51 protein-coding genes, 1 tRNA gene and 1 pseudogene (1 of these 53 running past the window's edge) are annotated in these 57671 nt (G+C 66.3%); 25 read left to right on the top strand and 28 right to left on the bottom strand.

Annotation, left to right across the window (positions count from 1 at the left end; all coding sequences use genetic code 11):
* Positions 1-256: the 5' portion of a hypothetical protein gene (locus J7I85_RS23455; RefSeq protein WP_214857971.1), read on the bottom strand. Its footprint begins 83 nt before the window's first position; 256 of the gene's 339 nt are visible here — the first part of the coding sequence; it begins with the start codon at positions 254-256; its stop codon lies off the left edge, out of view.
* A gap of 332 nt (positions 257-588) precedes the next feature.
* Here J7I85_RS23455 and J7I85_RS23450 point away from each other — a divergent pair, with 332 nt between their 5' ends.
* Positions 589-3252, top strand: a complete 2664-nt coding sequence (locus tag J7I85_RS23450) for a GH32 C-terminal domain-containing protein (protein WP_214857969.1) — start codon at positions 589-591, stop codon at positions 3250-3252.
* 88 nt (positions 3253-3340) lie between these two features.
* On the opposite strand, the gene J7I85_RS23445 is transcribed toward J7I85_RS23450, so the two are convergent.
* A complete protein-coding gene (locus J7I85_RS23445) occupies positions 3341-3634 on the bottom strand; it encodes a putative quinol monooxygenase (RefSeq protein ID WP_214857961.1) in 294 nt (97 codons plus the stop codon).
* Positions 3635-3678: 44 nt separating this feature from the next.
* Positions 3679-4677 (bottom strand): LacI family DNA-binding transcriptional regulator, encoded by a 999-nt coding sequence (locus J7I85_RS23440; RefSeq protein ID WP_214857996.1) that lies wholly within the window; start codon positions 4675-4677, stop codon positions 3679-3681.
* A gap of 164 nt (positions 4678-4841) precedes the next feature.
* On the opposite strand from J7I85_RS23440, the gene J7I85_RS23435 reads away from it, so the two are divergent.
* The 4 genes from J7I85_RS23435 (at position 4842) to J7I85_RS23420 (ending at position 9001) form a co-directional block, all read left to right on the top strand.
* Entirely contained in the window at positions 4842-5960 is a 1119-nt protein-coding gene (locus J7I85_RS23435; protein WP_214857959.1) for a substrate-binding domain-containing protein, read from the top strand.
* A gap of 148 nt (positions 5961-6108) precedes the next feature.
* Positions 6109-7155 carry an ABC transporter permease gene (locus J7I85_RS23430; RefSeq protein ID WP_214857956.1) on the top strand — a complete coding sequence of 349 codons (1047 nt, stop codon included), beginning with the start codon at positions 6109-6111 and terminating at the stop codon, positions 7153-7155.
* Entirely contained in the window at positions 7152-7946 is a 795-nt protein-coding gene (locus tag J7I85_RS23425; RefSeq protein WP_214857954.1) for an ATP-binding cassette domain-containing protein, read from the top strand. The genes J7I85_RS23430 and J7I85_RS23425 overlap by 4 nt, the downstream gene beginning before the upstream one ends.
* Before the next feature lie 83 nt (positions 7947-8029).
* Positions 8030-9001 (top strand): carbohydrate kinase, encoded by a 972-nt coding sequence (locus J7I85_RS23420; protein WP_214857952.1) that lies wholly within the window; start codon positions 8030-8032, stop codon positions 8999-9001.
* 41 nt (positions 9002-9042) lie between these two features.
* On the opposite strand, the gene J7I85_RS23415 is transcribed toward J7I85_RS23420, so the two are convergent.
* Complete coding sequence (locus J7I85_RS23415) at positions 9043-10701, bottom strand: amidohydrolase (protein WP_214857950.1); 1659 nt, start codon at positions 10699-10701, stop codon at positions 9043-9045.
* The gene (locus J7I85_RS23410; protein WP_214857948.1) at positions 10691-12148 is read right to left on the bottom strand and encodes an APC family permease; all 1458 of its coding nucleotides are present in this window, start codon (positions 12146-12148) and stop codon (positions 10691-10693) included. The genes J7I85_RS23415 and J7I85_RS23410 overlap by 11 nt, the downstream gene beginning before the upstream one ends.
* Before the next feature lie 157 nt (positions 12149-12305).
* On the opposite strand from J7I85_RS23410, the gene J7I85_RS23405 reads away from it, so the two are divergent.
* Complete coding sequence (locus tag J7I85_RS23405) at positions 12306-12914, top strand: TetR/AcrR family transcriptional regulator (RefSeq protein ID WP_214857946.1); 609 nt, start codon at positions 12306-12308, stop codon at positions 12912-12914.
* Between the two features lie 36 nt (positions 12915-12950).
* Here the strand turns inward: J7I85_RS23405 and J7I85_RS23400 are convergent, their stop codons facing one another.
* The 10 genes from J7I85_RS23400 to J7I85_RS23355 form a co-directional block, all read right to left on the bottom strand.
* Positions 12951-13994: a HoxN/HupN/NixA family nickel/cobalt transporter gene (locus J7I85_RS23400; RefSeq protein WP_214857944.1), complete on the bottom strand. Its 1044-nt coding sequence runs from the start codon at positions 13992-13994 to the stop codon at positions 12951-12953.
* On the bottom strand, positions 13994-14779 hold the full coding sequence (locus J7I85_RS23395) for an urease accessory protein UreD (RefSeq protein WP_214857994.1): 786 nt from the start codon (positions 14777-14779) through the stop codon (positions 13994-13996). Before J7I85_RS23395 ends, J7I85_RS23400 begins: the two co-directional genes overlap by 1 nt.
* A 104-nt stretch (positions 14780-14883) precedes the next feature.
* Positions 14884-15501: an urease accessory protein UreG gene (ureG, locus tag J7I85_RS23390; protein WP_214857942.1), complete on the bottom strand. Its 618-nt coding sequence runs from the start codon at positions 15499-15501 to the stop codon at positions 14884-14886.
* Between the two features lie 12 nt (positions 15502-15513).
* Positions 15514-16182 (bottom strand): urease accessory protein UreF, encoded by a 669-nt coding sequence (locus J7I85_RS23385; protein ID WP_214857940.1) that lies wholly within the window; start codon positions 16180-16182, stop codon positions 15514-15516.
* Positions 16183-16323: 141 nt separating this feature from the next.
* Positions 16324-16800, bottom strand: coding sequence for an urease accessory protein UreE (gene ureE / locus J7I85_RS23380; protein WP_214857937.1), 477 nt, complete (start codon positions 16798-16800; stop codon positions 16324-16326).
* A gap of 9 nt (positions 16801-16809) precedes the next feature.
* Positions 16810-18570 carry an urease subunit alpha gene (gene ureC / locus J7I85_RS23375; RefSeq protein ID WP_214857935.1) on the bottom strand — a complete coding sequence of 587 codons (1761 nt, stop codon included), beginning with the start codon at positions 18568-18570 and terminating at the stop codon, positions 16810-16812.
* Complete coding sequence (locus J7I85_RS23370; RefSeq protein WP_214857933.1) at positions 18567-18920, bottom strand: urease subunit beta; 354 nt, start codon at positions 18918-18920, stop codon at positions 18567-18569. Before J7I85_RS23370 ends, ureC begins: the two co-directional genes overlap by 4 nt.
* A 7-nt stretch (positions 18921-18927) precedes the next feature.
* Entirely contained in the window at positions 18928-19230 is a 303-nt protein-coding gene (locus J7I85_RS23365) for an urease subunit gamma (RefSeq protein WP_214857918.1), read from the bottom strand.
* Positions 19231-19340: 110 nt separating this feature from the next.
* The gene (locus J7I85_RS23360; RefSeq protein WP_214857916.1) at positions 19341-19910 is read right to left on the bottom strand and encodes a cysteine hydrolase family protein; all 570 of its coding nucleotides are present in this window, start codon (positions 19908-19910) and stop codon (positions 19341-19343) included.
* Positions 19907-20998, bottom strand: a complete 1092-nt coding sequence (locus tag J7I85_RS23355) for a LacI family DNA-binding transcriptional regulator (RefSeq protein WP_251024755.1) — start codon at positions 20996-20998, stop codon at positions 19907-19909. Before J7I85_RS23355 ends, J7I85_RS23360 begins: the two co-directional genes overlap by 4 nt.
* A gap of 487 nt (positions 20999-21485) precedes the next feature.
* On the opposite strand from J7I85_RS23355, the gene J7I85_RS23350 reads away from it, so the two are divergent.
* The gene (locus J7I85_RS23350) at positions 21486-22841 is read left to right on the top strand and encodes a glutamyl-tRNA reductase (protein ID WP_251024763.1); all 1356 of its coding nucleotides are present in this window, start codon (positions 21486-21488) and stop codon (positions 22839-22841) included.
* A gap of 105 nt (positions 22842-22946) precedes the next feature.
* On the opposite strand, the gene J7I85_RS23345 is transcribed toward J7I85_RS23350, so the two are convergent.
* A tRNA-Lys gene (locus J7I85_RS23345) sits at positions 22947-23019 on the bottom strand.
* Between the two features lie 243 nt (positions 23020-23262).
* On the opposite strand from J7I85_RS23345, the gene J7I85_RS23340 reads away from it, so the two are divergent.
* From J7I85_RS23340 to J7I85_RS23330, 3 genes are all read left to right on the top strand, one after another.
* Positions 23263-23922: a hypothetical protein gene (locus tag J7I85_RS23340; protein WP_214857913.1), complete on the top strand. Its 660-nt coding sequence runs from the start codon at positions 23263-23265 to the stop codon at positions 23920-23922.
* A 255-nt stretch (positions 23923-24177) separates the two neighbouring features.
* Positions 24178-24795: a DUF47 domain-containing protein gene (locus J7I85_RS23335; RefSeq protein ID WP_214857911.1), complete on the top strand. Its 618-nt coding sequence runs from the start codon at positions 24178-24180 to the stop codon at positions 24793-24795.
* A gap of 2 nt (positions 24796-24797) precedes the next feature.
* Positions 24798-25814, top strand: a complete 1017-nt coding sequence (locus J7I85_RS23330) for an inorganic phosphate transporter (RefSeq protein ID WP_214857909.1) — start codon at positions 24798-24800, stop codon at positions 25812-25814.
* 190 nt (positions 25815-26004) lie between these two features.
* Here J7I85_RS23330 and pstB read toward each other — a convergent pair whose 3' ends face one another.
* The 4 genes from pstB to pstS form a co-directional block, all read right to left on the bottom strand.
* A complete protein-coding gene (gene pstB / locus J7I85_RS23325) occupies positions 26005-26784 on the bottom strand; it encodes a phosphate ABC transporter ATP-binding protein PstB (protein ID WP_003799400.1) in 780 nt (259 codons plus the stop codon).
* 86 nt (positions 26785-26870) lie between these two features.
* Positions 26871-27980 carry a phosphate ABC transporter permease PstA gene (gene pstA / locus J7I85_RS23320; protein ID WP_214857906.1) on the bottom strand — a complete coding sequence of 370 codons (1110 nt, stop codon included), beginning with the start codon at positions 27978-27980 and terminating at the stop codon, positions 26871-26873.
* On the bottom strand, positions 27981-28913 hold the full coding sequence (pstC, locus tag J7I85_RS23315) for a phosphate ABC transporter permease subunit PstC (protein ID WP_214857904.1): 933 nt from the start codon (positions 28911-28913) through the stop codon (positions 27981-27983).
* A 124-nt stretch (positions 28914-29037) separates the two neighbouring features.
* The gene (pstS, locus tag J7I85_RS23310) at positions 29038-30159 is read right to left on the bottom strand and encodes a phosphate ABC transporter substrate-binding protein PstS (RefSeq protein ID WP_214857902.1); all 1122 of its coding nucleotides are present in this window, start codon (positions 30157-30159) and stop codon (positions 29038-29040) included.
* Between the two features lie 257 nt (positions 30160-30416).
* On the opposite strand from pstS, the gene J7I85_RS23305 reads away from it, so the two are divergent.
* Entirely contained in the window at positions 30417-30968 is a 552-nt protein-coding gene (locus J7I85_RS23305; RefSeq protein ID WP_214857900.1) for a flavin reductase family protein, read from the top strand.
* Between the two features lie 70 nt (positions 30969-31038).
* Here J7I85_RS23305 and J7I85_RS23300 read toward each other — a convergent pair whose 3' ends face one another.
* Together J7I85_RS23300 and J7I85_RS23295 are read right to left on the bottom strand one after the other, a co-directional pair.
* Complete coding sequence (locus tag J7I85_RS23300) at positions 31039-31782, bottom strand: hypothetical protein (protein ID WP_214857898.1); 744 nt, start codon at positions 31780-31782, stop codon at positions 31039-31041.
* 79 nt (positions 31783-31861) lie between these two features.
* Positions 31862-32596: a DUF5058 family protein gene (locus tag J7I85_RS23295; protein ID WP_214857896.1), complete on the bottom strand. Its 735-nt coding sequence runs from the start codon at positions 32594-32596 to the stop codon at positions 31862-31864.
* 286 nt (positions 32597-32882) lie between these two features.
* Here J7I85_RS23295 and J7I85_RS23290 point away from each other — a divergent pair, with 286 nt between their 5' ends.
* Positions 32883-34364 carry an amidase gene (locus J7I85_RS23290; protein WP_214857894.1) on the top strand — a complete coding sequence of 494 codons (1482 nt, stop codon included), beginning with the start codon at positions 32883-32885 and terminating at the stop codon, positions 34362-34364.
* On the opposite strand, the gene J7I85_RS23285 is transcribed toward J7I85_RS23290, so the two are convergent.
* The 3 genes from J7I85_RS23285 to J7I85_RS23275 are packed head-to-tail and all read right to left on the bottom strand — an operon-like array spanning position 34336 to position 37689.
* Complete coding sequence (locus J7I85_RS23285; protein ID WP_214857892.1) at positions 34336-35301, bottom strand: Lrp/AsnC family transcriptional regulator; 966 nt, start codon at positions 35299-35301, stop codon at positions 34336-34338. The genes J7I85_RS23290 and J7I85_RS23285 overlap by 29 nt on opposite strands.
* A gap of 18 nt (positions 35302-35319) precedes the next feature.
* Positions 35320-35766 carry a hypothetical protein gene (locus J7I85_RS23280; RefSeq protein WP_214857890.1) on the bottom strand — a complete coding sequence of 149 codons (447 nt, stop codon included), beginning with the start codon at positions 35764-35766 and terminating at the stop codon, positions 35320-35322.
* A gap of 9 nt (positions 35767-35775) precedes the next feature.
* Complete coding sequence (locus J7I85_RS23275) at positions 35776-37689, bottom strand: primary-amine oxidase (RefSeq protein WP_214857888.1); 1914 nt, start codon at positions 37687-37689, stop codon at positions 35776-35778.
* A 120-nt stretch (positions 37690-37809) separates the two neighbouring features.
* On the opposite strand from J7I85_RS23275, the gene J7I85_RS23270 reads away from it, so the two are divergent.
* The 3 genes from J7I85_RS23270 to J7I85_RS23260 all read left to right on the top strand — a co-directional run bounded on the left by J7I85_RS23270 (position 37810) and on the right by J7I85_RS23260 (position 40693).
* Positions 37810-38400 carry a TetR/AcrR family transcriptional regulator gene (locus J7I85_RS23270; RefSeq protein WP_214857886.1) on the top strand — a complete coding sequence of 197 codons (591 nt, stop codon included), beginning with the start codon at positions 37810-37812 and terminating at the stop codon, positions 38398-38400.
* A gap of 116 nt (positions 38401-38516) precedes the next feature.
* A complete protein-coding gene (locus J7I85_RS23265; protein ID WP_214857987.1) occupies positions 38517-39578 on the top strand; it encodes a D-TA family PLP-dependent enzyme in 1062 nt (353 codons plus the stop codon).
* Positions 39579-39733: 155 nt separating this feature from the next.
* Positions 39734-40693 carry a helix-turn-helix domain-containing protein gene (locus tag J7I85_RS23260; protein WP_214857878.1) on the top strand — a complete coding sequence of 320 codons (960 nt, stop codon included), beginning with the start codon at positions 39734-39736 and terminating at the stop codon, positions 40691-40693.
* Positions 40694-40720: 27 nt separating this feature from the next.
* On the opposite strand, the pseudogene gdhA reads toward J7I85_RS23260, so the two are convergent.
* Positions 40721-42058, bottom strand: a pseudogene (gdhA, locus tag J7I85_RS23255) (NADP-specific glutamate dehydrogenase).
* Between the two features lie 198 nt (positions 42059-42256).
* On the opposite strand from gdhA, the gene J7I85_RS23250 reads away from it, so the two are divergent.
* On the top strand, positions 42257-42901 hold the full coding sequence (locus J7I85_RS23250; protein ID WP_214857877.1) for an AmiS/UreI family transporter: 645 nt from the start codon (positions 42257-42259) through the stop codon (positions 42899-42901).
* Here J7I85_RS23250 and J7I85_RS23245 read toward each other — a convergent pair.
* Positions 42878-44353, bottom strand: a complete 1476-nt coding sequence (locus J7I85_RS23245; RefSeq protein WP_214857875.1) for an APC family permease — start codon at positions 44351-44353, stop codon at positions 42878-42880. The genes J7I85_RS23250 and J7I85_RS23245 overlap by 24 nt on opposite strands.
* 290 nt (positions 44354-44643) lie before the next feature.
* Positions 44644-46596: an FAD-binding monooxygenase gene (locus tag J7I85_RS23240; protein ID WP_214857873.1), complete on the bottom strand. Its 1953-nt coding sequence runs from the start codon at positions 46594-46596 to the stop codon at positions 44644-44646.
* 225 nt (positions 46597-46821) lie between these two features.
* Here J7I85_RS23240 and J7I85_RS23235 point away from each other — a divergent pair, with 225 nt between their 5' ends.
* The 9 genes from J7I85_RS23235 to J7I85_RS23195 form a co-directional block, all read left to right on the top strand.
* Positions 46822-48288, top strand: coding sequence for a fumarylacetoacetate hydrolase family protein (locus tag J7I85_RS23235; RefSeq protein WP_214857872.1), 1467 nt, complete (start codon positions 46822-46824; stop codon positions 48286-48288).
* Positions 48281-48988 (top strand): GntR family transcriptional regulator, encoded by a 708-nt coding sequence (locus J7I85_RS23230; protein WP_214857870.1) that lies wholly within the window; start codon positions 48281-48283, stop codon positions 48986-48988. Before J7I85_RS23235 ends, J7I85_RS23230 begins: the two co-directional genes overlap by 8 nt.
* 10 nt (positions 48989-48998) lie before the next feature.
* Positions 48999-50513: a 5-carboxymethyl-2-hydroxymuconate semialdehyde dehydrogenase gene (hpaE, locus tag J7I85_RS23225; protein ID WP_214857868.1), complete on the top strand. Its 1515-nt coding sequence runs from the start codon at positions 48999-49001 to the stop codon at positions 50511-50513.
* A gap of 38 nt (positions 50514-50551) precedes the next feature.
* Positions 50552-51634 (top strand): 3,4-dihydroxyphenylacetate 2,3-dioxygenase, encoded by a 1083-nt coding sequence (gene hpaD, locus J7I85_RS23220; protein WP_214857862.1) that lies wholly within the window; start codon positions 50552-50554, stop codon positions 51632-51634.
* Positions 51635-51636: 2 nt separating this feature from the next.
* Entirely contained in the window at positions 51637-52422 is a 786-nt protein-coding gene (gene hpaH / locus J7I85_RS23215) for a 2-oxo-hept-4-ene-1,7-dioate hydratase (protein ID WP_214857860.1), read from the top strand.
* A complete protein-coding gene (locus tag J7I85_RS23210) occupies positions 52407-53210 on the top strand; it encodes an HpcH/HpaI aldolase/citrate lyase family protein (RefSeq protein WP_214857858.1) in 804 nt (267 codons plus the stop codon). The genes hpaH and J7I85_RS23210 overlap by 16 nt, the downstream gene beginning before the upstream one ends.
* A 97-nt stretch (positions 53211-53307) precedes the next feature.
* Positions 53308-54828 carry an NAD-dependent succinate-semialdehyde dehydrogenase gene (locus J7I85_RS23205; RefSeq protein ID WP_214857852.1) on the top strand — a complete coding sequence of 507 codons (1521 nt, stop codon included), beginning with the start codon at positions 53308-53310 and terminating at the stop codon, positions 54826-54828.
* A gap of 65 nt (positions 54829-54893) precedes the next feature.
* Entirely contained in the window at positions 54894-56294 is a 1401-nt protein-coding gene (locus tag J7I85_RS23200) for an MFS transporter (protein WP_214857850.1), read from the top strand.
* Between the two features lie 189 nt (positions 56295-56483).
* The coding region (locus J7I85_RS23195; protein ID WP_214857848.1) for an aldehyde dehydrogenase family protein at positions 56484-57671 on the top strand (1188 nt) is incomplete at its 3' end.

Here is a 57671-nt window from a genome sequence, read left to right as displayed (position 1 = left end):
GCCCGGTGATATCGGCGGGGACGCCAGCGGTCTCGGCACCGGCCACAAGGCCCGCGAGTGCCGCCTTGTCCGAGGCGCTGACCAGGCCGTCCTCGATGATGGCGCAGATCTGTCCCTTCACCTGTCCGGCGGCAGCGTTGGCAGCCTGGGACACCGCCGAGCTCGCCGCATTCTGGGCCGCTTCCCCGGCCTGGGCGCAGCCCGCCAGCAGGACAACAAGAGGAATCATGGTCATGGCGAGGTGGCTGCGTTTCATGATCCCACCCTAGCAACGGTGCCACGGGGAACTCCGACACTGAAGCCTGCCCTCGTGCCTACGACGCTCAGCCGTCGACAGAGACTGACAACGGTGTCCGGTCCGCGTTCCACAGCGGCTTGCCGCCAAGGCCGCCCGGCCAGGGCACCGCAACCGGGGCTGACAGCGGCGTCTCGGCCCCAGGCCACAAAGGCTTCAAGGGTTAGCGCGCCAGGCCAATATGCCGCCGTCGAATCCGTTGACTTGTCTTGTGGACATCCCCTAGCGTTCCAGTCACTGACAACGTTGTCTATTCTGCCCGTCAATTAGGGGGAGGGCAGAAGGCACGCGCGATGAAGGGCGACACCAGCACTATGCACCAGCGAAAATTCGGCAGACTACAGCTATGTACCGCACTGACCGTGGCAGGTCTCAGCCTGGCCGCGGTACTGGCCGGAGCAGGAACAGCGACGGCGGCCGGGTTCTCCGGCGACGAGCAGTTCCGGCCGGCCTACCATTACACCCCGCAGCAGAACTGGATGAACGATCCCAACGGAATGGTGTTCCACAAGGGCGTTTACCACCTCTACTACCAGCACAATCCGTCCGGCAACCAGTGGGGCAACATGTCCTGGGGCCATGCCACGTCAACAGACCTGGTGCATTGGAAGGAGCAGCCGCTGGCCATCGCCACGGATGACCAGCAGGACATCTTCTCCGGCAGCGTCGTGGTGGACAAGAACAACAGCTCCGGCCTGGGCACGGCCGAGAACCCGCCCATGGTGGCAATCTTCACCAGCGCCTACAAGGACGCCTCGCCCTACAAGGGGCTGCAGGCGCAATCCCTCGCCTACAGCCTGGATGAGGGTAAGACCTGGACCAAGTACAGCGGTAACCCGGTGCTCAACCGCAACTCGGCGAACTTCCGCGACCCGAAGGTGTTCTGGTACGACTCCCCCGGCGGGGGCGGCTACTGGGTGATGGCCGCTGTCGAGGCCACCGAGCACAAGGTGGTGCTGTACAAGTCCGGCAACCTCAAGGACTGGACGCAGCTCAGCGAGTTCGGCCCGGCGAATGCCACGGGCGGGCTCTGGGAATGCCCCGACCTGTTCCCGCTTGCGGTCGACGGCGACCCCGCGAACGTCAAATGGGTGATGGTGGTCAACATCAACCCCGGAGGCGTGGCGGGAGGCTCGGCCGGGCAGTATTTCGTGGGCAATTTCGACGGCACCGCCTTCACGTCGGAGACCACAAAGGCCGTTGACGCACTGCCCGCGGGCACTCCCCTGGCAGGCTTCAACGACGGCACGTACAGCGGCTGGACGGTGAACAACGAACCCGGCAACTCGAAGGACGGCCCCTTCGCCGGGGCGCCGGCGGCCGGCACCCTCGCCGGGCAGAACGGCGTCACCGGCTTTGCCGGCGCCGGCCTGATCAATTCATTCAACGACGGCGACTGGCCGGTGGGCTCGATGAACTCGCCGCAGTTCACCGTGGACAGCGATTACCTCAACTTCTTGGTGGGCGGCGGACAGCATCCGCGGGTCTCGGACAAGCTGGACAACACGCCGCCGCCCGGGGACCTGCTGTTCAACGGCTTTGAGGTAGCGGACGGTTCTACTCTGGCCGACGCCGGGTGGACAGGAACCGGGGATCTGGCACCGGCGTTCCAGCCGGCAACCTCTGGCGGCGACTTCTATATCGGCGCCAAGCGGATCAACACGTTCGATACGGGAGGAGCGCCCGGCGACGACAGGCAGGGAACCCTGACGTCGCCGTCGTTCACGGTGAACCGGAACTTCATGAGCATGTTGGTGGGCGGCGGACACCGCACGGCGGGCTCCGGGCAGACGCTGGAAGTCCAGCTCCTGGTGAACGGGAACGTGGTGCGCAGTCTTGCTGGGGACGAAGCCGGCGCCCTGAATTGGAAGGGCTGGGACGTGGCCGAATTCTCGGGCCAGCAGGCACAGCTGCGGGTCGTGGACCAGGCCACCGGCGGCTGGGGTCACCTCACCTTGGACCATGTCATGCTGACGGACCAGGCCGCAGTGCCCCGTTCCGATGAGACCACCGTCAATCTCGTTGTGGACGGCAAGGTTGTCAGGACGGCCACCGGCGCCAACAGCGAGGTTTTGGACTGGGCGTCGTGGAACGTTTCCGAGTTCAAGGGGCGGCAGGCCAGCATCCGGGTGGTGGACAACAACCGCTTCGGCTGGGGCCACATCCTGGCGGACGAGTTCGTCGCCTCACCGCGTCCGGCCACGCCGCGGGTGCAGACCTACGACTGGCTGGACTATGGCCGGGACTACTATGCGTCCGTGTCCTTCAACAACATGCCACAGAACAAGCGGGTCATGCTCGGCTGGATGAACAACTGGGACTACGCCAACAGCATTCCCACCTCGCCGTGGCGCAGCGCCATGTCACTCCCGCGCGAAGTGTCCTTGACCCAGACGGCCGGCGGTCCGCGGCTGACGCAAAAGGCAGTCCAGCAGGTGGATGGCCTCGCCGGGAAGGAAAGCTACGCCGAAAAGCGGGCGCGGAACATTCCCGCCGGCACCCACGTGCTGCCGCCTGCGGCCGCGGGTGACGTGCAGCGGATCGACGTGACCTTCTCGCCCGGTACAGCAGCCAAGGCCGGAATCACCGTCCTGGGGAACGGCAGCAAGTCCACCGTCATCGGGTACGACAAGGGAACCGGAGAGCTGTATGTCGACCGGAGCAACTCCGGCATGACTGACTTCCACCCGCTCTTCGTCTCGGTTGATTCCGCCCCCGTGGCCGTGGATAGCAGCGGCAACGTGACGCTACGGATCTATGTCGACAGGTCCTCGGTGGAGGTGTTCGCCCAGAACGGCTTGCGGACCATCACGGACCAGGTCTTCCCTGAACAGGGCGCCAACCAGGTAGCGCTCTTTGCAGAAGGCGGCACCGCCCGGCTGAAGTCGCTGACTGTTACGCCGCTCAGCCAGTCCATGTTCCAGGCAGCGCAGGTGCCCACCAAGAACAGGAAGTAAGGGCGCCTCGAAGAAGGCCGGCACAAGGAAGGCCGGTGACCGCAGAACCTGCGGCCACCGGCCTTCTTCGTGGCGGGGCGGCGCCGGCCTAGTGGACCGGCTGCAGCCAGGTCAGCACCGAACCATCCTCCTCAATATGGTCCGCGAGCTCCCCGTTGAACCGGGCGCCATAGTCCGCCGTGATGTGTTCCTGGAAGGCTGCATCGTCGCGATACACCTCGAAAACGAAGTATTCCCGGGGGTTGCTTTCCCGCGTGTACGGCAGGAACAGCTGGTTGCCGGGCTCGCTGCGCACCTGCTCGGTCAGTGCGCGCATCATCTCGGCAACGCGGGTCTCGCTGCCGGGCTTGACGGTGAATTCGGCGTAGAGCGTCTTGGTCATGGTTCTCCTGTCGGGATGGGTTTTGAGGGGTCGGTGGTTCTGGTTTACACCGGTGGGCGCAGCTCGCCTGACCCGCGGGTAATGAGTTCCGAGGGGACGACGTAGGTCTGCGGCGCGCTGTTGTCGCCGTCGATCCGGGCCAGCAGGCGTTCGGCGGCCAGTTTTCCGATCCTGTCGGGGTGCTGTGCAATGACGGTCACGCCCGGCTCCATCATGTCGGCCAGGGTGAAGTCGTCGAAGCCGACGAGGGCAACGCGCTTGCTGGCGCCAAGCTCTTTCAGCGCCCGCATAACGCCGAACGTGACGAGGTTCTGGCTGGAGAAGATGGCCGTGGGCGGGTTCTCCGATGTCAGCAACTGAAGGGCGGCCCGCCTCGCCGAATCCTCGTCGTGGAGGCCTTCGAGCACCGGAACCGAGGAGGTTGCGATGCCCGCCCTGCCGACTTCTTCGATGAAACCGCGCCGGCGTTCGCGGGCGGTCTGGATATCTGTGCGGTCACCGAGATAGGCGAGCTTCGTGTGGCCCTGTGCGATCAGGTGGCTGGCGGCCATGGCTGATCCGACCGCGTTATCCGTCACCACTGCGTCTGCCTCGATGCCCACGGGTTCACGGTCGATGAAGACCATGGGCAGGTCACGTGAGTGCTCCGGGATGACGTAGGACTGGCTTTTTGCAATCGGCGTCAGGACCAGCCCGTCCACGCGCCTGCCCAGGAAGGCGGCAACCAGGGCTTTCTCCCTTTCGGGGTCGTCATCGAGGCTGGCGGCGAAGACCGCAATCCCTCGGGCGGCCAGGGAGTCCTCCAGGGCGCGGTGAATCTCACCGCTGAAGGGATTGGACACGCTCGGCAGCAGGAGGCCGATGGAAAGAGTCCGGCGGCCCGCCCGGCGAAGGCTTCCCGCTGCCATGTCCAACTGATAGTTGAGCTGCTGGGAAGCGCCGAGTACGCGCTGGCGGGTCGCCTCTGAGACCCCCGGTTCATCGTTCATCACTCGGGAGACGGTCTTGATGCCGACGCCGGCCAGTGCCGCGACATGGCGCATCGTAGGCCGGTTCTTTGTCGTATCGGGCTGGTAACGATTAGACATCGTTGTCATAAATTGGTCCTTCATCATCGAATTTCTCTTGACTGTACCTTGTGACCTTGATTACATGATGCATGACATCGTTGTCAGGCACCAGAAGTGCCATGAAACCAGGAGATTCAATGTTGAGTTCCAAAGCCCCGCGGACAGTCACCCACCGCCTGCTTGCCATCGGTGCAGTCCTGACCCTCGGCACGCTCAGCCTCACCGCTTGCGGCGGGAGTTCGCCGACCACATCGTCAGCCGGAAGCTCTTCGGCCGAGAAGGTCGGCGTGTCCCTGATCGTCAAGACCACCTCGAACCCGTTCTTCGTTTCAATGCAGGACGGCGCCAAGAAGGCCGCCGAAACCGACGGCGTGGACCTCAAGCTCGCAGCAGGCAAGGCCGACGGCGACGAAGAGACGCAGATCCAGGCAATCGAAAACGCAATCTCCAAAGGCGACAAGGGCATCCTCATCACGCCCAACGGCCCTTCCGTCGTCGATGCCCTGAAAAAGGCCAAAGATGCCGGGCTGTTCGTCATCGCCCTGGACACCCCGCCGGACCCCGCTGACGCCGCCGATATCACCTTCGCCACCGACAACTTCGCCGCCGGTGAACTGATCGGCAAGTGGACCGCCGCCCAACTCGGCGGCAAGAAGGCCACGATCGCGCTGCTGGACCTGTTCGACGACAAGGTCGTCTCGGTGGACTACAACCGGGACCAGGGCTTCCTGACCGGCCTCGGCATCGACACCGCGGACAAGAAGAAGAACGGCGACGAGGCCAAGACCGGCAAATACACCGGCGGCAAGGGCGGCGACTACGAAATCGTGGGCAGCCAGGCAAGCCAGGGCGCTGAAGACGGCGGCCGGACTGCCATGGAGACCCTCCTCGCCAAGAACCCGAACGTCAATGTGGTCTACACCATCAACGAGCCAGCTGCGGCCGGCGCCTTCGAGGCGCTGAAGTCTGCCGGCAAGGAAAAGGACGTCTTGGTGGTCTCGGTGGACGGCGGCTGCTCGGGCGTCAACAACGTCAAGGCCGGCGTGATCGGCGCCACTGCCCAGCAGTACCCGGTGAAGATGGCGGAACTGGGCGTCAAGGCCATCGTTGAGCTGGCCAAGACCGGCAAGAAGCCGGCCAACTCACCAGGACTGGACTTCTACAACACCGGCGTCGAGCTCGTCACGGATAAGGCCGTCGACGGCGTCAAGAGCATCACCACGTCCGATGCCTCCAAGATCTGCTGGGGCAAGTAACCAGCATGGACCCCGCACCGCGGGAGCGTGCTGAAGATTCAGTACTCTCCCGCGGTTCACAGCAGGAGAATTAACTGCAGAAGCAGCAGCCGCCGCACCAGTCCCAGCCGAACCAGCCCCAGCAGGACCTTGAAGTTCAGGAGCAACAGTGACCCAGCAACAGACAGCCGGACCGCCCGCCGCAGGCCATGCAGACCCGGCCGAGGAATTCCTCGACCGTCAGACCCCGCTCAGCCGAATCCGCAACATCCTCCACCGCTATCCCGCGCTCAGCCCGGCCATTGTCCTGCTTGTTGCGGTGGTGGTCTTCGGGCTCCTCAATGAGAGGTTCCTGCGTGTCGAGAACCTGTCCCTGATCACTCAGCAGGTCTCGGTGGTGGGAACCCTCGCAATCGCTCAAACCCTCATCATCCTCACCGCCGGCATCGATCTCTCAGTGGGCGCCGTCATGATCCTCGCGTCCATGGTGGTGGCACAGCTGGCCGTCGGCAGCGGCATGCCCGCTCCGCTGGCTCTCCTCCTCGGCCTCGTCGTGGGTCTGGCAGCAGGGGCGCTGAACGGTTTCCTGGTCACCAGGTTCCGGCTCCCCCCGTTCATCGTCACGCTCGGAACGCTGAACATCTTCATCGCCGTGACGCTGCTCTACTCCGGCGGCTCTACAGTCCGCGGCTCCAGCATGCCCGGCCTGCTGACGTGGATGGGCAGCACGTTCCCGGTCGGCCCCGTGCGGATCTCCACCGGCGTGGTCATGATGCTCCTGCTCTACATCGCGGTCGCGTTCATCCTCGGAAAGACCGCCTGGGGCCGGCACGTCTACGCGGTTGGCGATGACAAGGAAGCCGCCCGCCTGGCCGGTATCCCGGTGAACCGGGTACTGATGAGCGTTTACCTCGCAGCGGGGGCCGTGCTGGCCGTTGGCGCGTGGATCCAGATCGGCCGCACGAACGCAGCCAGCCCCAACGCCGGCGTGGACCTGAACCTCGACTCCATCACCGCCGTCGTCATCGGCGGAACCAGCCTCTTTGGCGGACGTGGCTCCATCTGGGGCTCCCTCCTCGGGGCGCTGATCGTCGGGGTGTTCCGCAACGGCCTGTCCCTCGCCGGCCTCGATGTGCTCTACCAGACCCTCGCCGTGGGCGTCCTCATCATCCTCGCTGTGTCGATCGACCAGTGGATCCGAAAGGTGAAATCATGACCGCCACAGAATTCCAGCCGGCCAAGACCGAGGTCCGCCAGCCGATCCTGCAGGCCAGGAACCTCGTCAAGACCTTCGGCCGCGTTGTGGGTCTGGACGGCGTCAGCCTTAACCTGTACCCGGGCGAAGTCCTGGCGATCATTGGCGACAACGGTGCCGGAAAATCCACGCTCATCAAGTGCCTCACCGGTGCCGAGGTCCCGGACTCGGGCGAGTTGTTCGTTTCCGGCCAGCAAGTCCACTTCAAGCGCCCGCAGGACGCCCGCGTCCACGGCATCGAAACCGTTTACCAGAACCTTGCCGTATCACCGGCGCTCGACGTCGCCTCCAATCTGTTCCTGGGCCGCGAAGAGCGGCTTCCCGGCCCGCTGGGCAAGCTCTTCCGCGTCCTGGACACCAAGGGCATGCGCCGCAAGGCCAAGGAGGAACTGACCCGGCTCGGCATCTCGACGCTGCAGGACGTGACAGTCCCGGTGGAGAACCTGTCCGGGGGCCAGCGCCAGGCGGTGGCAGTGGCCCGCGCCGCGGCGTTCGGCTCCAAGGTGGTTGTCCTCGATGAGCCGACTGCGGCACTTGGCGTCCGGGAGTCGAACCAGGTCCTGCAGCTGGTCCGCGATCTCCGGGACCGCGGCCTCCCGGTCATCCTGATCAGCCACAACATGCCGCATGTGTTTGACGTGGCGGACCGGATCCACATCCAGCGGCTCGGAAAGTGCGCGGCAACCATCACGCCGCAGTCGCACAGCATGACCGACGCCGTGGCCATCATGACGGGCGCCGCAACGGCCTAGTCCGCAAGAGCACCACCGATTCTCCCCCAACTCCGTCCGCGGGCCTCCACCGGGTCCGCGGACGGCTCCATGAAAGGCCCTCCATGCCTCAGACCCATTCCACTGGCACTCCCGCCACAATGCCTGATGTCATCGTCATCGGCGAAGCCCTGGTCGACGTCGTTGCGTCCGCAGACGGAACTGTCGAGCACCCCGGCGGATCGCCGGCAAACGTCGCCTACGGACTCGGACGCCTCGGCGTTCGCGCAGCCCTCCTGACCTCCATCGGCGAAGACGACCGCGGCGCGGCGATCGAAGCGCACCTGAGCAGCGCCGGCGTCGAGCTCCTCCCCGGTTCCAGGTCCAAGGGCCGCACAGCCTCTGCCACCGCCACCCTCGCCGCAGACGGTTCCGCCACCTACGACTTCGACATTCGCTGGGAACTGCCGCCGGTGGCACCGGCATCACTTCCCAAGGTGCTCCACACCGGCTCCATCGCGACCTTCCTGGCTCCGGGCGCAGCAGCTGTCAGGACCCTCCTGGAGCAGTCGCACCGCGAATGCGTGGTCACCTACGATCCCAACATCCGCCCGGCACTGCTCGGCAGCCACGCTGAGGCCCGGACCATCTTCGAGGAGCTGGTCCCGCTCACCGACGTGGTCAAACTGAGCGACGAGGATGCCCGCTGGCTGTACCCGGAGCTGCAACTGGAGGACACCGCGGCGCGAATCCTCAGGCTGGGTGCGGGGCTGGCCGTGGTCACCCGCGGCTCCGAGGGGTCGCTGCTGGCCACTCCGGAGCTGCAGCTGGTGGTGCCGGCCGTCCGGTCCGCAGTGGCCGACACCATCGGCGCCGGGGATTCGTACATGGCGGCGCTGATCTACGGGCTGCTGGCGCGCGGAGCGGACGGCCTGGCACCGGCAGTGCTGGAAACACTCGGACGCACGGCATCGAAGGCCGCCGCGATCACAGTGCGCCGTCCCGGAGCCAACCCGCCCACGGCTGCCGAACTCCTGGCGGACCTGACGGAGGAAGCGGCGACGCCCGAGGATGTGGCGCCCGCCGCGGTCGCCTGAGGGACCGGGCCTAAGACAGGTGGGGCGTAAGACACCTGTCGCTAGGACAGCGGTGACCTCCCGGCCCCGACGGCCGAGTGCTGCTCCGCCGAGTGCTGGGCCTGCCCGTCGACGAATGTGGCCAGAACCTGGGCAGCAGCAAGGTCATCGGGCGCAGCCGCCAGCGGATCCAGATCGAACACCGTGAAGTCCGCGCGTTTGCCCACGGTGATGGAGCCGGAGACGTCCCACTCCCCCGCGGCCCTGGCGGCGTGCGCGGTGTAGCCTTCGAGCGACTGACGGGCCGAGAGGGCCTGCCCGGGAACAATCGGCTGCTCACCCGGGCGGCCCGACCGCCGTCGTAACTGCGCGTCCGCCAGGATGGGCAGCGGTTCGAACGGGGCGATCGGCCAGTCGGATCCGAGCCCCAGGGTGGTTCCCGCAGCACGGAGGTCCGCGCACCGCCAGGCGTTGTTGGCCCTTTCCGTGCCGAGCCGGGTGGACCAGTTGTCCGAGTGGTCGGCACGGGAGTAGTGCGTGCAGTGGGTCGGCTGCATGCTCGCGATCAGGCCGGAACGGGAGAACCTTCCGACCAGTTCGTCCGGAACGGTCTCGAGGTGTTCGATCCGGTGCACGCCGGGCGGTGTGCCCGGAGGCAGGGACTCGAAGGCATCCAGGACCGCGGCCACCCCGGCGTCGCCGATTGCGTGCGTGGCTGTAGGAATACCGCGGCCGGCGAAATAGAGCACGGCCTCGGCATATTCCGCGGGCCGGGGCCAGAACGATGCCACCGACTCACCATAGGCATCGGGCTCAAACAGCCAGGCAGTTCCATTGTCCACCGTGCCGTCGACGAACAGCTTGATGCCGGCCACCTCCCAGCGCCGCCCTCCCACCCCGATCTGCCCGGCCAGCCCGCGCCAGTCAGGCTCACCGGTGCCCGGCATGCACCACGGCGAGATCCTCAGCCGCAGCGGAAGGCCGCCGTCGGTCTCCTCCTCAAGCGCCCGGTAAAGCTCCAGCGAATCGTCGTTGCAGTCCATCACGTGCGCCCCCGTCAGCCCGGACCGCGAGAACTGGGTGAGCAGTTCCGCCAGCCGCACCTTCCGTTCGGCGAAGGACTCGGCGGGCATCACCCGGGCAACGAGTTCGACGGCGGCCGCCTCCAGCAGGAGCCCCGTGGGCCTGCCGCTGCCGTCGCAGACCACCTCTGCGGCCTGGTCGAAGGCGCGTGGACCGGTGACGCCCGCGATTTCGAGGGCCCGGGAACTGGCCAGCGCGGAATGCCCGTCGAACAGGCGGAGAAGGCACGGCCGTCCGGAGACGGCGTCGTCAATCAGCCCGCGGTGTGCGGCAGCGGATCCGAACACGTTGGGGTCCAGGCCCCAGCCGCGCACCCACTCGCCGGGCGCTGTCGCGGCCGCCTCGGCGCGCAGAAGCGTGCGCACCGCAGCCAGGTCCGCGGCGCCGGACAGGTCGCAGCCGCGGGTCAGTTCCAGCCCAAAAACAGGATGGATGTGGCAGTCCACCAGGCCGGGGGTCAACACGGCGTCACCGAAGTCGATGACCTCCGCGGCCCGCCACTCTGCCGCATCTGCACGGCTTCCGACGGCGGCAATCACGCCGTCCCGGACGGCAACGGCCTGTGGCTCCGGGTTCCTAGACGGCAGGCCGTCCATCGTGTGGACGGTGCCGGCGAGGATGATCAGGTCAGGATTCATGGGTTTCGAAGCTTCCGATCTGTGCAAAGGTTTCCGGCCGGTGGCGGCGCACCCAGCGGGCGGCCAGGAGTCCGGCGGTAAAGACAAGGGGCGTCACCAGGATGAGGATGGTGTTGGTCAGTGCATCGGCAAAGGTGAGCAGTTCGATGTTGAACCCGATCAGCAGCACCACGCCGAAGAGCAGGACGGCCGACGCCAAACTGAGCGGGACCATCAGCCGGTGCGTGACGGCCTCGGGATTCCGGCGCAGGTAGAGGAAGGCCGCCACCGATACCAGACCCTGCAGTCCGACGATGCCGAAGATCCCCGGGGTGTTCACCCAGATCAGCAGCTGCTGGTAAGGATCCGCGTTCAGGAGGGCACAGACCATGATGACCAGGGCGGCGAGGACCGTCTGCAGCTGGCCGGCCCGGTGTGGTGATTTGAACTTCGGGTGGGTTTGCCCCAGGAAGTCCGGCAGCACGCCGTCGCGCGCCAGCATGTAGACGTAGCGGTTGATCGCGTTATGGAAGGCCAGCTGGGAAGCGTAGACGCTGGTGACGATCAGGAAGTACATCGCCACCTCGGCCCAGGGACCCACGTAGTGGTTGATGGTCTGGAAGAACATCCCGCCCGCCAGCTGCCCGGCGGCTTCCACGGCACGGTCTTCGCCGTAGGCCTGCACCACGGCCCAGACGATGAAGGCGTAGAACACGGACATGAAGCCGACGGCGATATACGTGGCCCGGGGCACCGACCTGTCCGGGTCCCGGGCCTCCGAGCGGTACAGCACGGTGGACTCGAAGCCCATGAATGCGGCGAAGCAGATGCCGAGGATGGCCAGGACGCCCGGCCCGAACGCGTGCTCCGGGGTGAAGGAGCCCACGCTGATTCCGTGCGCTCCGCCGCTGCCGAGGATGCCCGCCCCCATCAGGGCCAGGATGCCGGTCTCGGCCACGAGGAGCACCCCGAGCACTTTGGCGCCGACGTCGATGCCCCGGTAGCCGAGGAACCATACGGCGGCCACGGCGGCCAGGGCAATCGCCGGCCAGGGCACCTCGAGCCCGAAGACCACCTTGAGCATGTCGTGGGTCTGGACGGCGAAGAGTCCGTAGACGCCGATCTGGAGGCAGTTGTAGGAGACGATCGCCAGGATGGCTGAGGCAAGTCCCACGGTCTTGCCCATGGCCAGCGAAATGTAGGTGTAGAAGCCGCCGGCCGCCTTCACGTGCCGGGTCATGGCCATGAAACCGACGGCGAAGAGCGTGAGCACGATGCCCGCCAGGAGGTAGCCCGCCGGGGCGCCGATGCCGCCGACGCTGATGGCCACCGGGGCAACACCCGCCATGACGGTCAGCGGCGCTGCCGCCGAAATGACGAGGAAGGCAATGCCGCCTGTGCCCAGGGCATTGCGCTTGAGGGCGCCGTCCGCAGACGACGCCGGAGGTCTGGTTTGGGTATCCGGCACTGGTCCGTCCTTTCTGGAAGCCCATACTAAACGAAAGGCTTTCGTTTAGTATGGGGGTGTGTGGCGCGGAGCACAACAGGTTTGTTTGAAGCGGTCACCTCAGGAGCCGGAGACTAGGCTGGGTTCCGATGTTCCAATGCTGCAGACAGGAGATTCCATGGGGCGCCCGCTCCTCCCGCTGATATCCGTGGGGGCCCTGACCACGGCCGCGCTGGAACTGGTCGATGAGAGCGGCGACTTCAGCTTGCCGAAGCTGGCCAAAAAGATCGGCGTGAGCCAGTCCTCCATCTACAACCACGTCAGCGGCCGGGACGAGATCCTGGAACTGCTGCGCCACCGGATCATCACCGAGGAGCCGTACACTCCCGTGGACCACAGCGACTGGGAGGCCGCCCTTCGCGTCCTGATCCGCGCGTACCGGGACGCCTTTGCCCGCCATCCGCGGCTGGCTCCGCTGCTGGTGCTGCAGTCCATCACGGACCCGGCGGTCATCGGTCTCTACGAGGACCTGGCCCTGGCCCTGGAGGGCGCGGGATTCCGCGGGCGTGACGTCGTGGCCGCCATCTCCACCATCGACAGCTTCGCCCTCGGCGCGGCCCTGGACCTCGCGGCACCGGAAGTGGTGTGGGACCCGCCTGCGGAGGGCTATCCCACGCTGAAGCGCGCGCTCGGCAATGCCGGGCCAGCGGAGGAACGGGGCGGGCACGCCTTCGACTTCGGCCTGGACGTGGTCATCGGCGGGCTTCGGGCGAAGCTTGTCGGCTAGGAAGAGGCTGGGCGGGCTTCGGGCGAAGGTGGGCGCTTAGGCGCGGGCCCTCCGGCGCCCGCGCAACGACGCCGCACCCCACAGCGCCAGGAACGCAGCCACCAGCAGCAGCCCGGCATCGCCCAGATCGATGGCACCCAGCCAGGCGGTGAGCGGGTCCTTCAGCCCGAACGCCGCGTTGAAAAAGCCGACGAGGGTTATCACGGCAACGAAAAGCGCGGAGAGGGCCGATAGCCCGGTAATGACGGCGTTGAACCCAAGTTTGCGCAAGGGATCGTGGATGGCCGAGTTGTACATCCGCATCATGGCAACGCCGTTCGTGGTGTCACACAGGGTCATGGCGGCGGTGAACGCGAGCGGAAGTGCCAGTAGCGCGGCCGGCGAAACGCCCGCCAAGGAGGCCGCCGCCGTCATCACCAGGAGCCCAATGGTGGTGGCGGTATCAAAACCGAGCCCGAACAGGAAGCCGATCACGTACACATTCCTGGGCCGCCGCACCTTTGACAGCGGCCGGGCCAGAAGGCGGGCCACAAAGCCCTTGGCTTCCAGCTCCTCCGGCAGCACCGTTCCGCCGCCGCGGACCCTGCGGTAGGACCGGGCGGCACCGAGAAACGCCGACCCGTTGAAGAGCCCCATGGCCAGCAGGAACAAACCGGAAACCCCGCTGCCAATTAGCCCAAGGACGAGGTTTCCGGTGCTGCCCTCGGTCATGAACCTGCCCACCAGCGACACCCCGGAGACCACCAGGGCCCCGGCCAGGATCACCACCGAACTGTGCCCCAGGCTGAAGGCGAATCCCACACTGGTGGGATCCTGCCTCTGCGCCACGAACTTCCGGGTGGAGTTGTCGATTGCGGCGATGTGGTCCCAGTCGTAGCTGTGCTTGATGCCGGCCAGGTATGCCGTAAGCACCAGTCCGAGCGCCAGCGGCTGCCCCGACGCCGCAGTGCCGGCAACGAGGAGCACGACGGCTGCGAGGTGCAGGATGCCCACCGCGGAAAAGGTGGCCAGTATGCGCGTCCGGAGCGGCAACTGCTCCCGCTCGCGGTACATGGCGGCGAACTGGGTCAAGGTAGTCATCAGTACTTCCTCAGGTTCAGGGGCGCCTGGCCGTACCAGCGTTGACGGAGAAGGCCACTGCAGCCACCCAGTAGCGTATTGAGTTTTTCGGTGCTGTTCGACAGGGACCGGAGCACCAGTGCCGTGATGCCGTCCATTGTGGCACTGAGCGAGACCCCTGTGTAGGCGTCGAACTCTTCGGCCAGTTGGTGCAGATCATCGGCTAGCGCCTGGTCCACCCGGGCGTCCACCACCACCAGCGAACCCAGGTGGCTATAACCCTCCATGAAGCCCGTGCCGGTGACGTCGTCGATCGGCGGGCGGATCAGCAGATTGTCCAGGGCGAGCAGCCGGGTGCCGCCGTCCGTCTCGACGTGGATCTCGTTGCGGAGCCGCAGCTCCTCGTACCGGAAGGAGGCACCGTCCGGGGACCATCCCGGCGTGATCACCTCAGCCATTACCAGGCTCGACGTTGGCCGCACCGTGATGTACGTGTTCTGCCGGTAGCTGGCCTCTCGGTAGGCGATCACCTGGTCCGGCGCCAGCTCCAGCCGCGACCCCTCCCCCAGCCGGACGGTCATCCGCTGCTCGGCAAATGATGCCGGAGTCCGGTAGATTTTCGTCGCGGACTGCGTGGTGAGCAGCAGGTCAGCCCCGTCCCCCACCTCCACGTCAACGACGTAAAGATCGGCCCCCAAATACGCCCCGCCAGGATTGACGACGACGTAGCAAACCTGGCCGGACTCATCCAGATAGTGCGGGCGCAACACGCGCAAGGCGCCTTGATGAAATTGCCGGGACGCAATGGAACGCCCTCCACGTTCGCTGATGACGAGCTCAAGCACCCCGTGAGGCGACCCGGCCGCAGAAGCGGCCGGTGAAGCCGCTGGTGGCACTGCCGCCGTCGTGCTCACTGCGCCAGGTCGAGCATCAGGACATCGCGCCGGATCCATTCGATGACGTGCTCCAGGCCTTCGTCCGTTTTGAGGTTCGTGAAACAGAACGGCTTGGCACCGCGGAATTCCTTGGAGTCGCGTTCCATGACGGCGAGGTCTGCGCCGACGTGCGGGGCGAGGTCTGTCTTGTTGATGATGAAGAGGTCGGACTTGATCATGCCCTGGCCGGCCTTCCGCGGGATCTTCTCGCCCTGCGCAACGTCGATGATATAGATCGAGAAGTCCACCAGCTCCGGGCTGAAGGTGGCCGAGAGGTTGTCGCCGCCGGACTCCACGAAGATCACCTGCAGGTCCGGGTGCCGCTGCTTGAGCTCCTCGATGGCCGCGGTGTTCATGGACGTGTCCTCGCGGATGGCGGTGTGCGGGCAGCCGCCGGTTTCGACGCCGATGATGCGGTCCTCCGGCAGGATTCCGTTGGCGGCCAGGATCTTGGCGTCCTCGATCGTGTAGATGTCGTTGGTGATGGCGGCCATGGAGATCTCCGTGCTCATGTGGCGCGTGAGCCGTTCCACGAGCTGGGTCTTTCCGGCGCCGACGGGGCCGCCGATGCCGATCTTGATGGGTTCAGTCATGCTGTCCTCCTGCTAGCTCATGAACATGCGGGCACGTTGGCGCTCGTGCCTCATCTGCGAAATCTCCAGTCCGGGGCTGACGGCCCCGAAGTCGTCCGGCGTCAGGCAGGCCGCCCGCTCGACGGCGGCAGCAACGGCGTCGTGCGCGTTCCGCAGCACCCGCTGGCCGGCACTCTGCCCGAGCGGGATGGCCCGGACGGCGTTCTGTGTCAGTGACGTGACGGTGGCGAAAAGGTACGCGGCGATCGCCGCAGCCGGCGGAACCCCCAGCGAACGGGCGACGACGGCGAACGCCAGCGGCTGATGGCCGGCGGCCCGGCCCCCGCTCACCAGCGCCCGGTACGCCGACAATTCCGGCGAGGGAAACACTTCGGTGCCGATTTCGAGCATCCGGTTCCCCATCTTGACGCTGGCCTCCCGAACCTGCCGCGGCAAAAGCTGCGCGGAGAGCAACTCATCGAGCTCAACCACAGGAACACCCTCATACAAAAACCGGATAGCCAAGGCATCCGAATAAGTCAGCTGCTGTGAAAGGAACGCCCCCAACCACCGGTCAAATGACTCCTCATCCCGCACCACCCCCCGCTCGATGTAGGTTTCAAACCCCAACGAGTGAGCAAACGCCCCAGTAGGAAGCGAGGAATCACACAACTGCTGCAAAGAGAGCTGGTAAGACGTCACTGTTGGCCCCCGGCGGTGAGGTGCCAAACAGCCGCTCCGGAATTTTTGGCCGCGGTGTGGAGGGCATCGCGAAGCTGGCACGGCCCAAATTCCGGAGCGGCCTCCCAAGCCGACCGCCCTCGCCGCCAGACGCGACAACGGTTAGTGCGCGTGTTCAGCATGGCGGAAAGGCACTGGCATGACGCGTTCCTGGCGGTGGTAGGGCACTCCGACGTGTTTGAGATAGTCCTCGACGGTGTGGTCGTACTGGCACACCATGACCTCGGCGCCGTACTCGGACGACGCGTCGAAAAACTGCGCCTGCAGGTGCCGGTTGCCGAGGGAGTGGGCCACAATCCCCATCTCGTGGATGGTCCGTGGTGCGATCACCAGGACATCGGTGGGCAGCACTGAGACCACGACCATGTTGGTTTCGGCCACGTGCAGCACGTCGCCGTCGCGGAGGTCGGCCGATCCGGCAGGAAGCCGGATGCCAATCTCATTGCCGTGGTCGGTGGTGACGCGCTGGATCCGCTTAACGAGCTGGGCACTGGGCAGCACCACCTTCTCCCGGTGCAGGCCGGAGTAAAACTCGGCTGGCTGGTCGTGCAGGTTGCCGAGGACTTTCTCGATGATCATCTGAAACTCCTAGAAGAGGAAGTACCGCTGCGCCATGGGCAGTACGTCCGACGGTTCGCAGGTGACGTCTTCTCCGTCCACAGTCACCGCGTAGGTTTCCGGGTCCACCTGGATGTCCGGCGTGGCGTCGTTGTACCTCAGGTCCGCCTTGGTCAGGGTCCGGATGCCGGAGACCGGCCGGATGACCTTCTCCAGGCCCAGCTCCTCCGGCACACCGGCGTCAATGGCCGCCTGGGAGAGGAAGGTGATGGACGACTGTTGCAGGGCCTTGCCGTGGGCGCCGAACATGGGTCGCATGGTGCGCGGCTGGGGTGTGGGGATGGAGGCGTTGGCGTCGCCCATCAGGGCGTAGGCAATCTGGCCTCCCTTGAGGACCAGCTCGGGCTTCACGCCGAAGAATGCCGGATCCCAGAGCACCAGGTCGGCGAACTTGCCCTCCTCCACGGAGCCAATGGAATCAGCCATGCCCTGGGCGATCGCCGGGTTGATGGTGTACTTCGCCACATAACGCTTCAGCCGGAAGTTGTCGCTGTCCTGTCCTGAGCCAGATGCTGCACCGTGGGCACCACCGGCAGGGTCCTTCAGGACGCCGCGCTGCTTCTTCATCTTGTCCGCCACTTGCCAGGTGCGGGTGATCACCTCGCCCACGCGCCCCATGGCCTGGGAGTCAGACGACGTGATGGCGAAGATCCCCATGTCCTGCAGGACGTCCTCCGCCGCGATGGTCTCGGCACGGATCCGGGAATCGGCGAAGGCCACGTCCTCAGGGATGTCCGGATTGAGGTGGTGGCACACCATGAGCATGTCCAGGTGCTCTTCGATGGTGTTCCGTGTGTAGGGCAGCGTGGGATTCGTGGAGGCGGGAAGCACGTTCGGCAGGCCGGCGATCTTGATGATGTCCGGCGCGTGCCCTCCCCCGGCGCCCTCGGTGTGGAACGTGTGGATGACACGCCCGTCGATGGCCCGGATGGTGTCCTCCACGAAGCCGCACTCGTTCAGCGTGTCCGTGTGGATGGCCACCTGGATGTCATACTCGTCCGCCACCTTCAGCGAGGTGTCGATCGAGGATGTGGTGGAACCCCAGTCCTCGTGGACCTTCAGGCCCACCGCTCCAGCACGGATCTGCTCGGCCAGCGGCTCGACGGCGGAAGCGTGCCCTTTGCCGAGCAGACCGATGTTGACGGGAAAACCCTCGGCGGCCTGCAGCATGCGGTGGATGTGCCATTTGCCGGGGGTGACGGTGGTGGCCTTGGTGCCTTCAGCCGGTCCGGTGCCGCCGCCGACCATGGTGGTCACCCCGCTGCAGAGCGCCGTGGCCACCTGGTCCGCGGAAATGAAGTGGATGTGCGTGTCCACTCCCCCGGCGGTAAGGATCTTGCGTTCCCCAGAGATGATCTCTGTGCTGGCGCCGATGACGATGTCCACGCCGTCGGCAATCTGCGGGTTTCCGGCCTTGCCGATCCGAAAGATGTGGCCGTCCTTCAGTGCGACGTCCGCCTTGTAAATGCCGGTATAGTCCAGCACCACCACGTTGGTGATGACGGTGTCCGGCACACCGCCGCCGGAACCGACACCGTCGCGCGTGGCCTGGCCGTTCTGGCCCATGCCGTCCCGGATGACCTTGCCGCCGCCGAAGACCACTTCCTCGCCGTAGTTCGTGAGGTCCTTTTCGATCTCGAGGAACAGATCGGTGTCGGCGAGACGGATGGCGTCGCCCGTTGTCGGGCCGTAAAGGTCCGCGTACTGCCTGCGGGACAATTCAAAGCTCATCGGTCTCCCCCGTCCCGGTCAGTGCCGCCCTGGCCAGCGCCGTGGCCGAGGCTGCCGTTCACCGCGTTACTCAGGCCGTAGACCTCCCGGCCGCCGGCCAGCCTGATCAGCCGGACAGTCTTTCCGTCGCCCGGTTCGAACCGTGCTGCGGTGCCGGCGGGAATGTCCAGGCGCCGCCCATAGGCGGCGTCGCGGTCGAATTCCAGCGCCGGGTTCGCCTCCGCGAAGTGGTAGTGCGAGCCCACCTGCACGGGACGGTCACCGGTGTTGAGAACAACGACGTCGACCGCCTCGCGGCCCGCGTTAATCACCAGCGGTTCAGGACGCAGGACATACTCTCCGGGAATCATGGCGCCCCTATCGGATGGGATTGTGGACGGTGACGAGCTTGGTGCCATCAGGAAAGGTGGCCTCGATCTGGACATCGTGGATCATCTCCGGCACGCCCTCCATGACGTCGTCGCGGCTGAGCAGGGTGGTGCCGTAACTCATAAGCTCGGCCACGGTGCGGCCGTCCCGGGCACCCTCGATCAGCTCATAGCTGATGATAGCCACGGCTTCCGGGTAGTTCAGTTTGAGCCCGCGCCCCTGGCGCCTGCGGGCGAGGTCGGCGGCGACCACGATCATGAGCTTTTCCTGCTCACGAGGCAGCAGATGCATGAGGATCCCTTCAACGGCCTGCGGGTCGGCGTGGGACCCAGACTAGGCCCCGTTCGTTTCCACCACGTTTCAAGAGTGCAGATCCGGCTCAGGAGCGGCCGGAGCGGCCCTCAACGGCCTCCGCTAAGCCCGCCGCTGAGCCGGGCGAGGATCTCATCGCTCGACTGTACTGGCTGGCGGTACGTGGTGGACAGGATGCGCAGCATGTCCGTGGCATCCTGGTTGTCCTCCGACGCCATGGCGTCCTCCGCGTATGTAACCCGGATGTTGTGGGCGAAAGCGTCCGCTCCAGTCTGGGCGATGCAGTTGTGCGTGGAAACCCCGGCCAGCACCACTTCGTCGGCGCCCCAGTTCCGCAGCCGGGACAGCAGGTTGGTGCCAATAAAGGCGCTGTCCCGCGTCTTGCTCAGCTGCGGCAGGCCGTCGGTGGCGAGGCCGGGCACAGCCTCCGCCTGCTTGCTGCCGCGGAAAATGAAGCCCTGGTCGTCATCCAGCATGCTCAGCGTCCACGTTGACTTGTCCCGCTCGTGCTCGGTGCCAACCAGCAGCGCTTTGTGTCCGCTGGAGGTGAAGCCCTCCAGCAGTCTGTTGCAGGAGGTGACCAGCCGCTCCCGCTGGGCTGCCAGTTCCGGCGCTTCGAAATACGCGTTCTGCATGTCGATGATGAGCAGGGCAATCATGGGTCCACCTTTCCTTCCGCTGCCGGTGTCGGTGTCGGTGTAGGTGAGGTACCCGTTTGCGGCAACTGCGAAACCCGGGCTGCGGGGGCCGAGCCACGGATCCTCAGTTCAAATTCTGCTTCCACATGCACGCCCGAAGCGGCCTTCTCGCTCCCCTCGATCCGGTCGATCAGCAGCTGCACGCACCGCTCGGCGATCTCGTTCATGCCGGGAGCAACAGTGGTCAGCGACGGGGACGAGAACCGCGCCTCATCGATGTCGTCGAACCCTGCCACGGCTGCGTCCTCGGGCACCCTGATCCCGCGGAGCACCAGTTCGTGCATCGCACCCAGGGCCAGGGCGTCATTCAGTCCAAAGACGGCGTCGAACGGCTGGCCGCCCTCGAGCAGCCTGGCCACCGCGGATGCGCCCCCGTCACGGCGCCATTCCGCCGGCACAATCAGGGCCGGATCAAAGTCGACTCCCGCCGCGGCCAGCGCCGCCCGGTATCCGGCCAGCCGAAGGCCGGGCGAACCGGCACGGTCCCCAGGGGAAGCACCGATCACCGCAATACGACGCCGGCCTCCCGCGAGCAGGTGGGCCGTCATGGCCTTGGCCGCGCCAACATTCTTCATGGTGACCTGGTCGAACCGCGGGTCGTCGATGTGCTCGCCCAGCATCACGAGGGGCTTGGTACCGCGGCGGGCGGCGGCCATGGCGTCCGCGTCGAGCACCAGCGGCGTGAACAGTAAGCCGTCCGTCAGCTGGCTGAGGGATCCCTGCAGGGCAGTGAGCTCGTTGGCCCTGGTCGCCGCGGACTGCTCCACCAGGACGCGGTAGTCCCGGGCGGCGGCCACCGTCATAAGCCGGGAAGCGAGCTCTGCGTAATATGGCACGGAGAGGTCGGACACCACCAGGCCCAGCATGCGGGATTTTCCGGACCTCAGGCTCCGTGCCGTCAGGTTGGCCTCGTACCCGAGCTCGGCAATGGCGTCCAGCACTTTCTGCCGGGTGGCCGGCCTGATGAACTCATAGTTATTGAGCACGTTCGACACGGTTTTCAGGGAAACTCCGGCCGCGCGGGCAACATCGTTCATTGTCACGGCCATGCAAAGCCCCTTTCACGGCAGACTTTTCGCCCGGGTATATCTCTCAGCTACATCTCTCTCAGCTACATCGTTGCAGAATGCAGGCCGCCCCGCCCGTCAAGAATTTCCCAAGGTGGGTGCCCCACCCTTTCTGCAAGGTCTCTTGGCTCTGGGGCCAGGCAACGGCGCCTGGCCCCGGCGACAACCGGCGGTGTCCTCTAAGCGGCGGCCACCTGCGGGACCGGTCCGGAAAACGGTGGCCGCGCGGTGCCACCACCCGGGGCGGTTACCAAGTGGCCGCGGCAGGACAGGGTGGGGAACGTTGCGGCGGAAGGGGGCCGAATTGTTGCAGGGTGCAGGGGGGTCCATAGAAGGATTACCCCCGTCAGAACGGCAGTTTGCTCTTGTGGTTTCCCATCATGCCCGCACACCGGACCGGGGTTCCATTCCCCGGTCCGGAGACGGGGGTCCCGGACCGGCTGGCGACGCGGAGGGCCGGGGATCCGGCCTGGAGTTCCTGGCCCGGCTCGGTTCGGGACCCGTCCGTATTACTTCGGACGTTATTGCGGACGTGGACGGCGTGGCAGGAGCAGTTGTGCTCGCCACGTGCAACCGGTTTGAGGTGTATTGCGACGTTGCTCCGGCCGCGGATGCGGACATCACCAGAAAGCGCGTGCTGCATGTCATCAGCACATGTTCGGGTGTTTCCCCTTACGAACTCGACCGGGCACTTGACTGCCTGACGGGCACCGCCATGACCGAGCATCTCTTTTCGGTGGGCGCCGGCCTTGATTCGGCAGTGGTGGGCGAACGCGAAATCGCCGGCCAACTGCGCCGCTCGCTGGCCTCCGCCCAGGAGGCGGGGACGGCCAGCGGAGCACTGGTCCGGCTTTTTCAGGCAGCATCCCGGGCCGCCCGCGAAGTTGGCTCGCTGACGGCTCTGGGTGAGGCTGGCCGCTCCATGGTGTCCGTTGCCCTGGACGTGGCCTCATCCAAGCTGGGAGCCCGCTCCAAGCTCGGAGGCCAGGACCTCTGGGGACTGTCCGTGGTGGTCATCGGCACCGGCGCCTACGCCGGCTCCACCCTGGCCCTCCTGGCGGCAAGGGGATGCACCGCGGTCTCCGTGTTTTCCTGGTCCGGACGGGCCGAAGAATTTGCGTCAGCGCGGGGCGCCACCGGCCTGACCTCCGAGGGTTTCCCCGCTGCCGTCCGCGGAGCGGATGTGATGATCGGCTGCAGCGGCCGCGGCCCCAGGCTCGGGTCCGAGGACTTCCGGACCTTCCGGCAGGGCGCTGGTGCCCCGCTCGTCGTCGTCGATCTCGCCCTCAGCCGGGACTTTGAGCCCGAAGTAGGCGAACTGCCCGGGCTTGACCTCATCACGCTGGAGCATGTGCGGCTGGCCTCGCCGCGTGAACATACCGACGTCGTCCGGCAGGCCGGTGAGCTTGTCCGGCAGGCCGCCCTGAGGTTTGAGGAGGACCGGCAGGCGCGGCTTCTGGATCCGGCGATCGTGGCGCTGCGCGGACACATGCAGTCGGTACTGGCTGGTGAAGTGGCGCGGGTGAAGAACCAGCACGGCTGCACGGCCACGGCGGAAGCGGTGGAATTCGCCCTGCGGCGGGTGGTGCGGCAGCTCCTGCATGTGCCAACCGCGCGGGGGCGCGAGCTGGCGGCAGCCGGCCGGCATGACGAGTACACCGCTGCCCTTGAAACACTGTTTGGGCTGGACGTGACGGCAGGCGTGGAAGCGGAGGCCGGCACGCACGGCGCCAACCCGGAAGCGGAAACGGGCAGGCTGGGCTGCCCAGTACGGGAGCGTCAAGGCATTGTGGCCGCGGAGGACACCCTGCCGGCAGCGAGTTAGCCGCCGTTTGTCCTATTGCGCCGTTTTCCGATAATTCCGCAAATAAAAAATCCCCGGCTTCCTGTTGCCAGGAAGCCGGGGATTTTCCACTCTTCGCTAAAAGAGTGGGCCCTGTGGGGATCGAACCCACGACCCACGGATTAAAAGTCCGATGCTCTACCAACTGAGCTAAAGGCCCAAACTGCCTGCTGGAATGCGGGCCGCAAGGCCTGCAAACGCGAAACAGTTCCAGTCCATTTCTGAACGTTTAATACTGTACCCCAGACGGTGGCGACTTCAGCACGGCGCCCCGCCGCCGCCGTCGAACGTGTCTTTGCCGGGAGGCAGCAAGGGTTTCGGGCTGCCGGTGGGTCCGTTTCCAAAAGTGCGGGCACTGATACAGCCGCTCGATTCCGGTTCCCTGCAGGAGTAGCGTGGGACCATGAGCCAGAACGCAGGAACCAGCGGCCCGGGCGGGGCGGAGCGGCACCACAAACCGAAGCCTTTTGCGCCCATTGATTTCGAACCTTTCGCGGGCGGCGCCGATCCGGCGCGCGTCTCGGAAGCTGCGCACCTGGCCGCCCAGGCCCTGGTGCGCCACGGGCGGGACAGCGATGATCCCGTCATCACCAAACGGCTGGTCAAGCTGGCCGATGAGCAGGGCCTTGAGGCGATAGCGGAGATGTGGGCTGAAAGCCCGGCACGTTCGCTGCCCGGTGCGCTGTGGCGGCTGTACGCCCTCCGCGCAGCAACAGTGCAGGATCCCGAGCGTATCTCCGTTTATTTCAAGGCGGGCAAGGACACCGCCCAGGTCTCCAATGTGGTGGCTGGCGCGGCCGAGCCGCCGGGCGCCGACGAAATGAAGATCATGGCGGACGCGATCCTGTCCGGGGCCTTCGACGGCGAGTTCGACGTTGCGCTGGAGCGCTCTGCCGCTTTTTGCCGGGTTGTGGCGCTCGGCCAGGCCACGCTCGCGGACGGCGCGGAGCATTCCAACGAGAGCCACGCGCGCAAGCTGACACGCAACTCCCACTTGCTCGTGAAGACCGCAGAGGACCTGGAACATGCCGCCAACGCCTGGCGGCTGGGTGAGCTTGACTGACCCATCAGGCCCGATCTGTCAATGTTGACTTGGCTTAGCCAAAGTAGAAGACTGAAATAGGTGCCGAACCGCGAAACCCCCGGGCTTCAACATTTAGCCGCCTAGAGCGGCCTACCGCCGAGAGGCGTATCCGGTTCGGCACCATTTTTATGCCCTCATCCAGCTGCCGGTAAAGTACTGACTAGCTGCGGCTCCGACGTCAAGTCAAACCTCCCGCGGCGTCCCGCCCTGACGATCCTCCGGAGACCGGTACTCATGAAGCTGCGCCTTTTTCCCCAGGAGCCCGCAGGCCTGATCCTTCTTTCGCAGCTGGCCCGGCAGATCGTTTTTGCCAGCGCCACCATGGCGGAAATCCTCGGCGCGCCGGCCACCGAACACCACCGGCTGGTGGAGGACATGCACAACCACGAGGCGAAGTCGGCCGAGCTGCACTTCGCTCTCCTGACGCACATGCGCACCAGCTTTGTGAATCCACTCCCACGCGAGGACATGTATGCCCTCTCGCAGAGCCTGAATGAAGCCATAGAAAAGCTGGACGCCGCCGCCGAGCTGGTGGCGCTCTACAACCTGGACCGGCTGCCGAAGCGCGCGGCCGACCAGCTGGAAATCATCAGCCGCCAGGCTGAGCTGACGGCTGACGCCATGCGCCGGCTGAACAACCTGGACGACCTTGAGGACTACTGGATCGAGGTCCTTCGCCTGGCCAAGCGGGCCGAACGCACGCACCGCGTCTGGGTCGCGGACATGCTCAAGGAAATGAAATCGGCCCAGTATGCCCGCAACCGGGACATCGCCAACCAGCTGGTCGACGTCACCAAGGACATGCGCCGGATCGCCACCCAGGTGGGCAGCATCATCGTCAAGGAATCCTGAGGGTGACGCTGTTCATCTTCGCCCTGGTGGTTCTCCTTACCGCGGCGTTTGCCTTCATCAACGGCTTCCGGGATGTGTCCACGTCCGTTGCCCTGGCCGTGCGCACGCGAGCCTTGACGCCCACCATCGCCGTCCTGCTGGCCGCCCTTTTCAACCTCATCGGTTCCCTTCTCAGCGCCGGACTGGCCGTGGCCATCAGCCAGAACTGGGTGGCCCTCCCTCCCGGGAACAGCGGCCTGACCATCATCGCCGCCGGCCTCGCCAGCGCGTGCGCCTGGGGCATTTTCCTGTGGTGGCGGGGCGTTCCCTCCTCCTCCACGCATGCCCTGGTGGGTGGACTGGCGGGCGCCGGTACCGCCAGCGCGGTGGTGGGCGGCAACTCGGTGCGCGGGGTGGACCAGTCACTCCTCTTTCAGGTGGTCCTCCCGCTGGCCCTCTCGCCTGTTATAGCCTTCATCGCCGCCTACCTGCTGGTGTTTCCCGTCACCTGGGCTGCGCGCTACACCCAGCCGAGCGTCGTCAACAAGCGGTTCCGGGCGGCCCAGTCCATCGCCGCCGGGGCCGTGGCCTTTGGCCACGGGCTGCAGGACGGCCAGCGGGTCAGCGCAGTGCTCATCCTGGCGCTGCTGGCCGCCGGCTATTCCGACGGCGGCTCGCTTCCAATGTGGGTGGCGCTGCTGTCCGCGGTCATGATCACGGTGGGAACGCTGTTCGGCGGCTGGCGCATCTCGCACACCATTGGCTACCGGCTCACGCGGATCGATCCGCTGCGTGGCGTGGTGGCCCAGGGCTTCAGTGCGCTCCTGCTGTTTATTGGCGCCATCGGGCTGCACTGGCCCGTATCCACCACCCACACGGTCACGTCCGCCGTGCTCGGCGCTGGGGAAAACCAGCAGTTTGCCACCAGCCACCGCAAGCTGGTCACCCGGATCCTGTCCCTGTGGGTCCTGACGCCGGCAGCCACCGCCGCGGGCGCCTTCGTCCTGGAACTGGCACTCTCCCCGCTGATTGCAGCCTGAGCTTGCGAAGGCTGGGAGCCGGTTGGGCCCACGCCGGCGAGGGCCCCGGCCTGAGCTTGCGAAGGCTGGGAGCCGGTTGGGCCCACGCCGGCGAGGGCCCCGGCCTGAGCTTGCGAAGGCTGGGAGCCGGTTGGGCCCACGCCGGCGAGGGCCCCGGCCTGAGCTTGCGAAGGCTGGGAGCCGGTGGGGATTATCCGAAGCGGCCGGAAACGTAGTCCTCGGTGGCCTTCTGGCTCGGGTTGTTGAAGATGGTGCTGGTTTCGGCGAACTCGATGAGCTTGCCCGGCTTGCCGGTGCCGGCGATGTTAAAGAACGCCGTCTTGTCCGAGACGCGGGCCGCCTGCTGCATGTTGTGGGTCACGATCACCACGGTGTACTGGTCCTTGAGCTCGTTAATAAGGTCCTCAACGGCCAGGGTGGAGATCGGGTCCAGGGCGGAACACGGCTCATCCATGAGGATCACCTGCGGCTCCACGGCAATGGCGCGCGCGATGCAGAGGCGCTGCTGCTGGCCGCCGGACAGTCCCGAACCCGGCTTCTCCAGCCGGTCCTTGACCTCGTTCCAGAGGTTGGCGCCGCGGAGCGAGCGCTCCACCAGGGCATCGGCCTCGCCCTTGGAAATCTTCTGGTTGTTCAGTTTCACGCCGGCCAGGACGTTGTCCCGGATGGACATGGTGGGGAACGGGTTGGGCCGCTGGAACACCATGCCGATCTGGGACCGCACCGTAACCGGATCCACGCCGGGTCCGTACAGGTTGTCGCCGTCGAGCAGCACCTCACCCTCCACCCGCGCGCCGGGCAGCACCTCGTGCATGCGGTTGAGCGTGCGCAGGAAGGTGGACTTGCCGCAGCCCGAGGGGCCGATGAACGCCGTGACGGACTTGGCCTCGATGTTGATGCTGACGTCTTCCACGGCCAGGAAATTGCCGTAGTACACGTTCAGGTCTTTGACGTCGATGCGCTTGGACATGATGTTCCTTAACTTGCTGGTATGAAATGAAGTCTAAATCCCGGCCGCACGGGCCGGTATGGACGGTCTGGTACTGGCGGTCCGGCCTAGCGGCCTGCCTTCGGCGCGAAGACCCGGGCAATCAGGCGGGCGCCGAGGTTGAGCAGCATCACCAGAATGATGAGGACCAGGGCCGCACCCCACGCCCGCTGCGACGACGGATCGGGGTTGGACGGGGAGGTGGGGTTCAGGATCTGCGTGTAAATGAACGTGGGCAGGGACGCCATCCACCCGCCGAACACGTTGTTGTTGATGCTCGTCGCAAACCCTGCGGTCACCAGGATGGGTGCGGTCTCGCCGATGACCCGGGCGATTGCCAGGGTGACACCGGACGCAATGCCGGAGATCGCCGTCGGAATTACCACTTTAAGAATGGTCCGCCACTTGCGGACGCCCAAGGCGTACGCTGCCTCGCGGAGCTCGTTGGGCACGATCTTCAGCATTTCCTCGCTGGATCGGACCACCACCGGGATCATCAGCACGGACAGTGCGACGGCGGCGACGGCGCCGGTCTTGGTGCCGGGACCCACTACGGCGAAGAAGAACGCCGCAGCGAAGAGGCCGGCGACGATGGACGGGATGCCGGTCATGACGTCCACGAAGAACGTGATGGCGCGGGCCAGCGGGCGGTCGTTGCCGTACTCGACGAGGTAGATCGCCGTCAGCAGCCCCACCGGCACGGAGATGACGGTGGCCAGCAGGGTGATCTGCAGGGTGCCCACGAGCGCGTGGTAGATGCCGCCGACTACCGGCCCGGTGCCTTCTGCCGCCCGGTTGTCGAACACGCCGGTGACGCCGTTCATCGAGGTTCCCAGGAAGCCGGGGTTGAGCAGGCCCGGGATGCCGTTGACCATGACGGTCCAGATGACGGAGATCAGCGGGAGCAGTGCAACCAGGAAGGCGCCCACCACCAGGCAGGTGGCCAGCTTGTCCTTGGCCTTCCGTGAGCCCTCAACGGCGGCGCTCCAGCCGACGAGTCCTGCGGCGAACAGGATGGCGGAGACCACTCCCCAGCCGAAGGCATTGAATCCGATCAGGGCAAGGATGGCGGCCCCGAGGACCAGCGCGACGCCCAGGACCACGTAAGGGGCGTACTTGGGCAACTGGCCCTTGGTCAGGGCTGACCGCTTGCGGACCGGGGTCAGGGTGGAGGTCATTTAGTTGGCTCCCGAGAATTCTTTGTGCCGGCTGATGATCCACCGGGCGATCATGTTGACGGCAAGGGTGATCACGAACAGGACCAGGCCCGCGGCGATCAGGGTGCTCACCTTGAGGCCGCTGGCCTCGGGGAAGTTCAAGGCGATCTCGGCGGCGATGGTCTGGTTGCCGGACTGGATCAGGCTGGCGGTGAGCGCGCCGGAGGACAGCACGAGGGCCACGGCCATGGTTTCGCCCAGGGCCCGGCCGAGTCCCAGCATGACGGCGCTGATGATGCCCGGGCGGGCGAAGGACAGCACCGACATCTTGATCATTTCCCAGCGCGTGGCGCCCAGCGCGAGGGCTGCTTCCTCGTGCAGCTTGGGGGTCTGGAGGAAGATCTCGCGGGACAGCGAGGTAATGATCGGAATTACCATGACGGACAGCACGATGCCGGCGGTCAGGATGGTTTTGCCGGTGGCGGAGGCAGGTCCCTGGAAGATGGGCAGCCAGCCCATGTTCGCGGCGAGCCAGCCGTACGCGGGCGAAATCTGGGGGGCCAGGAAGGCCGCGCCCCAGGCACCGTAAACCACGGAAGGGATCGCGGCGAGCAGGTCAATCACGTAGCCGAGGCCGGACGCGAGGCCGCGAGGGGCGAAGTGCGAGATGAAGAGGGCCACTCCGATTGACACCGGCGTGGCGATGGCCAGGGCGATGATGGCGGCAATGAGGGTGCCGATGACGATCGGCCAGATGTAGGCGAAGAAGCCCTCGCCGCCCTGGATGTCCGCGGCGGGGGCGGTGAAGGCGGGAATCGCCTGGATGACGAGGAAGAGCGCCACGCCGAACAGTACGGCAAGGATCAGGCAGCCTGCCGCCAGGGCCGCTCCGGAGAAGACTTTGTCCCCGGCGCGGCCGGCGCCTTGGGAACTGGTCAGGGAGGTGGTGGTCATACCCGGCCCTTCGGTGTTGGTGGTGCGTCAGAGAAGTGGATCGTGCTGTAGCCGCGCTTTACACGGCTAAGTTCCCCGCCCTGCCTGGCGGCTGGGCGGGGAACCTCGGCGTTCAGGTCAAAAGCTACGACTTGACCTTGATGGATTCGATGGCCTTGACAGCCTTCTCGGCCAGGGTGGCAGAGATCGGAGCCGACTTGGCGGACTCGGCGGCAGCCTTCTGGCCCTCTTCGGAAACTACGTAGGTCTCGAAAGCCTTGACCAGGTCCACGGTTTCCTGCTTGTCGTAGGTGGAGCAGACGATGTGGTAGGAAACCAGGACCACCGGGTAGGCACCGGCCTCGGTGGTGGTGCGGTCAAGCTTGATGGCGCCGTCGGTGTCGGCGCGGCCTTCAACAGCCTTGCCGGCGTCGACTGCCTTGGAAGCAGCTTCCGGGGAGATCTTGGCGAACTCGGAACCGACCTTGATCTGGGCGATGCCCAGCTTGCCGCCAACGGCGGAGTCGTCGGCGTAGGTCACGGCGCCCGGGGTGTCGGTGACGGTCTTGACGACGCCGGAGGTGCCCTTGGCGTTCTCGCCCTTGAGGGAGGCCGGCCAGATGCCCTCGGCCTTGTCCTTCCAGACGTCGGGAGCCGCCGCGGAGAGGTACTCGGTGAAGTTCTTGGTGGTGCCGGAGTCGTCAGAGCGGCTCACCGGGCTGACGGCAAGGTCCGGGAGCTTCGCGTCCGGGTTCAGCGCTGCGATGGCGGGGTCGTTCCACTTGGCGATCTCGCCGCGGAAGATCTTGGCCGCGGTGGGTGCGTCCAGCTTCAGCTCGGTGATGTCCGGCAGGTTGAAGGCAATGGCGATCGGCGAGATGTAGACGGGGATCTCGATGGCACCCTCGGGGCCGCACACCTTCTTGGCCGAGGCCAGTTCCTCGTCCTTCAGGTAGGCGTCGGAACCGGCGAACTGAGCCGAACCGTCAATGATGGCCTTGCGCCCGGCGCCGGAGCCATCCGGGGAGTACTGCACGGTGGCGCCCTGGTTCGCGGAGGCGAAGTTGGTCTTCCACACGTCCATGGCCGCGCCCTGCGCGGAGGAGCCGATGCCGGTCAGGGTGCCGGTGACCTTGGTGCCGGCGGCGGAGGCGCTGCCTGCCGGGGCGGTGTTCGTGGCGTTGTCTGAACCACAGGCGGTGAGCGCGAGTGCGCCAACGGCGATAACAGCGATTGCCGCGTGGCGGCCGAAGCGGAGTGCCTTCACTGGGTGTACCCCTTCCAGGGTTTCTGATGCGGTGCGGACCGGAGACGTCCGAGCGTGAGATTCGTACTTTTTGTACCTTCAATGAAGTTATGGGCCGCAGGTAACAAGTTTTGGGGTCGGAGGTGAACGCAGGGTTAACGACGGCGGGCCATTGGCTTACAGATGCTGGGTCGCCATTGCGTTAGCTGCGCCACAGCCGTAGTGGATTCACCACTGTCCACAGGGTTAACATCGGCCCCACGTGGCACGATGGCGTCATGGAAACTTCAGAGCCGCTGGACGCACGGCAGTTGGGCGGGGGGCCGCCGTCGGATTCCGACGTGGACCTGTACCGCAGGCTGAGTTCGGACATCACCGCCGGCGTCGCCGTAGTTTCCACCCGGCTGCGGAACAGGGACTACGCCGCAACGGTCAGCGCCTTCCTCTCGGTGTCCTATGACCCGCCCACCATGCTGGTTAGCCTGTACGCGGAGTCCCGCATCGGCGAAGCCGTGGAGGAAGCGGGCACTTGGGCCCTGAGCGTGCTGTCCGGCAAGCATCAGGGCACGGCGACGTGGCTGGCGAGTCCGGGGACGCCGCTGCATGGTTTGCTCGCGCAGGTGCCTTTCCGGCGCGGGCCGGCCACAGGATCGGCCATCATCGACGACTGCCTCGCCTACTTCGAGCTGCGCACCGTTTCGGTCCACCCTGCCGCCACCCACCTACTTGTTGTGGGCGAGGTGCTGGCCATGGGCACGGCCGCGGCACCGTCCGAGGCTCCGGACCCGCTGGTGCATTTCGGCTCGGAGTTCCGCCGGCTGGCACCGTAGCGGGGCCGGCGGCTTAAAGCTGAGTGCGCCCGGCCGGAAATACCGGACGGACGCACTTGTGGTGGACCTGCTACTCGAGGTGGACCGGCTGTGCCGGCCGGGCTTTGGAAGCAGGCTGCCGGCTCCGGAAGAACCACGCCAGCAGCACCGTCCCCAGCACGGCGATCGCGGTGGAGACCATGGCCAGTCCCGGAACAGCGGGCAGGACAAGAAATACGACGGCGGCCGCCACGGCCAGGGCGATGACCGTGGTCCGCGGCTGCTTCATGGAGACGATGGCCTGGACCAGCACGGCGCCGAGGACCGCGGGCAGCACATAGAGCCGGGTCACATTCATGGCGGCAGGCGGGATGACGCTGATGAGCCAGCTCCCCAGCAGCCCCACGAAGAGGGCCAGTGAGGCCAGGTGAACCGCGGCCGCACCACAGATGGCCACGACAGACGCCAGCTGGCCGCGGCGGGTTCCGGGCTTGGCTCCGATGTTGGTCTGCGCGATCAGGGCGGCGGGCAGGAGCTTGTTGGAGATGTTGCCGATCATGAAGGCCTGGTACATGGCAGCAGGTCCGAGGATGGGGTAATACGTCAGCGGCTCGACGATCCAGATGATCCCGAACGTAGCGGCGACGGCGGCGAAGGCGATCCAGAGCTGCGCCGGCGCGATGTCCAGTCCCCCGGCGAACACCAGGTACAGGGGGCCGGCGATGGAGACCAGCAGGCCCGCGATCATCGTGGCCCTTCCCCAGCGCGAGGTGGTGCGGTCAAACTCGGCCATGGCTTGGTCTGTGGCCGCTGGTGCTGTGCTCGTGGCTGTCATTCCTGGGTTTCCTGTCCTGTTAAGTCTGGTTCGGGGTTAGTGCGGGCTGGCCCGGTTCGGGCAGTGGCGGGTGCGCCCGTCAGCTGCCGGACGTGAGCAGCGCCGCGCCAAGGGCGGTTACGATCGAGATACCGAGGCCCCACTCACGCAGCCAGCTCTTGCCGAGCGTCTTGGCCAGCAGCAGGGACAGTGCCATCACGGCGGCTGACACCGCGCAGGTGACCACGTGGGTGCCGGATTTTGGCAGCTCGGTGAAGCCCAGGCATGCGAAGGCTCCGATGAGGGCGGCTGCGGGGACGATAGCCATGGCCGCCGGGTTGATCGCGCGGATCTTTGCGTCGCCGCGGCGGAGCAGCGGCGTGAGGATCAGCGTGGCGATCATCCACATTGCTCCGCCGATGCTCATGGCAAAGAAGGCCACCGCGAAGACGCTTTGAGTGTAGCTCTCATCGCCCAGCTTGGCTCCGAGGGTGCCAGCCGCGATGCCTGCTGCCGAGACGTCGTAGGCTGCGGAACCGATCAGTCCGATCCTGGACAGCACGGCGGGCGCACCGAAGAGTGCCAGCAGCGCGATCGCCACCAGCGCGACGGCGAGTGAAGGGCCGATCGCGGAGACAGCCCCGGACCGGAACGACGTCCTGATGTCCGCTGGTGTCATCTGGACCGAGGGGGCTGCCCGGCGCACGGCACGGAGGAAGATCAGCGACTGGACCACGATGACGCCAAAGACGCCGGCGACGCAGAGCCAGAGGACGGGGGCGTTGGCAATAGCAAGGATGTCCGTGGAGCCGGTGGGGGCCATGGGTGCGTGCATGGGAGCCTCCTGGTTTGGGGCCCACTGGGGGCCGGTGATGCCGATGCCGCGGGCAGGACCGCTGCGTCGCGGGATCTGGACCTCCGACCGGATCGGCCAGCAGGTTAGGAATACTGTCCGGGACACCGGCTCCGGACGGCAAGGGATGGCGGAATCGGCCAGAAATCTGGCCGGATCAGTCATGCCGCGGTTTCATCCGCGGATGCCTACCGCTCCCGCTTCGGGTCCTCCACACTTCAGGGAAGTACAACCGCGCACACTGCAACCGCCGCCCGAAGGAGTACCCATGCCTGACACCATCAGCGAACTTTCCGCCGTCGAGCTCACAGCCGCCATCCGGAACAGCGAAATTTCTGCCCGCGAGGCCCTCGACTCCCATCTCGAACGCATTGCCGAGGTGAATCCCCAGCTCAACGCGGTGGTGACCCTCGACGCCGAGGGCGCCGTAAAGCTGGCAGCCCGTGCCGATGAGCTCACGGCCTCCGGCGCCGAACTGCCGCCCCTGCACGGCCTGCCCCTGACCCATAAGGACACCAACAACACAGCCGGCATGCGCACCACCCAGGGTTCGGTGGTGTTGAAGGACTTCGTGCCGGCCAAGGACGACCTGATCATCGCCCGGCTCAAGGCCGCCGGCGTGGTCAGCACAGGCAAGACCAACGTTCCCGAGTTCGGGGCGGGCTCGCATACGTTCACCGACCTTTTCGGCACCACCACCAACCCGTATGCGCCCGACCTCAGCGCAGGCGGAAGCAGCGGCGGGGTGGCCGCCGTCGTGGGTTCCCGGGTGCAGCCGATGGGTGATGGCAGCGACATGGGTGGCTCGCTGCGGATCCCGGCGTCCTTCTGCAACATCGTCGGGTTCCGGCCGTCCCTGGCAGTCATTCCGATGCCGTCCGACGTCAACGCCTGGTCCTGGCTGGGGCGGACCGGCCCGATGGCGCGCACGGTGGAGGACATCGCCCTGTTCATGTCCGTCACCGCTGGGCGGGATCCGCGCGTGCCCCATCCGCAGGTGGTGGATCCGGATGATTTCAGGGCCGGCTTTGAAACGGACATGCGTGGCGTCCGGATCGGCTGGTCACGGGACTTTGGTATCGGTGTTCCGGTGGAACCGGAAATCGCGGACCACCTGGAACGCCAGCTCGCCGTGTTTGAGGAACTGGGCGCGGTGGTGGAGGAGGCGTGCCCGGATTTCCGCGAGGCGGATCTGGTGTTCGGCAACACCCGCGCATTGGATTTCGCGGCCGGCCTGGGCGGGCTGGTCGCCGAATCAGGCGATCTCATCAAGCCGGAGGTCCGGTGGAACGTCGGCAAGGGCCTTGCCCTCACCGCAGAGGACATCATTGCCACTAATGCTGCCCGTACCCGGCTTGAACACAGCGTTCAGGACTTCTTCACGCGCTACGACCTCTTTGCCAGCCCGTGCGCCCAGGTCCTGCCGTTCGATGCGTCGCTGCGCTACCCGCAGGAGGTGGCCGGCATCCCCTCCGACACCTATCTGGACTGGATGAGGTCGGCCTGCCTTCTCTCCGCCACCGGCCTCCCGGTGCTGAGCCTGCCCGCCGGGTTCAGCGGGGCCGGTCTTCCCATCGGACTGCAGCTGGCCTCCAACCACTACACCGACGTGCAGCTGCTGCGCTGGGCCAGGGCGTTCGAGCAGCAGACCAGTTACTCCGCGGTTGCCCCGGAGCTCGGTGCCCCTGAGCTGGGTACGTCAGCCTCCGGACGCGGTGGGCTCAGGCCGGTGTCCGCGCCGGGCGCATGACGCGTCCGCCGCGTTTGCGCGCATCCAGCAGCACGGACACGTCCACGCAGGCGGCCTGCGCCGCCCAGTCGGAGGCTGTGATGAGGCGGTAAAGGGACGGCAGGTCGGGCACAGTCACGTCGGCCACGATCTGGTAGTCACCGGCCAGCGCTGCCGCGTAGCGCACCGTGGGCAGCTCGGCCAGGCTCTTGCCCAGCCGCTCCACTTGATGCGGGGCTGCCCTGATCCACACCAGCGCCTCGACGGCGAACCCAAGCGCGGCAGGTTCCACCACCACGCGGAGCTGGACCTGGTTGTTGGCGAGCAGCCATTCGCAGCGCCGGCGGGCGGTTGCTTCCGAAACCCCCACACGCCGGGCCAGCGCCTCGAAACTGATGCGTCCATCGGCGCAGAGGGCTTCCACGAGCTCGGTATCCTGCCGGCTCAGGGTCTGCCGGACTGCGAACACGCCCGCGTCCGCAGCAACCGGCGAGCGCAGGGCATCGGCCTGTTCCGCCGTGAGCATCTCCGGCCGCCAACCCTGGATGGTCCGGAAGTACCGCAGCACGGGATAACTCACGGAGTGCCGCAGCCCGATTGTGGACGGCAGTTCGTCGGAGAGGATATCCCCCATCCGGTCCGGGTCCGTCAGGATCTCGGCCACGCAGTCGCCATTGCCGGTGATCGTGTAAACGAATGTGGTGTCGGAGCGCTGCGCGAGGGATTGCGCAGCAGCGCGTGCCGTGCCCGGGGTGCAGCGCATTTCCACGAGCATCGATGCCGGATGCGGCCGCACGGCGGCGATGGCGACGGCGCCGGATTCCAGGAGCTGTGCCCCGCGGCGGGCAACGGTGCGCTCCGCCTCACCGAGGACGGCGGCCATCTTGCGCCAGGGGCAGCGGGGATCCAGCTGCAAGGCAGCCACTACTTGGCGCTCCAGTGAGTCGAGCAGGATCATCCGCGTGCCGGCCTTCCCTTAGGGCTCCATTTCAGCATGGAAAAGAACCGCCGTCCGGGGGACGGAGCGAAGGCGGGCGAGCAGCGTCGCGGCGAGGAACGCCGTCGTAATTTCCAGGACGACGACGGCCAGCAGGCCTTCAGTCCCAGCGGCACTAGGCGCCACCGCCGCTACGGAATGGGAGTGGCCGGGTGCGCCGCCCCCGGAAAGGGCGGGCACGCCCAGCAGCAGGACTGCATGGAGGGCAGTCATGGCCAGGGCACAGCCCATCACCTGACGCAGGGCCCTCTCCCGGCCCCTGCGCCACAGGTGCACAGCGCACGGCAGGCAAACCCCCACCATCGCGAGCATCATGATGCCCAGCCAGGGGCCGTGGTGGTTCCCGGCGACAAGCCACAGGTGCACCGCGCAGGACGCTGCGGTCACCGCCGAAACCGTTCGGGAGTGCAGCCGCAGTGCGGTCACGGCGTGAACCTAGCCGCGGCAGTGACTGCCGGACTGGCTGGAGTTCGCGGGGACGTCCAGGACCGGGCTGCGGTCGAAGAAGCCTTCGGGACGGAGCTTGAACCCGACGGTGTCCACCGGCATGATGGGCCAGTCCTCCACGCGCGGGAAGTGGGTCAGGCCGAAGGTGTGCCACACGACGATGTCCTGGCCGTCGATGTCGCGGTCCTGGGCGATATAGGCGGGCAGGCCCGCGCCGCCGGAGTGCTGGTTCACAAAATCGCCGGTCGGGTAGCGCTCGTCCTCCGCGTAGCGGGTGACCCACAGGTCCTTGGTGGCAAACGCCGCACGCCGGGCAATGGAGGACTCGGGGTCGGCCATCAGGGTGGGCTGGTTGTGGGAGTGCAGCTTGTAGCCCACCGGTTCGCCCAGGCGGTTGCGGGATTCGGGGTTGGAAATGATCCAGGTCCGCCCGGTGCGGGCATCCGCTTCGCGGGCTGCCTCCGACTCTCGGGTCAGCACGGTGCGCTGCCGGGAGAACGCGTTGCCGCGCTCGTTGCCCGGGCCCATGGCCTGACGGACCACGTCCTCTTCCTCCACACGGTTAGTAAAGCCGTCGATGGCCATGTCCAGGCGGGCGCTGAAGATGTGCTGGTGGAACGGTGCTCCCAGCCCGGGCGCCAGCTGGGAGATGTTGTCCGAGCCGCCTTCGGGGAATGCGGAGGTGAAGACGACGCCGGTGGCCTTGGCTTCGAACTCGATGGTGCCGTCGAGGTAGAGGTACCAGTAGAAGCCGTAGTCGTAGTTGCCGATGGTGGTGAAGAAGGAGATCACCATGCGGCGGTTACGGCGGGTGTAGTTGATGCCGGACCAGAGGTCGCTGTGCTTGGCCAGGATGCCCCAGTCCTCCTCGTGCATGCAGATGCCGTTGCGGATCTCGCGGGGGTTACCGAAGGCGTCGCTGATGACCGGGCTGAGGTAGGTGATGTCGCCGAGGCAGTCGCAGCCCAGTTCAAGGGAGTTGGCGTACTGGCCCACGAGGTACTCCCCCGTGTCGAAGTAGTTCTGCCAGGACCTGATCGGGGACGGATCGCCGTACGGGACCACCATCTCGGCGATCGACGCGCGGTTGATGATGGGCCGGAGCCGGTCCCCGTCCCGGAAGGCGATGTTGTGCAGAACCACACCCTCGCGGACGTCGAATCCGACGTCGAGGCTCCATTTCTCCCACTCGATGTGGTTGCCGCCGGTCACCGTGAAGCTGGGGCCTTCGGGCTGGGTGATGCTGATGGGCTTCTGGGTGGTGCGGAGCGGGCCCGTGAGCTCGGGATCGGTGTAGTTGCCGTGCTCTGCCGGGACGGGGAACACGCCGGTGTCGATCACCTGGGTGACTTCCTTGCTGACCACGTCCACGTAGGCCACCAGTCCGTCAACCGGGTGGGCCCACGCGCTGTCCTCGGGGAACTCCTGCACGAAGGCAAGCCCGCGGAGGATCCGGCGGCCCGTCTCCTCCGCGTACTCGAAGACGCCGGCGGACAGCGGGGCGACTCGCACCGTGCTGACGTTCAGGTTCCGCGCGGCCAGGGCCTCCAGCCACCGCTCGTCGGTGGCCAGGAGCTGCTCCACCACCTCGAACTCCTCTTCGAGGACCGGCAGTTCGCCGGTGGCAGCGGTGTCGAGTTCGACGTCGGAGATCACCGTGCCGCTGGTGACCGAGACGGTGATGTCCTGGGGCCGGCCGCCCGAAACATCGTGGATGAAGACACGGAAACGGCGATCCGCCTCAGTTCCGGTTCCGCGGGCAGGGTCGAGGACGCCCAGGTAGGCGATGCGCTTCTCCGGACCAAGGAGACCCCCAGAGCGAAGAATGCCCTGCACCTCGCTGATTTCCGCGGCTGAGGCAAGGCGGAACGGGCTGGCTGTTTCTGTGATGGAGAGCGTCATAGCGGCCTTTGTCCGGGACCCTGGCGGGTCGGATTTTTTATTTTCTATAGTTGTAGATAATAAGCGAACGTAAGATGGCTCACAAGAGTCTGGGCTAAATATTTACTGGGGAGCGGCCGCGTGCCAAAGATTGTTGACCACGACGAGCGCCGCCTGGAACTGGTGGATGCGACCTGGCGGATCATCGCCCGGATGGGCATTGAAAGCGCCACGATGCGGGAAATCGCCACCGAGGCGGGCTTCGCCAACGGGGCCCTCAAACCGTACTTCCCCACCAAGGACACGCTGCTGACCTTCGCCTTCGGCCACGTCTTCAACCGGACCAACGGGCGCATCGCCGAAGTCACCGCGGGGCTTTCGGGACTGGCGGCCCTGCGGGCGTTCTGCGTCGAAGTGCTCCCCCTCGATGAGGAACGGATCAATGAAGCCCGAATCGTCATCCCCTTCTGGCAGAAGGCCATCAACGACCCCGGCAAGGCGCAGATCCACCGGGAATCGATGCAGCAGTGGCTAGACGCCATCCGGCGCTATCTCGGGGAGGCCAGGGACAGCGGCGACGTGAGTACCGCCGTCGACGACGCCAGCCTGGCCGGGCAGCTGCTCAACATGCTGCTGGGCGCCCAGATTGCAGCCGCACTGCTTCCGGAGGGCGAGACGGAACTCGGCCTGGATGGGCAGCTCGAGGGCTTCCTGACCTTACTGACCCGCTAGCCTGCTGACGCGCTAGCCTTGGGACCTCACACACCGCAGCCCGCCCGAAAGAACCCACCTACAGCCAGGAGACGCCGGCAGTGACCATCCCGCACGAAATCGATACTCCGGAAATCATGATCGACGTCGACATCCTCGACCGGAACATCGAGCGGATGGCATCAGCCGTCCGGGCGCGGGGCCTGAGCCTGCGCCCACATGCCAAAACACACAAGATTCCCGAAATCGCCGCCCGTCAGATCGCGGCCGGAGCCTCCGGACTGACGGTGGCCACCATCGGCGAAGCTGAAGTGTTCGCGGCTGCCGGAGTCGGCAACCTCTTCATTGCCTACCCCCTGTGGATTTCACCGCAGAAGGCCGAGCGGCTTCGGCGCCTGTCGCAAACTGTGCAGATCTCCGTCGGCGTCGACTCCGTGGAGGGAGCAACAGCGCTGGGATCCGGCCTGGCAAATGCCGCGGGGAGCGTCAGCGTCCTCGTGGAAGTCGACAGCGGCCACCACCGGAGCGGCGTCCATCCGGAATCCGTCGCACCGGTCGCCGAAGCAGCAGCGCGCGCCGGACTGAAAGTTGCGGGAGTCTTCACCTTCCCGGGACACAGCTACGCCCCGGGCATGCCGGTCGAGGCGGCCAGGCAGGAGCAGCACGCCCTGAACCGGGCGTCCGAGATTCTAGCGGCGGCAGGATTCGACGTCACCTGCCGCAGCGGCGGCTCCACCCCGACGGCGATGCTGACCGGGAATTCGGCTGCCACTGAGGTCCGGCCGGGCGTCTACGTCTTTGGCGACGCCCAGCAGCTGGAGCTGGGGCGGTGCGCCGCCGAGGACATCGCGCTGACGGTGGCGGCCACCGTGGTGAGCCACCACGCAACCCCTGCGGACGGACCGGCGCGTTTCATCATCGACGCCGGCAGCAAGGTCCTCGGCAGCGACCGGCCGGCGTGGGCAAGCGGATTTGGTCGGCTGATGAACCACCCCGACGCCCGGATCACAGCGCTGTCGGAGCACCACGCCACTGTCGAGTGGCCCGAGCTCGGGACTGCCCCCGCCATCGGGCACCGGCTGCGAGTTATCCCCAACCACGTATGCCTCGCAATGAACCTGGTGGACGACGTCGCAGTCGTCAGCGGCGGCGCGCTCGTGGACCGCTGGGCGGTGGCGGCCCGGGGCAAGAACAAGTGAGAGGCTTGACCGCTTCTTGTTCACGAAATCTTTTTTCGCCATATGTTGAAAAAAGATGACAGGGCGGGATTTCGCCGCTAACCTGAAACGACTGTGTCCCAAGACACAGTGTTGGGGACTCGATTTTAGATGGCCAACCGGCGTCAGGAATGTTCATGCCAGCAACCACAGCCCGCCCCGCGGACCAGACCCTCACCGCCAGCGTGGCCACCTCCTTTGACCACTGGAGGCACCTCGTAGCCCAGTCCTTCGTGCCGCTGGCCGCCGAAACAGCCCGGCCCGATCAGTTCCGCGGCCGCATGCGCTCCAGGGTGCTGGACCGCACGTGCATCGTTGAGGTGTCGGCTTCGGGCCACAGCGTCCACCGCACACCGGCGCTTCTGGCGCAGTCCGACCAGCGTTATTTCAAGCTCAACCTCCAGCTGGAGGGTACCGGGCTCCTCATCCAGTACAACCGCGAGGCCGTGCTCCGCCCCGGCGACCTGGCCATCTATGACACCAACCGCCCGTACACGCTGGCGTTCGAAGATCAGGCCCGCGTGGTGGTGGTCATGTTCCCGCACGACTCCCTGTCGCTGCCGCCGGACTACGTGGGACAGCTGTCAGCAGTCCGGCTGGCCGGCGAGTCCAGCCTGGCGGGCATTGTGGGACCGTTCATCACGCAGCTCGCCGGCAACCTGGAGGCACTCAGCGGGCCCAGTGGTTCCCGGCTCGCGGCCAACACCCTGGACCTTGTCTCCACCATGCTCCATTCGGAACTGGATCTGGCTGCGGACAGCATGAAGCCCCAGGCGGTGCTGGCGACGTCGGTCCGTGAATACATTGAGTCGAACCTCGCTGACCCGCAGCTTTCGCCGGCCAGCATTGCCGCAGCGCATTTCATTTCGACCCGCCACCTGCATAACGTCTTCCACGAGTCCGGCAGCACTGTTGCCAGCTGGATCCGGAGCCGCCGGCTGGAACGGGTCCGCCGGGACCTCAGGGATCCGCTGCACTCGGGCACCTCCGTGGGGGCCGTCGCCGCCCGGTGGGGCTTCCTGGACGCGGCGCATTTCAGCCGCACTTTCCGAGACGCCTTTGGCGAGTCCCCCAGCGACTGGCGCCGTGGCGCCTAAGGAGCCTGCGCCTGGTTTCTCATCAACCTAGATCAACCCCTGCGCGAGCATCGCGTCCGCCACTTTGACGAAGCCGCCGATGTTCGCGCCCAGCACGTAGTTGCCGGGCTCACCGTACTCGTCCGCGGTGGAGGCGCAGCGGTGGTGGATTCCCACCATGATGTCCGTAAGGCGCTGTTCCGTGTGTTCGAAGGACCAGGAGTCGCGGCTCGCGTTCTGCTGCATCTCCAGCGCCGAAGTGGCCACCCCGCCTGCGTTGGCGGCCTTGCCGGGGCCAAACAGCACGCCCGCCTCCTGGAAGACTGCCACGGCGTCCCGGGTGGAGGGCATGTTGGCGCCTTCGCCGACGGCGAGCAGTCCGTTGCGGACCAGCCGGGCGGCAGCACCGCCGTCGAGCTCGTTCTGCGTGGCGCACGGCAAGGCGACAGTGGCGTCGACGTCCCAGACGGAGTCGGCCTCCACGTAGGAAACGCCGGAACGGCGCAGAACGTAGTCCTTGAGGCGTCCGCGTTCCACTTCCTTGACCTGGCGGAGCAGCCCGACGTCGATCCCGGCCTCGTCCACGACGTACCCGGAGGAGTCGGAGCAGGCCACCACGTTGGCGCCGAGCGCCTGGGCCTTGGCGATGGCATTGATGGCAACATTGCCGGAGCCGGAAACCACCACGCGCTGCCCGTCGAAGGATGAGCCCCGCGTCTTGAGCATCTCTTCGGTGAAGATCACCGTGCCGAAGCCGGTGGCTTCGGGCCGCACCAGGGAACCTCCTCAGGAGATGCCCTTGCCTGTCAGGACGCCTGATTCGTAGCGGTTGGTGATGCGTTTGTACTGGCCGAAGAGGTAGCCGATTTCGCGGCCGCCCACGCCGATGTCGCCGGCTGGCACGTCGGTGTACTCGCCGATGTGGCGGTAGAGCTCGGTCATGAACGACTGGCAGAAGCGCATGACTTCGGCGTCGGTGCGGCCGCGGGGGTCGAAGTCGGAACCGCCTTTGCCGCCGCCGATGGGCATGCCGGTCAGCGCGTTCTTGAAGATCTGCTCGAAGCCGAGGAATTTCACGATCCCGAGGTAAACGGAGGGGTGGAACCGGAGCCCGCCCTTATAGGGGCCGAGCGCTGAATTGAACTCCACGCGGAAGCCGCGGTTGATCTGCACCCGCCCGGAGTCGTCGGTCCACGGCACCCGGAAGATGATCTGGCGTTCGGGCTCGCAGAGCCGTTCCAGGATGGCGGCTTCAAGGAACTCGGGGTGCCGGTCGTGGACGGGGCCAAGGCTTTCGAACACCTCGACCACCGCCTGGTGGAACTCGGACTCACCGGGGTTCCGCGCCAGTACCGTATCCCTGACGGCTTCCAGCCGTGCATCCATGAATCTGTCCTCAATTCCGCGAGCAACGGCCAAAAGGATTTTTTTCAGCCGCCTATGGTTGAGCTTTCAACCTAACCGATTAAGACCGCAGTCGGGTAAGCAGCCGCAGCCCAAATGCCATATTCTCCGTAATGTGACAGAAAGATTCCATACAATGAGAAATCGATCCAGAGTGCCGTGGGCCGGGAAGGGCGTCTGATGGCGTATGTCTGCTTGCTCCTCTCCGGAGCCGCACTGTTGATCAACGGGCTGGCCGCCCTGGATCTGGTCCCCCGCCGGGACGCTGCCGTTTTCAGCCTGGTCATCGGAAACGCCCAGCTGATCCTGGGCGTTGCGCATCTGACTGTCACCGCGGGAGGCGGGACGCAGTCATTGCTGGGGGCCGCGGGGATATTCCTGTTCGGGCTGACCTATGTCTACGTGGGCCTGGACGTCCTGCTGGGACTGGGGTCCACCGGCCTCGGCTGGTTCTGCGGGATGGTGGGCGTCTGCGGCATCCTGCTCGCTGTGGCCTGGTCCGGGGAGGATCCGCTGCTTGCCGTCCTGTGGCTCTGCTGGACGTACTTGTGGCTGCTGTTCTTTCTTCACATGGCGTTGGGCTTTCAGCGGATGGCACCACTGATCGGCTGGTCCCTCGTGCTCACCAGCCAGGCCTCTGCAACGGTGCCGGCGTTCCTGGGGATAACCGGGCTATGGCCGGCTGGCATCGCAGCGGCCGCAGCCACAGGGGCCGGCCTTGCCACACTTCTGCTGCTGGCGGGCGGCCTCGCGAGGCGAGGCCGCCGCAGCAAAACGGGTGCCGTCGTCGTCGAACGCCCCTTACCCGGCGAGCTCCGGCTCTAGGGTCCCCGCCCGCTTCTCCACTACGATTTCCGCCAGCACTCCGGCCACGAACAGCACGGGTACGGCAACCAGCAGCCCTACGGCTGTTTCGGCGCTGCCGCCGATGAGGGAGGTGAAGTTGCTGACCACCAGGTAGAGGACCCAGGCCAGCAACAGCGCCGCGAGCGCCGGTGCGATGAGGGTCTGCCAGCGCTGCCCCTGCACCCGTTCGCGCCGGAAGAATGCGACGACGGCCAGGGAACAGAGCATGTACAGCACCAGCAGCGCTGTAACGGCCAGCCCGCTGAACCACGAGAAGAGCGTCAGGACCGGGTCCATTCCCAGCACCGCGAACGGTGCCACGAGCAGCACGGCGACGCTCGTCTGGACCCAGGCGGCGTTTGCAGGGGCGCTGTGCCTGTTGGTCCGCGCCAGGACAGCGGGCAGGGAACCGCGCAGGGCCAGCGAGTGGAGGTAGCGGTTGATGCCGTTGTGGAAGGCGATGATGCCTGCCAAGAGGGACGTCACCAGAAGGATTCCGGCGGTCACGCCGGCCCAGGGGCCGAACAGCTCAACCAGCGGGCCAATTACGAACGAGGTCGCGTCCCCTGACTCCAGGGCGGCCCCGGCGGCGTCAACGACGTGCGAGGGCCCGTAGAAGCTGACCAGCATCCAGGTAATGAAGGCGAAAAACACAGCGATGATGCCCACGGAGAGGTACGTTGCCCGGGCTACCGTCCGGTGGGGGTCCTTGGCCTCGGCGGAGTAGATGGCCGTCGACTCGAAGCCAAACATGGACGCCACGGCGAACATGATGGCCACTCCGGGGGCGCCGCTTGCGATCGCTTCCGGGGAAAATGAGGCTGCCATGCCGAGGCCTTCCGGGCCTCCGCCCTTCAGCAGGACCGTGAAACCGAACAGCAGCAGAATCGCCACCTCCAGGCCCACAAGGACAGCCAGGACGCGGGCGCCGAGCTCGATGTTCATGGACCCAAGCACCTGCACGCCTGCCATGGTGGCAACGGCCAGAAGCCACCAGGGAACGGTTACGCCGGCGGAACCCAGCAAGCCGGAGAAGGCCGCACCATAGAGGCCATACATGGCGGCCTGAACCGTGCTGTACGCCAGCAGCGCCAGCCAGGCTGCGCCTGTGCCCGTCTTTCTGCCGAAGGCGGCGGTGATGTAGGCGTAAAAGGCGCCGTTGGCCTGCACCTTCCGGCTCATGGCCACGAACCCGACGGCGAAGATGACAATGACGATGCCCACGACGAGGTACGCGCCCGGTGCCCCGGCGCCATTGCCGAGTGCAGCCGCCAGGGGCGCAGCGCCGACGATGCCGGTGAGCGGAGCCTGGGCTGAAAGAACGAAAAAGAGAATGCCCAGGACGCCGATGCTGCCCGCGCGGAGGGCGGTAGATTGCTCCTTGGGCGGATTTGCTTCAGCAGTCCGGGATTCAGAATTTGAAATACTCATTGGATCCTTCTTAACGGTCATGAGCGTTGGAGGGGTGCTGGCAATGGCCTCGCACCGCTGAATCCAGCTTGGCAGTCCCGGGCTGCCGGGGCTTGTCTGGCAGCGATCAGTTGTTGTGCCTCAGCGCACTGGTCGTGACCGGCGGAGCCTACATTCCGAGGGTCCCGCGGAGCCCGCACGAGGTCAACCAGGCCCGAGAACAAAAGAGTCCGGATCCCCCGTTTCAGGGATCCGGACTCCAGGAACAAGAGGCCTGCCGGTGAGGCTGCGAGCTCCCCGGAAGACTGCGCTTACACCAGGTTGGCGACGAGCCCCGAACCAGCGGCCTGAAGCGGCTCGGTCTGGAGTGGAGCCGGCTGGCGGGCCGGCAGCAGCGGCGCAAAGAAGGCCCCGAGCTCCGCCGTAGCGGTCAGCGGCAGGACGTTCGCCACGTACTGGTCCGGGCGGACCACCACCACGACGCCGCCGCGGTCAAGGCCGCGCAGGTCGAAGATGTCGGCCTTCGGGTCGGTGCCGTAGACCTTCTCGAGGTTGGTGAGCTTGAACGGGCCGACCTCCGGCTTGAACACGGCCGGGACAGCGTTGATCTCGATGCCCCTGTGGTCCTGCTGGTAGATGACCTTCACGTCGAACCAGGCGTCAGAGTCGGCGCCCTCCGGGGTAGCCGCGAGCGGGGACTCCGGCGACTTCTCCAGCCATTGCGCGAAGTCAGTGGTCGGCGACGGTGCGCCGGCCTCGGCCGGGTCGGCAAACACGTAGATCCGCCAGCGCCCGTCCGCCGTTGCCTGATGGCCCAGCTGCAGCGGGTTGGTGTCGCATACCCGCTGCACGGGCGCAGACTTGAAGCGCTTGCCCGTCGGGAAGCCCGTGGCCAGCCCGGCGTGCTTCGCCTCGGCGACTATCATCGACGGCGCGTATTCGGTCATGAAGCCAGCCGGGAATTCGGCGGTGCGCACGTAGAAGTCCTCGAGCTCCGAGGGGTCGTCGAACTCCTCGGGCTTCTTGGCCATCAGGGTGGACCATTCCTTGTCGAAATCGATGAGGTTCTTCGCGACCACCTGGCGCTCCGCGGAGTAGGTGGCGAGCAGCGACTCCGGGCTGCGGCCCTCGAGGACGTGGCCGAGCTTCCAGCCGATGTTGAAGCCGTCCTGCATGGACACGTTCATACCCTGGCCTGCCTTCGCACTGTGCGTGTGGCAGGCGTCGCCGGTGATGAACACGCGCGGCGTGCGGGTGTCCCGTTCGGCGGGCAGGACGTCGTCGAACCTGTCGGTGAGGCGGTGGCCCACCTCGTATACGCTGTGCCAGGCGACGTTGCGGACGTCGAGGGTGTAGGGCTGCAGGATCTGGTTCGCGTGGGCGATGATCTGCTCGATGGTGGTCTTGCGAATGGCGCCTTTGTCGTTCTCCGGCACGACGCCGAGATCGACGTACATGCGGAAGAGATGGCCGCCCTCGCGCGGGATCAGCAGGATGCTGCCGCCGTCGTGGGACTGGATGGCGCACTTGGTGCGGATGTCCGGGAAGTCGGTGGACGCGAGGACGTCCATGACGCCCCAGGCGTGGTTGGCCTGGTCTCCGGCGAGCGTGCAGCCGATCGATTCACGGACCTTGCTGCGGGCGCCGTCAGCACCGACCACGTAGTTGGCCCGCACAACACGCTCCTGGCCTGCCAGCTCACCGGTGGTGTGGACCAGGGCCACGGTGACCGGGTACTCCCCCGCGTCCCCGACGTGCAGGCTGTGGAACTCGTAGCCGTAGTCGGGGGTCATGCGGGTCGGGGAAAAGGCCATCACCCGGGCGAAGTAGTCCAGCACGCGGGCCTGGTTGACGATGAGGTGCGGGAATTCGCTGATGCCCATCTCGTCGTCGACCGCGCGGGCGGCACGGACAATGTGCTTCGGGTTCTCCGGGCTCGGCTTCCAGAACGCCATCTCGGTGATCCGGTAGGCCTCTGCGGTAATCTCCTCGGCAAAGCCGAACGCCTGGAAGGTCTCGACGCTGCGGGCCTGGATGCCGTCGGCCTGGCCGATTGCGAGGCGGCCGCCACGGCGCTCCACGATGCGCGTGGTGATGTCCGGGAACTGGGAGAGCTGGGCTGCTGCGAGCATGCCCGCGGGGCCGGAGCCAACGATGAGCACGTCGACCTCGTCGGGCAGCTCTTCGGGGCGGTTGATGCCGACGCCGGCGGCCGGCTGAATGCGCGGGTCACCGGAAACGTAACCGTGGTGGTGGAACTGCACGGGCTTTCCTCACTTCACTGTGTGGCTGGCTTTCGCCAAATCATGTGTTCTATATCTGAACAGATGGTTCGATAATAGAAATTGTGGTTATGTTTCAGTACTGTACGTCACATATGACCCGCGTTACAAGCAGCTCCCCTTCCCCGAAAACCAGGGGTTGACGAAATTGCCGGAAACGGTCCAGTATGTTTCGTATACGATTTCGTACCTGATGAGGAGAGCGCTTTGGAGCAGGTCAACGACGACACCCTGGCAGCAGCACGCAAGGTGATCGCTGTGCACATCAACTACCCCAGCCGGGCAGCCCAGCGCGGCCGGACACCGGCGCAGCCCTCCTACTTCCTGAAGCCGTCGTCCTCGCTGTCCCTGACGGGCACCGTCGTCGAACGCCCGGCCGGCTGCGAACTCCTCGGCTACGAGGGCGAGATCGCCATCATCATCGGCAAGGGTGCCCGGCGCGTCGACGTCGAAGATGCCTGGAGCCACGTCGCCGCCGTCACGGCCAGCAACGACCTCGGCGTGTACGACCTCCGCTACGCGGACAAGGGCTCCAACCTCCGGTCCAAGGGCGGCGACGGCTTCACTCCCGTGGGCCCGGCACTGATTCCGGCAGACGCCGTCGACCCCGCCAAACTGCGCATCCGCACCTGGCACAACGGCGAACTGGTCCAGGACGACACCACCGCGGACCTGCTCTTCCCGTTCGCCCGGCTCGTGGCGGACCTGTCCCAGCTCCTCACCCTCGAGGAGGGGGACATCATCCTCACCGGCACACCGGCCGGCGCCTCCGTCGCCGTCCCCGGCGACGTGCTGGAGGTGGAGGTCAGCACTGCTGACGACCAGCTGAGCACGGGCCGTCTCACCACCACAGTGGAGGAAGGTACGACGGCGTTCGCCGACTTTGGTGCCCGGCCCAAGGCCGATGACCTGCAGCGCGAAGAGGCGTACGGCTCGCGGGAGGCGGCAGGGCTCCCCGCAGCCGAATCTCCGCTGAGCCCGGAGCTGAAAACCAAGCTGGAGAGCGTCTGCACGGCCACGCTGTCCTCCCAGCTGCGCAAGCGCGGCCTGAACAACGTCAGCATCGACGGCCTGACCGCCACCCGGCCGGACCGCAAGGTGGTTGGCCTGGCGCGGACCCTGCGCTACGTGCCCAACCGTGAGGACCTCTTCAAGACGCACGGCGGGGGCTTCAATGCCCAGAAGCGTGCCATCGACTCCGTGAACGAGGGCGAGATCCTGGTTATGGAGGCCCGCGGGGAGAAAGGCACCGGGACCATCGGCGACATCCTGGCGCTGCGCGCCCAGGTCCGCGGCGCCGCCGCCATCATCACCGACGGCGGCGTCCGTGACTTCTCCGCCGTGGCCGCCATGGAGCTGCCCACCTACTACTCCAACCCGCACCCCGCTGTCCTGGGCCGGCGCCACATCCCGTGGGACACGGACATCACCATCGCCTGCGGCGGCACCACGGTTCAGCCCGGGGACATCATCGTGGCGGACTCGGACGGCATCCTGGTGATCCCGCCGGCCATCGCCGAGGAAGTCGCCAACGACTCGATCGCCCAGGAACGCGAAGAGGTTTTCATCGCCGAAATGGTGGAGCAGGGCCACAGTGTGGACGGGCTTTACCCGCTCAACGCGCAATGGCGCACGAAGTATTTGGAATGGGAAGCAGGCAAAGCCAATGACTGAAACGGCCACCGCCTCCGTTGTCGCCGCCAGCATCGCTGACAGCACCGCCGGCAGCAAGTCCGAGCAGGCCTACCAGGCCATCAAGGCACGGATCGTGGAGGGCACCTACACACCCGGCTACCGGCTGGTCCTGGCCGCCATCGCCAAGGACCTCGGATTCAGCGTGGTCCCGGTCCGCGAAGCGATCCGCCGGCTCGAGGCCGAAGGCCTGGTGAAGTTCGAGCGCAACGTCGGGGCCACCGTGGCGGGCATCGACCCCACCGAGTACCTCTACACGATGCAGACGCTGAGCATCGTGGAAGGTGCCGCAACCGCCTTGTCCGCACCGCTTGTCGGCGAAGCGGACATTGCCCGGGCCCGCGCCGTGAACGCCGAGATGCGCGACTGCCTGCAGCACTTCGACCCCGTCCGCTTCACCCGGCTCAACCAGGACTTCCACAGCGTCCTGTTCGAACACTGCCCCAACCCGCACATCCTGGATCTGGTCCACCGCGGCTGGAACCGGCTGGCATCACTGCGGTCCTCAACGTTCCGCTTTGTTCCCGGCCGGGCCCACCAGTCCGTGGACGAACACGAGGCCCTGCTCCGGCTCATAGAATCCGGGGCCGACGCTGACACCATCGAAAAAGCAGCACGACTCCACCGCAGCGCCACCCTGGACGCATACCTCTCCCAAACCAACCTCAAAGACCACAGTTAGGACCTCGATGATGACGACCCCTGTAGAAACAGCAGCAAAGCACTACGTTCCCGAAAACCTCCCCACCCACATCCAGCACTACATCAACGGCAAGTTCGTTGATTCCGTGGGCGGGGCGACCTTCGATGTCCTGGACCCGGTGTCCAACCAGAACTACGCCACCGCCGCGGCCGGCCAGAAGGAAGACATCGACCTCGCCGTCGCCGCAGCCCGCGAAGCGTTCGTCAGCGGCCCGTGGCCCAAGATGAAGCCCCGCGAGCGCGCCCGCATCCTGAACAAGATCGCCGACGCCGTCGAAGCCCAGGAAAGTCGCCTCGCCGAGCTCGAAACGTTCGACACCGGCCTGCCCATCACCCAGGCCAAGGGCCAGGCGCTTCGTGCGGCGGAGAACTTCCGCTTCTTCGCGGACCTGATCGTGGCCCAGTTCGACGACGCCATGAAGGTCCCGGGCTCACAGATCAACTACGTGAACCGCAAGCCGATCGGCGTCGCCGGGCTCATCACCCCGTGGAACACCCCGTTCATGCTGGAGTCCTGGAAGCTCGCCCCGGCCCTGGCCACCGGCAACACCGTGGTCCTCAAGCCCGCCGAGTTCACCCCACTCTCCGCCTCGCTGTGGGCACAGATCTTCAAGGACGCCGGCCTGCCCGACGGCGTGTTCAACTTGGTCAACGGCCTCGGCGAGGAAGCCGGCGACGCCCTGGTCAAGCACCCGGAGGTTCCGCTGATTTCCTTCACCGGCGAGACCACCACGGGCCAGACCATCTTCCGCAACGCCGCCGCCAACCTCAAGGGCCTCTCCATGGAGCTCGGCGGCAAGTCCCCCTGCGTCATCTTCGCCGACGCCGACCTGGACGCCGCGATCGACTCCGCCCTGTTCGGTGTGTTCTCCCTCAACGGCGAACGCTGCACCGCCGGCTCCCGCATCCTGGTGGAACGCGCCATCTACGACGAGTTCTGCGAAAAGTACGCCGCCCGCGCCAAGAACATCGTGGTCGGCGACCCGCACGATCCCAAGACCCAGGTGGGCGCCCTGGTCCACCCCGAGCACTACGAGAAGGTGGCCTCCTACGTGGAGATCGGCAAGTCCGAAGGCCGGCTGCTGGCTGGCGGCGGACGGCCTGAAGGCCTGCCGGAGGGCAACTACATCGCCCCCACCGTGTTCGCCGACGTCGCCCCGGACGCCCGGATCTTCCAGGAGGAAATCTTCGGCCCGGTCGTCGCCATTACCCCGTTTGAGAACGACGACGAGGCCCTCGCCCTGGCGAACAACACCAGGTACGGCCTGGCGGCCTACATCTGGACCCAGAACCTGACCCGCGCACACAACTTCTCGCAGAACGTCGAAGCCGGCATGGTGTGGCTGAACAGCCACAACGTCCGCGACCTACGCACCCCATTCGGCGGCGTCAAGGCCTCCGGCCTGGGCCACGAGGGCGGCTACCGCTCCATCGACTTCTACACCGCCCAGCAGGCCGTGCACATCACGCTCGGCTCCGTCCACACCCCCAAATTCGGCGCCTAACAGCGCTTACTGACCCCTTTCAAAGAAGAGAGCACACCATGACCAACTTCGTCCCCACCCCCACCGTCCCGGCACCGGATATCGTTCGCTGCGCCTACATGGAAATCGTGGTCACGGACCTCGCCAAGTCGCGCGAGTTCTATGTCGACGTCCTGGGCCTGCACGTCACTGAGGAAGATGAGAACAACATCTACCTGCGTCCCCTGGAGGAGTTCATCCACCACAACCTGGTGCTCCGCAAGGGACCCATCGCCGCCGTGGCCGCCTTCTCCTACCGGGTGAAGTCCCCTGCCGAGGTGGACGCCGCCGAGGCCTACTACAAGGAGCTGGGCTGCCGCACCGAGCGCCGCAAGGAAGGCTTCACCAAGGGCATCGGTGACTCCGTCCGCGTCGAGGATCCGTTGGGCTTCCCGTACGAGTTCTTCTACGACGTGGAGCACGTGGAGCGCCTCACCCAGCGCTACGACCTCTACTCCGCCGGTGAACTGGTCCGCCTGGACCACTTCAACCAGGTCACCCCGGACGTTCCCCGCGGCCGTGCTTACCTGGAGGACCTAGGCTTCCGCGTTTCCGAGGACATCAAGGATTCCGATGGCGTCACGTACGCCGCGTGGATGCACCGCAAGCAGACCGTCCACGACACTGCCCTCACCGGCGGCAACGGCCCGCGCATGCACCACGTCGCCTTCGCCACGCACGAGAAGCACAACATCATCCAGATCTGCGACAAGATGGGCGCCCTGCGCATCAGCGACCGAATCGAACGCGGCCCCGGCCGCCACGGCGTGTCCAACGCCTTCTACCTCTACATCCTGGACCCGGACGGCCACCGCATCGAGATCTACACCCAGGACTACTACACCGGCGACCCGGACAACCCCACCGTCACCTGGGACGTCCACGACAACCAGCGCCGCGACTGGTGGGGCAACCCCGTGGTCCCGTCCTGGTACACCGAGGCCTCCCTGGTCCTGGACCTCGACGGCAACCCGCAGCCCGTCATCGAGCGCACCGACGCCTCCGAAATGGCCGTCACCGTTGGCGCCGACGGCTTCTCCTACACCCGCAAGCCGGGCTCCGTTGATGAACACGAGGGCTTCAAGCTGGGAGCGCAGCTGTAGCCATGCTGGATGCCAAGACCATTGAGGCCATCGCGGACGAGCTGGTGGAAGCCGGCCGGACCCGCACCCCGATACCCCGCCTGACTGCCCGCTACCCGGACATGACGGTGGAGGACTCCTACGCCGTGCAACAGTTGTGGCGCCGCCGCAACGAGGACGCCGGCCGGACCCTGGTGGGGCGCAAGATCGGCCTCACGTCCAAGGCAATGCAGGCGGCCACCGGCATCACCGAACCGGACTACGGCGCCATCTTCGATGACATGGTCCTCGAAACCGGCTGCTCGGTGGAATGGGACAAATACACCCACCCGCGGGTGGAGGTGGAGCTGGCGTTCGTCCTGAAGGACGGGCTCAAGGGCCCGGGCTGCACCATCTTCGACGTCCTGAACGCCACCGACTACGTGGTTCCGGCCCTCGAGATCCTGGATTCGAGGATCGAGATGGAGGGCCGGACCATCGTGGACACCATCTCCGACAACGCAGCCATGGGCGCCATGGTGATCGGCGGCCGCCCGGTAAAGCCGGACGCCGTCGACCTCCGCTGGGTCTCCGCCATCCTCTACAAGAACCAGGCCGTGGAGGAAACCGGCGTGGCCGCCGGCGTCCTGGACCACCCGGCCAACGGAGTGCACTGGCTGGCCAACAAGATCGCCGCGCACGGGGACGCCATGAAAGCCGGCGACATCATCCTGGCCGGCTCCTTCACCCGCCCCCTCTGGGTGTACAAGGGCGACACCGTCCACGCCGACTACGGACCCTTGGGGACTGTCACATGCCGCTTCGAATAGAAGACACCTTCCGGTCCGCCCTTGCCGCTGCTGACCGGCCGCTGGCGGGGATGTGGGTGTGTTCCGGCAGCCCGCTGATCGCCGAACTCTGCGCCGGGTCCGGCCTGGACTGGCTCCTGATGGACGCCGAACACAGCCCCAACGGGCTCGAATCCATCCTCGCCCAGCTCCAGGCCATCCACGGCTACCCGGTCCACACCCTGGTCCGGCCGCCGGTCAACGACACGGTTCTGATCAAGCAGTACCTGGACCTCGGCGTGCAGAACCTGCTGGTCCCCATGGTCAACTCCGTTACCGAGGCCGAAGCGGCGGTGGCTGCTACCCGTTACCCGCCGCACGGGGTGCGCGGGGTCGGTTCCGCGCTGGCCCGCGCGGCCCGCTGGAACCGCGTCCCGGACTACCTCGCCAGGGCCGCGGACACCGTCAGCGTCACGGTCCAGATCGAGTCGACGGCCGCGGTTGAGGCCGTGGAGGACATCCTGAAGGTCGACGGCGTGGACGCCATCTTCGTGGGCCCCTCCGACCTCGCCGCCTCGATGGGGCTGCTGGGACAGCAGGAACACCCCGAGGTGCGCGCCGCCGTCGAACACTGCCTCGCCGCCGCAAAAGCGGCGGGCAAACCCGCGGGCGTCAACGCCTTCAACCCCGCCACCGCAGAGCATTACCTCGCCAACGGCGCTGACTTCATCCTGGTCGGCGCCGACGTCGCCCTCCTCGCCCGGGGCTCCGAAGCCCTCGCAGCGCAGTATGTAAAGCATGCCGACGGCGGCACCCCCTCCAGCTACTAGCCCCCGGTGGTTGAGCCTGTCGAAACCCCGGCCAGTTACTGACCCGAACCGCTGGTTGAGCCTGTCGAAACCACACTTTTCCCGAGGAGACCCCCGCATGACCACTTCGCCCGTACTCTCCCCTGCCATCTCGCCGGCCTCCGTCTCTCCCGAACGTGAGGCCGCCCTTCTCGCGTCCGTGCCCACCGGCCTGCTCATCAACGGCCAGTGGCGGGACGCGTCCGACGGCGGCACGTTCGACGTTCACGACCCCGCCACCGGGGAGGTACTCGCCACCCTGGCCTCGGCCACCAGCGAGGATGCCCTCGCCGCACTTGACGCGGCCGATGCGGTCCAGGCCTCCTGGGCGCGGACGGCGCCGCGGGTCCGGGCCGAGATTCTGCGCCGCGCCTTCGACCTGGTTACCGAACGCGCCGAGGACTTCGCACTGCTGATGACCCTGGAAATGGGCAAGCCCCTGGCCGAAGCCCGCGGCGAGGTCACCTACGGCGCCGAGTTCCTGCGCTGGTTCTCCGAGGAAACGGTCCGTGATTACGGCCGCTATCTCACCACGCCCGAGGGCAAGAATAAGATCCTCGTCCAGCACAAGCCGGTCGGCCCATGCCTGCTCATCACCCCGTGGAACTTCCCGCTGGCCATGGCCACCCGCAAGGTCGCGCCCGCCATCGCCGCTGGCTGCACCATGGTCCTCAAGCCAGCCAAGCTCACCCCGCTCACCGCGCAGCTGTTCGCGCAGACCATGCTCGACGCCGGCCTGCCCGCCGGAGTCCTCAACGTGGTCTCCTCCTCTTCCGCCTCCGGGATCTCGGGCCCGCTGCTGGCCGACCCGCGCCTTCGCAAGGTCTCCTTCACCGGCTCCACCCCTGTGGGCAAGCGCCTGATGGCTGACGCCGCCCAGAACGTCCTGCGCACTTCCATGGAACTCGGCGGCAACGCACCGTTCATCGTGTTCGAGGACGCCGACCTGGACAAGGCCGTGGAAGGGGCCATGGCCGCCAAGATGCGGAACATGGGTGAAGCCTGCACCGCCGCGAACCGGTTCCTGGTGCAGGAGTCCGTCGCCGCCGAGTTCACCGCCAAGTTCGCCGCCGCCATGGGCGCCCTGGCCACCGGCCGCGGCACCGAACCCACCACCCAGGTGGGCCCCCTCATCGACGCCGGCGCCCGCAGCGACGTGCACGCTTTGGTGAGCGCCGCCGTCGACGCCGGAGCCACCGCCATCACCGGCGGCGCCCCGGTTGACGGTGCCGGCTACTTCTACCAGCCCACCGTGCTGGGCAACGTCCCCAACGACGCCGAGATCCTCCGCCAGGAAATCTTCGGACCCGTCGCCCCCGTCACCACCTTCACCACGGAAGAGGACGCCATCCGCCTGGCCAACGCCAGCGAATACGGTCTGGCCTCCTACCTCTACAGCCGCGACTTCAACCGCCTCCTGCGGGTGGCCGAACAGATCGAATTCGGCATGGTCGGCTTCAACGCCGGCGTCATCTCCAACGCCGCAGCACCCTTCGGCGGCGTCAAGCAATCCGGCCTCGGCCGCGAAGGCGGCTCCGAAGGCATCGCCGAGTACACCACCACCCAATACATCGGCATCGCCGACCCCTACGCCAACTGAAACAGCGGCGTACCCACGCAGTGACATATTCACACAATGACGTGTCCACACAGCAAGGAAAAACATTGAGTACTGTCCAGCACGGGCAGCGCAGCTCGGCAAGGGATAACCGCCGTGTAGCGTTTGCCACCATCATCGGAACCACCGTCGAGTGGTACGACTTCTTCATCTACGCCAACGCCGCGGGCCTGGTCTTCGCGAAACTGTTCTTCGAACCCGCCGGCAACGACATCGGCATCCTGATTTCCTTCGCCTCGGTGGGACTCAGCTTCCTGTTCCGTCCGCTAGGTGCCTTCCTGGCCGGACACTTCGGGGACCGGCTGGGCCGCCGTGCCATGCTGGTCATCACGCTGATCATGATGGGGGCTGCCACCACCCTCATCGGCGTGCTGCCGACCTTCGAGACGGCAGGCGTTGTGGCACCCATCCTGCTGCTGCTCCTGCGCATCCTGCAGGGCATTTCGGCCGGCGGCGAATGGGGCGGCGCCGTCCTGATGGCGGTCGAGCATGCACCCCGCGGCAAGCGGGGACTGTTCGGTGCCTTCCCCCAGCTGGGCGTTCCCCTGGGCATGCTGCTGGCCTCCGGCATCCTGGCCCTGATGTCCGGCGTGGTCTCCCCCGGCGCAGCCTTTGTGCAGTGGGGCTGGCGCATTCCGTTCCTGCTCAGCTTCGTCCTGATCGTCGTCGGCTTCATTGTCCGCCGCAGCGTGGAGGAAAGCCCGGTTTTCGAGGAGATCGCACAGAAGAAGCAGCAGACCCGCGTTCCGATCGTCGAACTCTTCAAGAAGCACTGGCTGCTGGTCATCATCGCGGCGCTGGTCTTCGCGGGCAACAACGCCGCGGGCTACATGACCACCGGCGGCTACATCCTCAGCTATGCCGCCAATCCCGCCGGACTGGCCATGGACCGCACGGAAGTGCTCCTCGCAGTGACCGGCTCCGCTGCCCTGTGGTTCATGTTTACGCTGATCTCCGGCTACCTGGCGGACAGCATTGGCCGTAAGAAGACGTACCTTATCGGCTATGCCTGCCTCATCCTGACTGTGTTCCCGCTGTTCTGGCTGGTGAACACCGGGAACATCTGGGCGCTGTTCCTTGGCCTTGCGCTGTTCACCGTCGGGCTCGGCCTGACCTACGGCCCGCAGGCAGCCCTCTACAGCGAGCTGTTTCCCGCCTCCATCAGGTTCTCCGGCGTCGCAATCTCCTACGCGCTCGGTGCCATCATCGGCGGCGCATTTGCTCCGATGATCGCCACCGCCCTGGTCCAGGCCACCGGAACAACAGCCTCGGTATCCGTCTACCTGCTCATCGTGGCCCTCGTATCAACGGCCGCGGTCCTGGTGATCCGGGAACGCAAAGGCATCGACCTGGGCATCAACAACCAGGCGGAGCAGGAGGTCGGCGCCACCATCTTCGACCGGCGCCGGGCTTCGGCTGACACCGCCAAGGCATCCGCCAACGTCTAGACCTGCACACCAGCACTTACGGCTGGCCGGAGCCAACACTTGTGGTTCGCTCCGGCCAGCAGTCGTTCGCCCCAAGTCAAGGGTTCTGCACCCAAAGACAAGCCAGCGACCCTGCGGACGGACAACACTTAGGTATGCCCGCCTCGCCGCCCGGCTGAGCGCACTTTCCTACTCGAAGTGGAGTACCTCTTGGAAACCTACGATGCCCTCCTCGCATCCATCGCCCCCGGTTCCGGCGAGACCCGGACCATTTTCGACCCCGCCACCGGCGGCGTCGTCGGCGAGGCGCCGGTCCACACCGTTGAGGACCTCGAAACCGCCGTCGCTGCGGCCGTCGCAGCCCAGCCGGCCTGGGCTGCGCTGGGCCACGACGCCCGGTCCGCCGCGCTGCTCAAGGCAGCCGACGCCGTCGAACGCTCCGCCGAGGAACTCGCCCAGCTGCTCTCCCGCGAGCAGGGCAAACCCCTCAACGGCCCCAACGCCCGCTTCGAGGTCGGCGCCTGCGCCGCCTGGCTCCGCGCCACCGCCGCCACCGAACTCAAACCCGAAGTGGTCGTCGACGACGGCGAAACCTACGCCGAACTGCACTACAAGCCCATCGGCGTCGTCGGCGCCATCGGCCCCTGGAACTGGCCCATGATGATCACCATCTGGCAGATCGCCCCCGCCCTGCGCATGGGCAACACCGCCGTCGTCAAACCCTCAAAAATGACCCCGCTCTCCGTCCTGGCCCTGATCAAGGTCCTCAACGAAGAACTCCCCGACGGCGTCCTGTCCGTCATCTCCGGCGACCGCGAAGTCGGCGCCCGCCTCGCCGAACACCCCGCCGTCGGCAAGGTCATGTTCACCGGCTCCACCGCCGCCGGCAAAGCAATCATCAAATCCTCCGCCGACACCGTCAAACGCCTCACCCTCGAACTCGGCGGCAACGACGCCGGCATCGTCCTGCCCGACGCCGACCCCAAAGCCATCGCCGAAGGCCTGTTCTGGGGCGCCTTCCTCAACACCGGCCAGACCTGCGCCGCCCTCAAGCGCCTCTACGTCCACGACGACATCTACGAGGCCGTATGTTCCGAGCTCGCGGCCGTGGCCGCCGCGATGCCGATGGGCAACGGCCTGGACGAGAACAACGTCCTGGGCCCGCTGCAAAACAAGGCCCAGTACGACATCGTCGCCAACCTCGTCGAAGCCGCCCGCGACTCCGGCGCCCGGATCCTGCTCGGCGGAAACCCCGACCCCGACCAGCCAGGCTACTTCTACCCGACCACCCTCGTCGCGGACATCGACAACGACAACCCGCTCGTCGCCGAGGAACAGTTCGGCCCGGCCCTGCCCATCATCCGCTACAGCACCATTGATGAAGCCATCGGATACGCC

This window comes from Arthrobacter sp. ISL-65 (genome assembly GCF_018613795.1).
Classification (GTDB): Bacteria; Actinomycetota; Actinomycetes; order Actinomycetales; family Micrococcaceae; genus Arthrobacter.
This window is presented reverse-complemented; position numbering and strand designations above follow the sequence as displayed.

Coding starts and splice junctions, on each gene's coding strand:
- hpaH (WP_214857860.1), top strand. CDS start 51,637: ATGCTGGATGCCAAGACCATTGAGGCCATCGCGGACGAGCTGGTGGAA.
- hpaD (WP_214857862.1), top strand. CDS start 50,552: ATGACCAACTTCGTCCCCACCCCCACCGTCCCGGCACCGGATATCGTT.
- J7I85_RS23440 (WP_214857996.1), bottom strand. CDS start 4,677: ATGCGCCATGTCGCGGCACTGGCCGGCGTCGGCATCAAGACCGTCTCC.
- pstB (WP_003799400.1), bottom strand. CDS start 26,784: ATGTCCAAGCGCATCGACGTCAAAGACCTGAACGTGTACTACGGCAAT.
- J7I85_RS23275 (WP_214857888.1), bottom strand. CDS start 37,689: ATGACGCTCTCCATCACAGAAACAGCCAGCCCGTTCCGCCTTGCCTCA.
- J7I85_RS23230 (WP_214857870.1), top strand. CDS start 48,281: ATGACTGAAACGGCCACCGCCTCCGTTGTCGCCGCCAGCATCGCTGAC.
- ureE (WP_214857937.1), bottom strand. CDS start 16,800: ATGATCATCGAGAAAGTCCTCGGCAACCTGCACGACCAGCCAGCCGAG.
- J7I85_RS23435 (WP_214857959.1), top strand. CDS start 4,842: ATGTTGAGTTCCAAAGCCCCGCGGACAGTCACCCACCGCCTGCTTGCC.
- J7I85_RS23340 (WP_214857913.1), top strand. CDS start 23,263: ATGAGCCAGAACGCAGGAACCAGCGGCCCGGGCGGGGCGGAGCGGCAC.
- pstA (WP_214857906.1), bottom strand. CDS start 27,980: ATGACCTCCACCCTGACCCCGGTCCGCAAGCGGTCAGCCCTGACCAAG.
- pstC (WP_214857904.1), bottom strand. CDS start 28,913: ATGACCACCACCTCCCTGACCAGTTCCCAAGGCGCCGGCCGCGCCGGG.
- J7I85_RS23210 (WP_214857858.1), top strand. CDS start 52,407: ATGCCGCTTCGAATAGAAGACACCTTCCGGTCCGCCCTTGCCGCTGCT.
- J7I85_RS23365 (WP_214857918.1), bottom strand. CDS start 19,230: ATGCATCTGCTGCCTCGTGAGCAGGAAAAGCTCATGATCGTGGTCGCC.
- J7I85_RS23370 (WP_214857933.1), bottom strand. CDS start 18,920: ATGATTCCCGGAGAGTATGTCCTGCGTCCTGAACCGCTGGTGATTAAC.
- J7I85_RS23420 (WP_214857952.1), top strand. CDS start 8,030: ATGCCTCAGACCCATTCCACTGGCACTCCCGCCACAATGCCTGATGTC.
- J7I85_RS23250 (WP_214857877.1), top strand. CDS start 42,257: ATGGCGTATGTCTGCTTGCTCCTCTCCGGAGCCGCACTGTTGATCAAC.
- J7I85_RS23300 (WP_214857898.1), bottom strand. CDS start 31,782: ATGACAGCCACGAGCACAGCACCAGCGGCCACAGACCAAGCCATGGCC.
- ureG (WP_214857942.1), bottom strand. CDS start 15,501: ATGACTGAACCCATCAAGATCGGCATCGGCGGCCCCGTCGGCGCCGGA.
- J7I85_RS23360 (WP_214857916.1), bottom strand. CDS start 19,910: ATGATTGCCCTGCTCATCATCGACATGCAGAACGCGTATTTCGAAGCG.
- J7I85_RS23260 (WP_214857878.1), top strand. CDS start 39,734: ATGCCAGCAACCACAGCCCGCCCCGCGGACCAGACCCTCACCGCCAGC.
- J7I85_RS23415 (WP_214857950.1), bottom strand. CDS start 10,701: ATGAATCCTGACCTGATCATCCTCGCCGGCACCGTCCACACGATGGAC.
- ureC (WP_214857935.1), bottom strand. CDS start 18,570: ATGAGCTTTGAATTGTCCCGCAGGCAGTACGCGGACCTTTACGGCCCG.
- J7I85_RS23290 (WP_214857894.1), top strand. CDS start 32,883: ATGCCTGACACCATCAGCGAACTTTCCGCCGTCGAGCTCACAGCCGCC.
- J7I85_RS23450 (WP_214857969.1), top strand. CDS start 589: ATGAAGGGCGACACCAGCACTATGCACCAGCGAAAATTCGGCAGACTA.
- hpaE (WP_214857868.1), top strand. CDS start 48,999: ATGACGACCCCTGTAGAAACAGCAGCAAAGCACTACGTTCCCGAAAAC.
- J7I85_RS23265 (WP_214857987.1), top strand. CDS start 38,517: ATGATCGACGTCGACATCCTCGACCGGAACATCGAGCGGATGGCATCA.
- J7I85_RS23295 (WP_214857896.1), bottom strand. CDS start 32,596: ATGCACGCACCCATGGCCCCCACCGGCTCCACGGACATCCTTGCTATT.
- J7I85_RS23400 (WP_214857944.1), bottom strand. CDS start 13,994: ATGACTACCTTGACCCAGTTCGCCGCCATGTACCGCGAGCGGGAGCAG.
- J7I85_RS23405 (WP_214857946.1), top strand. CDS start 12,306: ATGGGGCGCCCGCTCCTCCCGCTGATATCCGTGGGGGCCCTGACCACG.
- J7I85_RS23335 (WP_214857911.1), top strand. CDS start 24,178: ATGAAGCTGCGCCTTTTTCCCCAGGAGCCCGCAGGCCTGATCCTTCTT.
- J7I85_RS23425 (WP_214857954.1), top strand. CDS start 7,152: ATGACCGCCACAGAATTCCAGCCGGCCAAGACCGAGGTCCGCCAGCCG.
- J7I85_RS23285 (WP_214857892.1), bottom strand. CDS start 35,301: ATGATCCTGCTCGACTCACTGGAGCGCCAAGTAGTGGCTGCCTTGCAG.
- J7I85_RS23355 (WP_251024755.1), bottom strand. CDS start 20,998: ATGGCCGTGACAATGAACGATGTTGCCCGCGCGGCCGGAGTTTCCCTG.
- J7I85_RS23205 (WP_214857852.1), top strand. CDS start 53,308: ATGACCACTTCGCCCGTACTCTCCCCTGCCATCTCGCCGGCCTCCGTC.
- J7I85_RS23305 (WP_214857900.1), top strand. CDS start 30,417: ATGGAAACTTCAGAGCCGCTGGACGCACGGCAGTTGGGCGGGGGGCCG.
- J7I85_RS23245 (WP_214857875.1), bottom strand. CDS start 44,353: ATGAGTATTTCAAATTCTGAATCCCGGACTGCTGAAGCAAATCCGCCC.
- J7I85_RS23445 (WP_214857961.1), bottom strand. CDS start 3,634: ATGACCAAGACGCTCTACGCCGAATTCACCGTCAAGCCCGGCAGCGAG.